Below are 56,882 nucleotides of genomic sequence, written 5' to 3'. Positions count from 1 at the left end.
CGTCGATGAACGCGAAGTCCAGGTGCCGCTCGTGCGGCAACTCCCGCAGCCCGTCCGCGGCCGGGCCGATGTGCAGGTCGATCAGATCCCGCACGCCGGCCTGTGCCCAGTAACGCCGGGCGATGCTGGTGAACTCCTCGGAAATGTCGAAACAGGTCAGCCGCCCACCCTCGGGCAACCCGCGGGCGATCGCCAACGCGGAGAGCCCGGTGAACGTGCCGACCTCGACGGCCTGCCGCACGTCGAGCAGCCGGGTGAGGAACGTCAGGAACGCGGCCTGCTCCGGAGCCACCTGCATGGTGGCGTGCTCCGGCAGCACCGACCGGGTCTCCTCGGCCAGGTCACGGACGATCTCGTCCGGCGGGGAGCCGTGCGCGACCAGGTAGGCGTGCAGCTCGTCGGTAAGCGGGATCGACTTGGTTGTCATGACCGGACGTTACCGATCGGCTCGACCGTTTGGCCGCCCGGCGCGACAGTCGTCCACAGGTCGGTGATCCGCAGATCCAGCTCGGCGAGAAGCCGGCGCAGCAGCGGCATCGACAGCCCCACCACCGTCCCCGGGTCACCCTCGATCCGCTCCACGAACGGCCCACCCAGCCCGTCGATCGTGAACGCGCCAGCCACCGCCAACGGCTCACCCGTGGCCACGTACGCGGCGATCTCGTCGTCACTGATGTCAGCGAAGTGCACAATGGTCGACGCGACCGCCTCCGCGCGCCGCCCAGCAGCAACATCGATCAGACAGTGCCCGCTGTGCAGAACACCGCTGCGCCCCCGCATCCGCAGCCACCGCCGGGTAGCGTCGGCCGCATCCGCCGGCTTGCCGAGGATCTCCCCGTCGAACGCCAGCACCGAGTCACAGCCGATCACCAACGTCCGCTGATCAACAGCCGGGCTCAGCCTGGCCGACACCGCCTGTGCCTTCAGACGAGCCAACTCCAGACACAATTCCTCGGCCCGCTCGGTCACCACCAGGGACTCGTCCACCCCGCTGACCAGCACCTCCGGCTCCACGCCGGCAGCCCGGAGCAACTTACGACGGGCAGGGCTCGCCGACGCGAGCACGAGGCGGAGCGGCAAGGTCTCAGACACGAGCCCGAGGCTACCGCCCAGCGCTCACCAAGACCGACACCCCGCCCATCGCCGGCCGCCCGGCGCGCCGGCTGGTCGGTGGCCGGGTGGTCGGGGTGGTCGGTGGTCGGTGGCCTGGTGGTCGGTGGCTTCGTGGCCGGGAGGCCGGTGGCGGGGTGGCCCGGAGGTGAAGTGGCCGGGAGGCCCGGTGGCGGCGAGGCGGCGTGGGCCGGTGGCGGGGCGGCCGGGAGGTCCGGCGTCTGGGGCGGCGAGGCGGCGTGGGCCGGTGGCGGGGTGGCCGGAGGTCCGGTGTCTGGGGCGGCGAGGCGGCGTGGGCCGGTGGCGGGGTGGCCGGAGGTCCGGTGTCTGGGGCGGGTGGCGCGGGGGCCGGGTGGTCGGTTGTTCGGGCTGCAGGGCAGCCTGGATGGCCCGAAGTCCTTGATCCACTCGCCTTTCAGGAAAACGCGGTATCCCCTTGCCCCGGATACCGCAGTTTCCTGGAAGGCGAGTGGATCACCGTCCACCCATCGTCGGCCACCGCGAGGATCGAGTCGGTGTCGGCGATATCGGGGTATCCGGCTGCCCCGGACACCCCGACATCAAGAAACCCGAGTCGATCACTGTTTCGTTGATCGGTCAGCGACTGATTCTGGGCGGCGGATCATCACCACGTCGGCGCCGCCGCGCTATCACTGCCCACCCGACCCCGACAGCCACGATCACCCCAAGGGTGGCCAGGCCGCGCGCTGTCGCTCCATCGCTCTCGTCACCCGGCTGAGCACCAGCCGTCGTGCTCGGTCCAGCACCGGCCGGAGCGCTCACCGACTCAAACCCCAGCGGCGGTACGTCTGCCGTCAGCGCCGCCACAAGATCGATCACCCCATAGCCGTACTCGTCGTCGCGCCCGGGTGGACCCTTGTCGACGGCGGTAGCCGTAAGCCGGTGCGCCACCTCGCGGGCGGGCAGGTACGGGAACTTGGACCTGATCAACGCGGCCGCGCCGGCCACGATCGCCGTCGCGTCCGAGGTTCCGGTGCCTTTGCGGTACTTGCCGTCGATGCTCGTGCTGTAGATGTCGACCGCGGGCGCAACCACATCAATCTCCGGTCCAGTCACCGAGACGGCAGCATGTTTGCCGTCTCGGTCGATTCCACCGACGGCGATGACGCCGTCCTCCGACGCTGGATAACCAACTGCAGAATCATGCGGGCGGTTGCCAGCGGATGCAACCACAATCACACCGGCCGCGAGTGCCGCTCTTATGGATCGACGCAATGGGATGCCGGCGCCGCCAACCGAGGAAATACTTATAACGTCGGCTCCGTTGAGGACCGCGAAGTCGATGCCTGCGGCCAAGTTCTCGGGCTCACCCTCACCGTCAGCAGGCGTATCCCGAATTGGGAGTATTTGCGCATCTGGAGCTATTCCCAGAGCGCCCGAGTTTGTCCCCTGCCCATGCGCAGCAATTAAGCCGGCCATCCCAGTGCCATGGCTATTCTGATCGTACTGACCGCTGCCATCCCCGCCGGTGATGATGTCAATACCTCTTAGAAGGTTTCTCCGAAGGTCGGGGTGCGGTTGCACGCCTGTGTCTGGGACAGCGACAGTTACTCCTGCGCCTCGGGTAATGCGTTGCGCATCGGAAGCATTAAGGTAAGTGAGGTGCCACTGGTCCGATCTGATCCTGTGGATCTCGCCGGGCTCGCCACTCGGGAAGTGAGAACCGGCTCCCGCCGGTATATGCACTGGGAGTAGCGTCGCCGAAAAAATAGCCGACAATATCCGCAAGAGTCGACGATCACGATTCATTATCGGTTGAAGCCGATTGCGGGGCCAGGGTCGGTTGGGCCCTGCTCCTCTGGCGGGCGGACGACAGGGTCTACCCCTTGGTCGATCTCCCACGGATGATCGGGGTCCCAGGCTCGTTGATCTGCGTTCTGGCCCCTTCTTGCGGGATGATTATGCGGGTAACTAGTTCCCAGGCCCGAACCCGCAGCGCTGCCCAGGGTGGGAGCGCCGCCAATGGGTGGAAGCTGCTGTCGTCCAGGCAAGCCTCGGCCTCCGGCTGGCCGGGAACCGGCTCCACCGGTTGGGGTGGTGCCAGCGCCACCGCCACCGATAACGCCGCCAATTGGATTAACTTTTCGTGTCGGACTGGGCGGGGATGCGGGCTGACCTAGCCCGACGCCAGGCGTCGCACCGATAATGCCGGTTGGTGGCAAAGATCGAGTCGGCGGCTGTGAGGAGGGGGGGCCGTTGCTATTTCCACGAACCTGCCGATTGGTGGCTCCCGACGTGCCCTCGGAAGGCGAAATTGGGGTGCGAGGTATCGGCCCAGGTGGCAGCGGCGTTGGCGTTCCAATGCCGGGCGGCGGGGTGGATACTCCAACTCCAGAAACTCCCGGAACTCCAGGAATCGGGGGAGGCGGTGCAGTTGCGGTGCTGGTGCCGCCAAGTATCGGCCCTATCACTGAGGCGGTAGAGGCGGGTTGCGACCTGCCCATTGGACTAGATGGAAGCGAAGACGGTGCTGCGCCGACGGTCATGGGTACGGGTAAGATTGGCGGGATTGTTGGCGCGGAGTCATAAGCATCTGAGTCTGACGGGTCTCGCCTTGGGCGCGGAGGAGCCATGGGGGGTTTTTGGAGGGTTGCTTGGGCTTGTTGGAGTTCGCCGCTCAGGTTGAACATCATGGATCGGGCCTGCGCGTTCAGCCGTTCCAGTTCCCCATCAGCGACAGGCGGCTCGGTGACCCGGTTGCCCATCACCGCTTTCGGGTCGGCGACCATCGACTCGTACGCCTGTTTCTGCTGGAACTTGGTCGCGTACTCCTCGTGGATCTTGCGGAGTGCGGCGCGGGTGGTGCCGATGGCCTGGGTTGCGGCGGAGAGTGCGGTGTAGTTCGAGGCGGCGGCGTCGTGGGTCCGCTGGACCTTGTCGATGAGTTCGTCGAGTTCGGCGAGGTACGTGCGGGAGGCGGCGCTGGTTTCGGGGGGCCAGGCCTCGGCGAGCCCGCGTCGGTACTGCTGGAGGCGGCCGAGGTGGGTTTGCGCCAGGTCGCAGACCTTGCGCCAGCCGGCTACCTGCTTCCAGTGGTTGGCGGTGTCGTGGTCCTGGAGGCAGGCCCACATGCTGTTGACGTCCATGAGTTGCCAGTCGGTGAGGCCTGAGGTGCGGCCGGTGCCTCGTTCGATCACGGCAGCACCACCGGCCCTTGGGCGTCGGGGCTGGTCGGGTCGGTCAGTGTCGGCGTGGGGCCGCCGGGGAGGACGCTGGCGGGGTTGGCGAGGGCTCGTTGCACGTCCACCACTCGGGCGGCGGTGAAGGCGTCGCTGTCGGCGTAGTGGGTGGCGACCTGGTCGGCGGCGGCGGCGAGGTGGCCGGTGACGCCTCGGACGGCGTACACCATGTCGGCGGTGGCCTGCTGCGTCTCGTGGTGGGCGTGCAGGAATGTGACCAGCTCGATGAAGGCGTCACATGGGTTGGGCAGCTTCGCGGACATGTCTTCGGCGATGTACGACAGGTGCGGCGCGTAGTTGCTCTCGACCTCGGCGGCGAGCCGGTCGGCGAACTCTCTGAGCTGACTGATGTCGGCTTCGATGCCGCTGTAACCGCGTAGCCAGGGTGCTGGCCGGTCCTCCTCGGGGATCATGGATCCTCCCTACCCGTAACGGCACCGTTTCCCTGAGTGAGATTAACGGCTCAACGCCCCCCTGGCAGCCCCCCGTGCGGCGGGTCTCGGGTCAGCGGGGCAGGCCGGCGGCACGCCACCCACGGGAGTTGCCCGGTCGACCGCTGCGCGCCCAGGCGGACACGGTCGTCGGCGCGGGGGTGGTGGCGGGCCGGGACCGGACGATGATCGCCCCCACCAGAGCGGCCAACTCCTCGGCGGTGGGCACGCCGCGGACGACCCGGAACAGCGGCTCTTCGGCAGACATGACGCCAGGGTACGCGGCGCGAAGTTACCCGAAGCGCACAGTGGCGTGCCGGCGGTGTGAGCGTCAGCCGGTCCGGGTACCGTCTCACCGATGTCGAACGCGCTTCCCCAACTTGTCGCTGACCGATACCGGCTTCTGTCGCCGCTCGGCCAGGGTGGCATGGGCCGGGTGTGGAAGGCGCGCGACGAGGTGCTGCACCGGGACGTCGCCATCAAGGAGTTGGTGCCGCCGCCCGGTCTCACCGATGAGGAGCGCCGCGAGATGCGCGAGCGCTCGTTGCGGGAGGCGCGGGCCATCGCCCGGCTCAACCACGCCAACGTCGTCCGCATCTTCGACGTGCTGCGCACCGACGGCGATCCGTGGATCGTCATGGAGTACGTGGCGTCGAAGTCGTTGCAGGACACTCTCGCCGAGGACGGCCCGGTGTCGGTGGCCCAGACGGTGGAGATCGGCCTGGGCGTGCTGGGTGCGCTCAGCGCCGCGCACAAGGCGGGCGTCATGCACCGCGACGTGAAGCCCGGCAACGTGTTGCTCGGCGACGACGGCCGGGTGGTGCTGACCGACTTCGGTCTCGCCACCATCCCCGGCGACCCCAACGTGACCCGCACCGGCATGGTCCTCGGCTCACCCGCGTACATCTCGCCGGAGCGGGCCCGGGACGGCACCGCCGGGCCGGAGGCCGACCTGTGGTCGCTGGGCGCGACGCTCTACGCGGCGGTCGAGGGCAAGTCGCCGTATGCCCGGCCGTCGGCGATCGGCACGCTGGCCGCGCTGGCCACCGAGCCCATTCCGCCGCCGAAGAACGCCGGGCCGCTCAAGGCCGTGCTCAACGGGCTGCTGCGCAAGGACCCGAACGAGCGGATCACCGCCGAGGTGGCGGAGCGGTTGCTGCGCCGCGCCGGGGGCAAGCGGTCGCGCGGGATTTCACTGCTCGATGGCGTACGCCGGCCTGGGCCTAACGGTCCACGCGAGCCGCGCCCGCCGCACGTCCCCGCCCCGCGGCCGGCCGAGAGTGTCGACCGGCCGGTGTCGCCGCCGCCGGCCGCCGCCGCGACCACCTCGGCCGCTACCTCCGCTGCCGCCACGACCGGTGCCGCCGATGCCACGCCGACGGCCGTCGTTCCCTCCGGTGCGGCCGCCGACCCGACCGCGCCGGTGCCCCCCGAGCCGACCGCAGCCGCGCCGGCCGAGCCGACCGCCACGATCGACCGCCCGTCCGAGGCCGAGACGACCGATGCCGAGCCGTCCGAGGCCGAGCCGTCCGAGGCTGAGCCGACCGAGGCTGAGCCGACCGCGAAGGTCACGGCCGCGCCCGACACGAGCGGCGACGGTACGACGAACGTCGACGACGAGCCGACTGTTGTCGACGGTCCGCCGGTGGCTCCGGAGCAGCGCAAGCCGACCACGCCGACGTCGCTCATGCCGCCGGTGAGTCCGGCCGGCCGTGCGGCGGTCCCGCCATCGGACGGCACGAAGCCGAACAACACCCGACGCAACGTGCTGATCGGGGCGCTCGTGGCCCTGCTGCTGATCGGCCTCGTGGTGATCGTGCCGATGCTCACCAAGGGCGACGACGACGAGACCCCGCAGACCGGCCCGACGACCGGTGCGGCCGCCACGTCGGCGCCGGCGCAGTCCTCGGCTCCGGCGGCGCCTCCGCCCACCACGGGCGCACCGAGTGCGTCGCCCTCGGCCACGCCGTCGACCGACCCGAACGCGCTGCCGGCGGGTTGGAAGCTGCACGAGGGGCCGATCTTCTCCATCCCGCTTCCACCCGGCTGGAGCGGCCGTCAGACCAGGTCGGACACCTTCGTCTTCAACCAGTCCGGCGGGCCTGGCAAGATGCTGGTCCAGTGGACCTCCAGCCCGGAGAAGGACGCGGTCGCCGACTGGAAGGAGAAGGAACCGGACCGCAAGGGCCTGGTCAAGAACTATCAGTTGGTGGGCAGCATCAAGTCCTGCGACTGGTATCGGACCTGCGCCGACTGGGAGTGGCTGGAGACCCGGGACGGCACCCGCATCCACGTGCGCAACCGGGGCTTCGTAACCGCCACCAACCGGGGTTACGCCATCCGGTGGGAGATCGCGGAGAAGGACTGGCAGGCCAACCTCGCCAACTTCGACCAGATCGTCAAGGGCTTCAAGCCCGATCGGGTCAACTGACAGGCGTTTCGCACCTGCGCGAACCTCTCTCGCATGTTCTTGCGTCGTTCGGGGTATCTGATCTCCAACGACGGAGGGAGGTGCGACATGGGTTACCGATGCAGGAACGCCCGGCCCCGGCTGGCACTGTGGATGCTCGTCGCACTCGGCGATGTGGCACTGCTGCTGATCAGCGTTGGGCTTCCGGTACTCGTCGCGCTGTTCGGCGTCGTTGCCATCACCGTTGGTGCGGTGGGCGTCCGGCGGCTCAGCCGGCGGGACGCGCTGGTCCGCGAGGATGCTCCGGTGATGGTGCCGGCCCTGAGCCGGCGACGGGTCTGACCCATACCCGGTGGTGTGGCGGCAGCCGGACCGATTGTCAACCGTGGAGTGACAGTCGATCCCGCTGCCGCCAACGGCCCGGTCAGGTGTTGTTGGCCAACGCGATCAGGCGGCTCCGGTCGCCGTTCCAGTAGTTGCGGTCCACGTTGCCGCTGATCCCGGAGACCGCGCCGGTGCTGGTGTACTGCCAGAAGCTCCACACCGACGCGCCGGCCGGCAGGGCGCCGGGCGTGCTCGACCAGCGGGCCAGCCAGAGCGGGTGGTTCGCCCACGGGCCGGTCCAGCTGCCGGTGCACTGGTTCCACCAGCTCGTGGTGGTGTAGATGACCGCGTACCGGCCGGTGCGGGAGCGGTAGGTGTTCAGGAAGTCCTGCACCCAGTTGCGCATCCCGGTCGTGCTGAGCCCGTAGCAGTAGCCGCCGCTGTACGGGTTGCCCTCGATGTCCAGCGCGGCCGGCAGGGTGCGGCTGTCCGCGGACCAGCCGCCGCCGTTGGACGCCAGGTAGTTGGCCTGGGTCGAGCCGGCGGAGATGTTCGGTCGGGCGAAGTGGTACGCCCCGCGGATCACCCCGGCGTTGTACGAGTTGACGTAGTTGGCGTTGAAGTTCGGGTCCTTGTAGCTGGTGCCCTCGGTCGCCTTGATGAAGGCGAACTCGATGCCCGCGTTGCGGACGCTCGTCCAGTTGATGGTGCCCTGGTAGCGGGAGACGTCGACACCGGGTGTGGTGGCGGCGGCCGCCGGTCCGGCGGTCGCGACCAGGGCCGCCGCCGCGGTGGCGAGGACGGTGAGGCCGGCCGCGAACGCGCGGCGCAGCGATGATCGGGTACGGGCCATGAGTGCCTCCAAGGACGTCGCTCTATCGACACTCATCTTTGGAGGTAAGTGCCCTAGATCACAAGGGCGACCGGTAAAAAGCTTCATCGACGGTCCATGAAGGCCCGGTGGCCGGGGCAGGACGGATCAGCGCAGCGCGGCCGGGTCGAGCTGCCAGCGGAACGGTTCGACGACGGTCAACGTCTCGCCGGGCTTGGCCACCTGGTCCTCGACGTAGTGCTCACCGTCCAGCCGGAACAGCCGCAACGAGTGCGCGTCGCCGTCCTGCTCGACCAGCAGATACCAGGGGATTCGCGCAATGGCGTAGAGCTGCATCTTGAGCAGGCGGTCGGCCGCGGCATTGCCCGGCGAGACGACCTCACCGACGAGAGACACCCGGTCGGAGTCGAGATAGGTGCCGTCGTCGTCGGCGTCGGTGACGACGAGATCCGGAATGACGACCCGGTCGACGCCGAGCCGGACGTTTATCGCGTCATAGACCAGGAGACCGCGAGGCTCTGCTGCTGCCTCGATGCTGTTCGCCAGCCGTCGTGACACCCGCTGGTGCCGTCGGCTCGGGGCAGGGCTCACCAACAGGCTCCCGTCGAGCAGCTCGATCCGGTCGGGCGTCTCGCCCAGGGCGAAGTAGTCGGCCTCGGTCCACAGGCCGACGTGCGGCTCCAGGGGGGCTGCGCTCACCTGCGTCCACCTCCCGCTTCACTCGCCACCCGATCAGTTTCACAGGATACGAGCCGGTGCCTCGGGAGCGACACGGAACGCCGCCGGTAGGCTCGCGCCCCATGATGTCGATCGACGGGCTGGGCGACCTGTGGGACACGCTGTTCGGCGCGCAGCCGGACCCGCCCGCGCTGCTGGTGCTGATCACCGGTGCCGTCGCGCTGGTGGTGGTCTCCACCCGGCTGCCGTGGCGGATCGCCCGTAACGCCATCACCATCGCGCACGAGGGCGGGCACGCCCTCGTCGCCCTGCTCACCGGCCGCAAGCTGCACGGCATCCGGCTGCACTCGGACACGTCGGGGCTGACGCTCTCCGCCGGCCGCCCCACCGGGCCGGGCATGATCCTCACCCTGCTCGCCGGGTACGTCGCACCGCCGTTGGTCGGGCTGGCCGGCGCCTGGCTGCTCGGCGGTAACCGGATCACCCTGCTGCTCTGGGTGGCGGTGGCGCTGCTGCTGGCCATGCTCGTCATGATCCGCAACGTCTTCGGCGTGGTGTCGTTGCTGGTCACCGGCGCGTTGGTGTTCGCCGTCTCGTGGTACGCGACGCCGCAGGTCCAGGCCGCGTTCGCGTACGCCGGGGTGTGGTTTCTGCTGCTCGGTGGGGTGCGGCCGGTGGTCGAGCTGCAACGGCTGCGCTCGCGGGGCCGGATGCCCGCCTCCGACGCCGACCAACTCGCCGGGCTCACCCCGTTCCCGCCGATCTTCTGGGTGAGCGTCTTCGCCCTCGTCAACCTGGCGGCGCTGGTCGCCGGCGCCCTCCTGCTGACCGGCCCGATCCTCACCGACGCCGGCCTGACGCTCTAACCCCGCCTCCGCCCGGGTCGATCAAGGAGTTGTGGTGGGCCGCGAAAGCCGCAATACCCCCGCAGTCAGGCACCACAACTCCATGATCGACGGCGGGTGGGGCGGGGAGGGCGGCGGGAGGGGCGGGGAGGGGCGCGGGTGGGTGGGGCGCGGGTGGGCAGAATGGGGCCGTGCGATACGTGATCATCGGGGCGGGCGCGGTCGGCGGGACCATCGGCGTACGGCTGGCCCAGGCCGACCGGGACGTGACGGTGGTGGCCCGCGGCGCCCACCTGGACGCGATTCGCGCGCGGGGTCTGACCCTGCGGCAGCCCGACGGTCAGGTGACCGCCCGGCTCGCGGCGGTGGACCGGCCCGGTGATCAGCCGCTGCCAGCGGACACCGTGCTGATCCTCACCGTGAAGTCGCAGGACACTCCGGGCGCGCTGGCCGCCTGGGTGGACGCGCCGGTGGTCGGTGGCGGCACCGCTGGCGAACGTCTGCCGCTGGTGACCGCGCAGAACGGGGTGGCCAACGAACGGGCCGCACTGCGGCTCTTCGCCGACGTGCACCCGGTCTGCGTCTGGCTGCCGGCCACCCACCTGGACCCGGGCGTGGTGGTCGCCAACGGGTACCCGCATCCGGGGATGCTCCACATCGGGCGGTACCCCGGGGGCGCCGACGACACCGACCGGGCGATCGCCGCCGACCTGACCGCCGCCGGCTTCGTCGCCCCGGTCCGCACCGACGTGCTGCGCTGGAAGTACGGCAAGCTGCTCAGCAACCTCGGTAACGGCCTCCAGGCGTTGCTCGGTCGGGACATCCCGGACGCGCTTGTCGAGCGGGTACGTGCCGAAGGCGTCGCCGCGCTCGCCGCCGCCGGCATCGCGCACACCTCGCCGGAGGAGGAGAAGGCCGCACGGGGCGACCTGGTCGGGCAGCGCCCGGTCGACGGCGAGGCCCGCTCCGGCGGCTCCACCTGGCAGAGCCTGGCCCGGGGCACCGGCTCGACCGAGGTCGACCACCTCAACGGCGAGATCGCTCTGCTCGGCCGGTTGCACGGCGTACCGACACCGGTCAACGTCGCCGTGCAGCGGGCCGTACGCCGGGCGGTGCGGGAGCGGATCGCCGCCGGCGCGTTCCCGCTCACCGAGTTGGAGAAAATGGTCGCCTGACCGGGGCAACCGGCGACCCCGCCCGGTGCGTGTTCCCAGCGACCGACACGGGGAGGTAGCGGGTGCCGGACGTCGACGGGTTCGACGAGTTCTACCGGGGCAGTCGGCAACGGCTCCTCGGGTTCGTCTACGCCCTCACCGGCGATCGGAGCGAGGCGCAGGACGCCGTGCAGGAGGCGTACGTCCGGGCGTGGCAGCGCTGGTCGACGGTCAGCGTGTACGACGACCCGGAGGCGTGGGTGCGGGTGGTGGCCAGCCGGATCGCCGTCAGCCGGTGGCGCAGCCTGCGGAGCCGGGCACGCGCCTACCTGCGGCACGGTGCCACCGAGACCGTTCCCGGGCCGGGCACCGACACCGTCGCGGTGGTCGCCGCCCTGCGCCGGCTGCCGGAGGAGCAACGCGTCGCCATCGCCCTGTACTACCTGGTCGGCATGCCGGTCGCCGACGTGGCGCGGGAGACCGCGGCCCCGGTGGGCACCGTCAAGGCCCGTCTCTCCCGGGGGCGCACCGCGCTCGCCGGTCTGCTCGCCGTCTCTGACCTGGAGGAGGCCACCGATGCGTGACGACCCGACGTTCGTCGAACAGATCCAGCGGGACCTGCGGGACGTGCGCTGGCTCGCCCCGGAGGAGATTCGCGCCCGGGGCCGTCGCCGCAGCCAGCGCAAGGTCGTGGTGGCCACCGTCGTGCTGGCCCTGGCCGGGGTTTCCGCGGTGGCGGTCGCCGCGCCGAGGACGTCCCCGCCACTGGTTCAGCCGGCCGCCTCGGCCTCGCCGACCCGGCACGAGATCACCACCGATGCCCTGTTGCAGCCAGCCGACCTGTCGCAGCAGGTCGAGGTGCAGCTCAGCCAGTCGGGGCTGGGCGAGCCGGTCCTGCTGGACCACATGCTCGGCGCTTGCCGGACGAGCCAGGGACGCTCGAATGGCTGGCAGAACTCGATCCTGTCCCGCTCGCAGACGTTTGTGCCCAAACACGCTGCGCCGATCCGCACGTCGGTTGGTCTGGTCACGCAGGATCTCTTCCGGCTGGTACCCGAGGCGGCCATCCAGCTGATCGACACGCTGGACGACGTTGTTGCCCCGTGCGCCGACTGGGTCAGCGTCGGCGAGTACAAGGCGGGGAGTGCGACGGGAACCGGAATGGCGACGCACCGCTGGGCGGTGATCCAGCGGGGTTTCGCCGGCGACGGGGCTGCGCTACTGCTGCACACAGGTACGCAGCCCGTCGACCAGAAGACGGGCGAGCCCATCGGTGCGGCGCCCCGGCCGACCACCACCGCCGTGGTCCGGGTCGGTGATCTGATCACCGTGCTCAGAATGGGACAGGCCGGCACCGAGCTGGACCTGCGCCGCCTGGCGGAGGTCGCCGCCCGCCGGATGTGCGCAGCCGCCAACCCACCCTGCTGACGCGGCCGCCGGGGCGATCAAGGGACCGAGATCAGAGCGGGATGTTGCCGTGCTTCTTGGGCGGCAGGGTCTCCCGCTTGGTGCGCAGGACGCGCAACGCCCGGATGATCTGGGTGCGCGTCTCGTGCGGCGGGATGACCGAGTCGATGTACCCGCGCTCGGCCGCCACGTACGGGTTGGCCAGGGTGTCCTCGTACTCGGCGATCTTCTCGGCCCGCACCGCCGCCGGGTCCTCGGCGCCGGCCAGTTCGGAGCGGTAGAGGATGTTCACCGCGCCCTGCGCGCCCATCACCGCGATCTGCGCGGTCGGCCAGGCGAAGTTCAGGTCCGCGCCGAGGTGCTTGGAGCCCATCACGTCGTACGCCCCGCCGTACGCCTTGCGGGTGATGACGGTGACCTTGGGGACGGTCGCCTCGGCGTACGCGTAGATGAGCTTGGCGCCCCGGCGGATGATGCCGTCCCACTCCTGACCGGTGCCGGGCAGGAAGCCGGGCACGTCCACGAAGGTCAGCACCGGGATGTTGAACGCGTCGCAGGTGCGCACGAAGCGGGCGGCCTTCTCCGAGGCGGCGATGTCCAGGGTGCCGGCGAAGTGCATCGGCTGGTTGGCGACCACACCGACCGGTCGTCCCTCGACCCGGCCGTAGCCGACCACGATGTTCTGCGCGTACAGGGGCTGGACCTCCAGGAACTCACGGTCGTCGAGGACGTGCTCGACGACTGTGTGGATGTCGTACGGCTGGTTGGCGGAGTCCGGGATGAGGGCGTCCAACTCCCGGTCCTCGTCGCTGATCGCCAGGTCGGCGGGGGCTTCGACCACGACCGGCTCGTCGAGGTTGTTCGACGGCAGGTACGACAGCAGCGCCTTGACGTAGTCGACCGCATCCTCCTCGTCGCTGGCGAGGTAGTGGGCGTTTCCGCTGCGGGAGTTGTGCGTACGCGCGCCGCCCAGCTCCTCCATGCCGACGTCCTCGCCCGTCACCGTCTTGATCACGTCCGGGCCCGTGATGAACATGTGCGAGGTCTGGTCGACCATCACTGTGAAGTCGGTGACCGCCGGGGAGTAGACCGCGCCGCCGGCGCAGGGCCCCATCACCAGCGAGATCTGCGGGATGACGCCGGAGGCCCGTACGTTGCGGAAGAAGATCTCACCGTAGAGGCCTAGCGAGACGACGCCCTCCTGGATGCGTGCGCCGCCGGAGTCGTTGATGCCGACCACCGGGCAGCCGATCTTCATGGCCAGGTCCATCACCTTGACGATCTTCTCGCCGAAGACCTCGCCGAGCGAGCCACCGAAGACCGTGAAGTCCTGCGCGAAGACACACACCTGCCGGCCGTCCACCGTGCCGTAGCCGGTGACCACCCCGTCGCCGTACGGGCGGTTGCGCTCCAGCCCGAAGGCCGTGGAGCGGTGCCGGGCCAGCTCGTCGAGCTCGACGAAGGAGCCCTCGTCGAGCAGCATCTCGATCCGCTCGCGGGCGGTCTTCTTGCCACGCGCGTGCTGCTTCTCCACGGCGCGGGCCGACCCGGCGTGCACCGCCTCGTCGACCCGGCGCTCCAGGTCCGCCAGCTTGCCCGCGGTGCTGTGCATGTTGGTCCCGGTCTCGGTAGTCACCCAGGGAATATAACGATGGTTCAGGTGGGTGCCGCTGTGCAGTACGCCTCAGTGTCCACCGGAGCACCGTCGTAGGCTGGCGGAATGTCGGGCTCCCCGTACACCGATCTGGACCGGCCGCCGCTGTCGGCGGCCCGGCTGCGCCGCGCGTTGGTCGCGCCGAACGGGCCGTGGGCCCGGCTGGAGCTGCGTGCCGAGACCGGCTCCACGAACGCCGACGTGGCCGAGGCCGCGCGGGCCGACGAGCCCGAGGGCCTGGTCGTGGTCGCCGAGCGGCAGACCGCCGGGCGCGGCCGGCGCGGCCGGGTCTGGCAGTCGCCGGCCCGGGCCGGCATCGCGACGAGCGTGCTGCTGCGGCCCGGCGAGGCCGTGCCGGACCGCGGCTGGCTGCCGGCGACACCCACGGGGTACGGGTGGCTGCCGTTGCTGGCCGGCGTGGCGCTTGTCGAGACGGTGGCCCGGCTGGCCGAGCTGGAGGCCACCCTCAAGTGGCCGAACGACCTGCTGGTCGACGACGCGAAGTGCGCGGGTGTGCTGGCCGAGGCGGTGCCCGGACGTGCGCCGGACCAACCGCCGGCCATCGTGCTGGGCATCGGGCTCAACGTGACGCTGCGCGCCGACGAGCTGCCGGTGAATCCGACCGGGCTGCCGGCCACCTCGCTCCAGCTGGCCGGCGCGGTGGCCACCGATCGGGATCCGCTGTTGCGGGCGCTGTTGCGGGCGGTCGCCGACTGGTACGACCGTTGGCGCTCGGCGGGCGGCGACGCGGTGGCCAGCGGCCTGCGCGACGCCTACCTGGCGGTCTGCGCGACGATCGGCCGTGAGGTACGCGTCCTGCTTCCCAACGGCGACTCCCTGACCGGCACCGCCACCGGAGTGGACCCGGACGGCCAACTGATGGTCAGCACCCCGACCGGCGCCCGAACCCTGGCCGCCGGCGACGTCCTCCACCTGCGCTGACGAGTGCAAGATCGCGCAGGACGGGTGGGCCGCGTGGCGGATGTTGTGGTGGGGCTTGGGGGGTTTACCGTCTGCGCGTCTAGAAAATCGCGTTGGAGGTTCCCGTGGCGTTTCCTGAAGACGTGCTCACCGAGGACGAGCACGTCGTGCTGCACCTGCACCCGCACTGGAAGGCGTTGATTCGGCCGATCGTGGTGCTGGTGCTGGCCATCGCCGCGGTGGTGGTCGGCGTGCTCCTGTTGCCCCAGAGCGGCGGCGGTTCGATCGCGCTGGCCGTGATCGGGGCGATCGCCCTGATCGGGGTGCTGTGGCTCGGTCTGTGGCCGTTCCTGGTCTGGCGCACCACCCACTACCTGTTCACGAACGAGCGAGTCCTGCTCCAGCAGGGTGTCTTCTCCCGGGATCGGCGGGACCTCCCGCTCGCCCGGGTCAACGACCACTCGATGAACCAGCGTTTCGTCGAGCGCCTGCTCGGCTGCGGGACGCTCACCATCGAGTCGGCAGGCGAGCGCGGCCAGTCGGTGCTCGCCGACGTACCGAACGTCGGAAAGGTGCAGACCACCCTGTACGAGCTGGTCGAGGCACAGCACGACAAGCACTCGCTGGGCGACGGCGAGATGCGCGACATGCTCGCCGACATGCAGGACGGCAAGCCGCTGCGCGACACCACGACCTGAGCCGGACCGGTCGCGACCCGCCCACGACACGCTGTCGGGGCGGGTCAGTCGTTTCGTTGAGCCTCGGGTGAGGCGCTGATCTCCGTCGGACCGCCGTCGGGCGACCCGTCGGTGGGCTGGTCCGCGGCGATCGGGCCGGCGTCCGGCCGGTCGGTGCCGGGCCGGTCAGCGCCGGTCGGCGCGGTTTCGGTCGGGGCGGGGTCGGTTTCGGCGGCTTCGGCCTCGGCGGGGTCGGTTTCGGCGGGGTCGGCCTCGGCGGGGTCGGCCTCGGCGGGGCGTACGGCGAACCAGCCACGAAAGCGGGTCCGCAGCACCTCCTGCTCGGGCCGGTCGTCCGGGCCGAGACGCAGCATGGTGCCGGTGAGGCTGACGGTGCCCAGGCCCGGGCGGGCGGTCGACGGTCGGGCGCCCATCACGTCGACCCGGACCGCGAGCCGGTCGCCGGCCCGCACCGGGGCGAGCCAGCGCAGCTCCTCCAGGCCGGGAGACGCGTCCGCGGCGGCCCGGGACAGCAGGTGGTCGACGTAGGCGCGCATGAACAGGCTGACCGTGTAGAAGCCACTGGCGATCAGACCGCCGTGCCGGCTCGCCGCGGCCAGGTCGGGGTCGACGTGGTACCACTGCGGGTCGAAGCGGCGGGCGAAGGCGACCATCTCGTCGGCGTCCACGGTGACCACGCCGAGGTCGACGGTGAGCCCCGGGACGAGATCCTCGAAGAACAGCTCGGCCGGTCGCCCCGTGCCGGAGCGGGCGTCGGGTGCCGTCACCGGCGGGGCGCGCGGCGGGTGCTGACGCGCAGCTCCGCGGCGAGTTCCGCGTCCAGGTCGGCGGCGGGGCTGACGCTCAGTCGCGTGGGCCGACCCTGGGTGGGCGTGCCGGGCGGGTAGTCGGCGCGTGGCGCGGTCTCCGCCTCCTCCAGCTCGGACACGGATTCCGCAAGCTCGGCGACCGGGTCCATCTCCGCCATGGTGTCCCACTCGTCGCGGGGAATGCTGTGCCAGGTGGAGTCGGGCTTCGCGGCCTCGTCCTCGGTCGGTGCGACGGGCTGGAAGACGAAGGTGCGGTATGACCAGAACCGGAACAGCGTGGCCAGCAGGACGCCGACGGTCTTGGCCAGATTCAGTGCCAGCAGGCCGTGGACGCCGAGGCCGTACTTCGCCGCCGCCACGGCGCCCAGCTCGATCAGCAGGCCGGCACCGTTGAAGAGGAAGAAAAGGAGATATTCCCGGCGAAGCGCCGATTTCGGCCGATCTCGGTACGTCCAGTGCCGATTCATGAGGTACGACGTGATGGTGGCGACGATGGTCGCGATCACGGTCGCCTTCAACTGACCATTGACGAAGACGGTCAGTGCGAGGGCATTGAACACCGCGTAATTGATGACGGTGTTGATGCCGCCGACGATGCCGAACTTGAGCGCCTCGTGGATGAACTTCTGCCAGCGCTCAGGCAGCAGGCGGACAAGACGCATGCGAAACACCTTAGGGCAGTCGGTGCGGCCGGCGATCACCGGCCGAACGAGGTGGGCGGCAGGTCACGCCCCGTGGTCATGGTCGGGATTCACCTGCGGAAGGGTCGGGGTTCCCGCTTCGACGAAGACGAACCGCCGGTACGACCAGAATCGGAACAGCGTGGCGAGCCCCGTGCCGACGATGTAGCTGGCGAGGTTGTCCGCCAGGCGCGTCTGGAACACGGCGGGCCAGATGGCTCCGAGGCCGTAGCGGCTGAGCGCGAGGCAGGCCACCGTGATGCCGAGGCCGACCGCGTTGAAGAAGAAGAAGAGCGCGTACTCGCGGGCCGCGTTGTTGCGCTGGCGGTGCCGCCAGGTCCAGAACCGGTTGCCCACGAAGGCGACCGAGGCCGCGATCACGGTGGAGATCGTCTTCGCCGTCAGCTCCTCGACGCCGTGCTTGCTCGTCAGGTAGTTGAAGAGCGCGAAGTCGATGAGGAAGGCGAAACCACCCACGGTGGCGAACTTGCTCATCTCGCGGAGGAGGTGACCGAAGCGGTCGAGCAGCATGCCGACGAGACCCCGTCGGGTCTGCCGGGGACCCGGTTGTTCCCCGGTCATCGTGGCGGCCACGGAGGGAGCCTACCGGCTGCCGGCCAGTCAGAGGGGTAGCAACGGCAAGCGGGGCGTGGTCTCCCGGAGGGGCCCAGCGCCACGTGCCTAACCGCTACACGCAGCGTAACCAATTGGGAGGACTGAGCCGCCCCGGAACGGGAATCCCCGCACCGGTCGGCGGGGCAGGTCCACGGCCCGACCGCAACAAGCGTCCGCCGGGGTGCACAACAAGATTTGCGTGAAACTGCGCGAGAAAGCGGGTATCAGCTCGTGATGCCGCAGCGAGGCCGTAGCTTGTGCAGTTCTTCACAACCTGTCCCACTGACTCGGAAGGCTGCCCGGTTTACGCTGAGGCCAATCCCAGGTTTCCACGAAGGCGACGCATCGCGCCGCCGAGTCTCGTGCATCCCATAGATCGGTCAGCGTCGACCACAAGGAGATGTGTCATGGTTGCTCCGGCTGTTGTGCGGGGTATCGATCAGGCCCCGACGTCCCATCCGAAACTGCTCGCCTGGGTCCGTGAGGTCGCGGAACTGACCACCCCCGACCGGGTCGTCTGGGTGGACGGTTCCGACGAGGAGTGGCGCCGCCTCACCGATGAGCTTGTCGAGGCCGGCACACTGATCCGGCTCAACCCGGAGAAGAAGCCCAACTCGTTCTACGCGCGCACCGACCCGACCGACGTCGCCCGGGTCGAGGAGCGCACCTACATCTGTTCCGTCGACGAGGCGGACGCCGGCCCCACCAACAACTGGATGGCGCCGGCCGAGATGAAGCGGACGATGACGGATTTGTACCGGGGCTCCATGCGTGGTCGCACCATGTACGTCATCCCGTTCGTCATGGGCCCGGTCGAGGCCGAGTCCCCGATGTTCGGTGTCGAGATCACCGACAGTCCGTACGTGGTCGCCTCGATGCGGATCATGACGCGGATGGGCACCCGGGTCCTCGAGGCCATGGGCGACGACGCGGACTTCGTGCACGCGCTGCACTCGATCGGCGCCCCGCTCGCCCCCGGCCAGCAGGATGTCGCCTGGCCGTGCAACGACACCAAGTACATCTCGCACTTCCCGGAGAGCCGGGAGATCTGGTCGTACGGCTCGGGTTACGGCGGCAACTCGCTGCTGGGCAAGAAGTGCTACTCGCTGCGGATCGCCAGCGTGATGGGCCGGGACGAGGGCTGGCTCGCCGAGCACATGCTGATCCTCAAGATCACCTCGCCGGAGGGTCGGGTCTACCACATCGCCGGCGCGTTCCCGTCTGCCTGCGGCAAGACCAACCTCGCCATGGTGGAGCCGACGATCCCCGGCTGGAAGGTCGAGACCATCGGCGACGACATCGCCTGGATGCGGTTCGGCCCGGACGGCCGCCTCTACGCGGTCAACCCCGAGTACGGCCTGTTCGGCGTCGCGCCCGGCACCGACTGGAAGACCAACGCCAACGCCATGCGCACCCTGGACCGGGGCAACTCCGTCTTCACGAACGTCGGCCTCACCGACGACGGCGACGTCTGGTGGGAGGGTATGGGTGAGCCGCCGGCGCACCTGATCGACTGGAAGGGCAACGACTGGACGCCGGAGAGCGACAGCCTGTCCTCCCACGCGAACAGCCGGTTCTGCACCCCGATCACCCAGTGCCCGATCCTCGCCGAGGAGTACTTCGACCCGAACGGCGTGCCGATCGACGCGATCCTCTTCGGCGGACGCCGCAAGGACACCGTCCCGCTGGTGACCGAGGCCCGCGACTGGGTGCACGGCGTCTACATGGGCGCCACGCTCTCCTCGGAGACGACCGCCGCCGCGTCCGGCGCCGTCGGCGTGGTCCGGCGGGATCCGATGGCGATGCTGCCGTTCATCGGCTACCACGCCGGGGACTACTTCCGGCACTGGATCGAGATGGGCAAGGGCACCGACGGCGACGAGGCGAAGCTGCCGAAGATCTACTACGTCAACTGGTTCCGCAAGGACCCGGACGGCTCGTTCCTCTGGCCGGGCTTCGGGGAGAACTCCCGGGTGCTCAAGTGGGTCGTCGAGCGGATCGAGGGCACGGCCGACGCGGTCGAGACGCCGGTCGGCATGGTCCCCGCACCGGACGCCCTGGACGTCGAGGGTCTGGACATGACCCCGGAGGACGTTCGGATCGCCCTGAAGGTCGACCCGGACGAGTGGCGCAACGAGCTGCCGATGATCACCGAGTGGTTCGAGAAGTTCGGTGACAAGCTGCCCGGCGTGCTCTGGGCCGAGTTGGACGCGCTGCGTGCGCGCCTGGACGCCGTACAACCGCAGCGCTAGGTGTGAAGACGGCCCCACGCGGGCAATGTCGGATCCCATGAGGACGGCCGCCGAGACCCAGGTCCGGCGGCCGTCCGCCGTCCGGCTGCTCACCATCCTGCTGGCGACGACGGCGGCGGCCACCGTCGTGGTCGAGCTGCTCAACTGGTGGTACGCCCCGGAGCCGGGCTTCGGGCTGGCCGTACGGACCGGCTGGGCCATGCTGCGCTCGTTCGGCTTCCTGCTGCTGATCGGGCACGTGCGACGGGGTCGTACGGCGGCCCGCCCGTTCGGGCTGATCCTCGCGGTCACCACGATCTTCGCGGTCGGCCGGCTCATCGTGCCCCGGAAGGGGGTGCCGCCGCTGCCCGGCCTGCTCGGCTTCGCCATCCTCACGGCGCTCTGTGTAACTGTGGTCTGGCTGCTCTACCGCTCGTCGGCGGTGGCCGGGCACCTGGTCCGGCACCGTCCGCGCCTCGTCATCGACCGGGACGGTATCTCCTGGCGGGAGACCCCTCCCCGTCGACCACAGGCCAGCGCCTGGTTGTTGACCAGTCGGGTGGCGGCCTTCACCTACAGCCCACTGATGCTGGTGCCGGCCCTGGTGGCCGGGGGTTCCATCCTGGATGGTCGACTGACCGCGGTTCCCGCCGTGCTGTTCTGGTTCGGCGCGGGCATCACGGCCAGCTACGCGGTGCTGTTCTGCACCGCGTTCCTGATGCGGGGCAAGGACTGGGCGCGGGGCCTGCTGGTCGTCGTCACGGTGGCCGTACTCGCCGTGGATCTGCCGCTGTGCTGGTGGCTGCTGGGCGTGGACGGCCTGATCCGCGACGGCGCCCCCCTGCTCGCGGCCGCCGGCCTGGCCCTCTACGGCCTCCGCCGAGCCGCCCGCACCCCGGCCTAACCCCCACACTCGTGTCGATCATGGAGTTGTGGTGCCCGATGCACTCGGATTTGCCGCTTCTGTGACCCACCACGACTCCATGATCGACGGCCGAGGGTTGGACGGCGCGCTGCGCCGCGCGGTCCGCAGGGGCGGGTAGGGGGCAGGATGGCGGGGGTGGCGTCGGTCACAACGGTCGGCGTGGGCGGATCGTCGGGGCGGTGCGGGAGCAGTCGCGTCGGCCGGAGGGAGGCGCGCGGTGGGCGACGAGTTCGACGTGGTGGTGGTGGGGGCGGGGCCGGCCGGGGCGGCTGCGGCGCTGACGGCGCGCCGGGCGGGTGCGAGCGTGCTGCTGCTGGACCGGGCCGACTTTCCCCGGGACAAGGCGTGTGGTGACGGGATCGCCGCGCACTCGGTGGACGTGCTCGCCGAGCTGGGGGTGACCGAGGCGGTGGCGGGCTACGCGCCGCTGCCGGCGTTACGCATGATCGCGCCGGGTGGCGGAGCGGTGGCTCGGGCGCTGCCCCGACCCGCGTACACCGTGCCTCGGGAGGTCTTCGACGCGCGGCTGGTGGCGGCCGCCGTGGCCGCCGGGGCGCAGCTGCGCCGGCACACCGTGCGCCAGGTCCAGCCGCGCGCCGACCGGGTGGTGCTCGACGGGCAGGTGTCCGGCCGGGTGGTGATCGGCGCGGACGGCGCCGGCTCGGTGGTACGTCGGGCGCTCGGTCATCCGCAGAACCCCGACCGGCACCTCGCGCTGGCCATCCGGGGGTACGCCCCGGCACTGCCCGGCCCGCCCGAGCAGCTCATCGTGACGTCGAAGGCGCGCTGGCCGGCGTACGCCTGGTCGTTTCCGATCGGCGACGGGCGGGCGAACGTCGGGTACGGGGAGGTCCTGCGCGGTGAGCCGCTGAGCCGCGCGTACCTGCTGGACCGGCTGGCCGCGCTGCTGCCCGGCACCGACCTGGCGACGGTTACCGCGTTGCGCGCCCATCACCTGCCGCTCTCCACCCACCGGCCGACGCCGGGGCGAGGGCGCACGTTGCTGGCCGGTGACGCGCTGTCACTGATCAATCCCTTCACCGGGGAGGGGATCTTCTACGCGTTGCTCTCCGGCGCGCTCGCCGGGTCGGCGGCGGCCCGGTCGCCCGAGGGCGCGGCCGGCCGCTACGCCCATGGGTTGCGCCGCCGCCTCGGCACCCACCTGCGGCACAGTTCGGTCGCGGCCTGGTTGGCCCGGCGTCGCCGGGTGGTGGACGCCGCAGTCCGGGCGGCCGGTCGGGACGACCGGGTGTTCTACGACGTGGTCGAGCTGGGACTGGGTGACGGACGCCTCACCGGTCGCACGCTCGCAATGATCGGCATCGGTCTGGGCGGCGGGGATGGGGCTCCGAGGCAGTGAACTGGCTGGAGGGTCGCTACGCTGCTAGGTGATGACGCTGCGGGACCTTATCTACTCCGTGTACGAGCGCCGGCTCACGGCGAAGCTCGCGGGTAAGCCGGTGCCCCGGCACGTCGGGGTGATGTGTGACGGCAACCGCCGATGGGCGAGGGAGATGGGCTTCGTCGACCCGAACGACGGTCACCGGGTCGGCGCGGCGAAGATCAAGCATGTCCTCGGCTGGTGTGACCAGGCCGGCGTAGGGCACGTGACCCTCTATCTGCTGGCCACCGACAACCTGCGCCGTCCGGCCGCTGAGCTGGACCCACTCCTCAAGATCATTGAGGACCTGGTGGTGGAGCTTTCCGAGGAGGGCAACCCCTGGCGGCTGCGCATCGTCGGGGCGCTCGACCTGCTGCCGGCGCAGACCGCGGCGGCGCTCAAGGGGGCCGAGGAGCGCACCCGCGAGCGCACCGGCGGTGCGGAGGTCAACATCGCGGTGGGCTACGGCGGTCGCCGGGAGATCACCGACGCGGTTCGTTCGCTGCTGCTGGAGCACGCCGCCACCGGCGGCACGATCGAGGAGTTGGCCGAGGTGCTGGACGTCGAGCACATCGCCGAGCACCTCTACACCCGGGGCCAACCCGACCCGGATCTGGTCATTCGTACCAGTGGTGAGCAGCGGCTGTCCGGTTTCATGCTCTGGCAGTCCGCGCACTCGGAGTTCTACTTCTGTGAGCTCAACTGGCCGGATTTCCGGCACATCGACTTCCTGCGGGCACTGCGCTCGTACGCCACCAGACAACGCCGCTACGGCGTCTGACCCGGCGGCGACGTCGTCGGTCGCCGCCCGGTCAGGGTCGGTTCAGGGCAGGTGGGTCAGTGCCCGGGTGAGGAAGTCGCCCAGGGCGGCCGGCGACTCGATCGTCAGGTCGGCGGCGTTGGCCACCTCGTGTCCGGTCTCCGGGTTGGCCACTGCCACGCAGACGCCGAGGAAGTCCGGGTCGGCGGCGGCGCGGGCGCGCAGCGCGGCGAAGGCCTTGATGTCGGAGACGTCGTCGCCGAAGTACCAGGCGCCGGTGGCGCCCTTGATCGCCTCGCCGATGACCATGCCCTTGTCCCGGTCGACTGGCGGCTTGAGCTCCAGCACCATCCGCCCGGCCTGCGAACGCAGACCCAGACGGTCGGCCTGCGCCTGCCCCCACTGCTGCACGGTCGGGCCGAGTTGCGGCGCGGTACGCCAGTGCAGCGCGACCGAGAGCCGCTTGTACTCCACAAGCGTGCCGGGCGGCAGCTCCGCCCGAGCCAGGTCGGCCAGCTCCACCATGGTCGGCACCCAGGGCAGTGCGGTCGGTTCGGTGACGGTCTCCCCGCCGGACTGACTGTGCTCCAGGCCGTAGAGGCCGTAGAGGTCCACGCCGACGAGCCCGCCGAGCTGATCCCGAAGGAACTCGACGGGTCGGGCGGAGACGATCGCGACCCGCTGCACGACCGGGGCGAGCGCCTCGATCGCGGCCAACGCCTTGGGAGCCGGGCGTACCGCGCTCGGATCGTCGTCGACGGGCGCGAGCGTTCCGTCGAAGTCGAAGAAGAGCACGGTCCCGGCCGCCCGGCTGGCGGTTATCCGCCAGGCCTGGTCGGCGTTCAACGGGGTTTTCGGCTGCTGATTGCCCAGATTCAACGGCGGCACGCGCGTCAGCGTACCCCGGCGATCCAGGCTCATTCCTGGCCGAGCGGACCCGTTCAGCGGTGGGCGATCAGCGTTCGGCGGCTCCTCGTCCGCGCCGACCGAACGGCACCACCGCCGCCTCCTGGCCGTGGCTGAGCAGGTAGCCCTCCACGAACCCGGTGTTGCGGTCGCCGGTGTGGTTCTCGATGTCGTTGAGCCGTGCCACCAGGAACTCGGTGAGCGCGCTGATTCGGTTGTTCAGACGCTCGTGCAGCTCGGCGACGACGGCCAGGACGACCGCGGTGCCGGCGGTGGTGAGCGCAAAGAGGTTGACGAGCAGCGGAAGCTGCCCGCCGTCGACCGCGAGGGTCACTGTGTTCCCGGTCGCCCACAGTGTCACCGACACCGTTGCGACCACGACTGCCAACCACTTCAGGGTCATGGACAGACCCCTCCTTCTGTCCCGCAGGGCTGGGTTCGGCCTTGTCCCGTCCCCCCGCCGATGACGAGCCCAAGCAGTACGAATAGGGACGCTAGCGTGCCCGTTCCAGCCCCGGAGGCAAACGAATGAACCTGACCAGGCGTTCTTTCGCTATCTGAGGAACTACCCTGCCTGATTGCCCCTTTTTCGGACATCGACCGGCAACGTTGGGCGGTATGCGAGATATCTGATGGTTTCGCGGATGTGGAACTTCTCCGCGTCCGAGACCTGGGGATCGACCAGACGGCGCAGCAGCGCCTCCACGTCGGGGTCCATCGGAGGGGCGGGCTGGCCGGTGCGGGGGCCGGCCGCGGTGCGGTCCCAGCCGAGCGCGGCGAAGGCGGCGGCCGGGTTCAGCCCCAGGCCCTCGCAGAAGGCGACCACCCGCTCGGCCTCCGGGTCGCTGGCCCAGTCGCCCCGGACCCAGCGGTTGATGGTCTGCCGGGAGACGCCGGTGCGCCGGGACACCTCGGTGCCGCTCCAGGCTCGGGTCGCCCGCGCCTCGTCCAGGGCCCGCCGAACGAAGGTGGCGAAGGCGATCTTCCGCGCATTGGCCGTCTCGGTCACTCCGTGACGGTACGGCCAGCCGAGTGCGGGTGCGCGCCCCGGCTCGCTACTGTCACGCGGACGTGACGAGGGGTTCGGATTTCCGGTAAACGAGTCAGTGCCACTGTTGAGGGGTGTCACGCGGGCAGAATAGATGAACGTAGTGGCAAACGTAAGCGGACGAAAAGCTGATACTGTCACGCCCATGGGACAATCTACGGTGTGTCACGTGCATGAGACGATTGGTGCTCACATGCGTCACGCCCCCGGTGCCAGGGGGTCGTGGTGACCGAGCTCGCCACCCGCGCCCAGGCCTTCGGGCTGATCGCCGAGGGGGTCGCCGCGGGGCTGACCGCCCCCTGGCGCCTCTACCTCGCCCGAGGCTGCCGCTACCTGTCGCTGAGCGTCGGCGATCGTTCCGAGTGGAACGCCTGGCGTACCCATCTCGGCTGCCCTGAGCTGAGCGTCCGGGTCTACGACGCCGGCGGGGAGATCCGCCGGTCCTCGGTGGCCGAAGTCGTGCTGGACGGCTGCCGGATCAGCGTCGAGCTGGTCGAGGAGGTCAGCACCGACGACCTGGACCGGCTGCTTGTCGCCGACCCCACCACGATCGAGCCGGAGGAGCGATGACCTGGCGTCCCGGCTGGGCCGGAGCTGCCCGATGAGCCCGTTTCTCGCGGTGTTCCTCGTCCTGGTGCTCGGCGCCACCAGCTACGCGGCCGGCCGGTTGCACGGGCAACTGAGTTACCGCATCGGCTACCGCTTCGGTTACCGGCAGGGCTACTTCGACGGTGACCGGGGCGCCTGGAACCGGCGTCGCCGGGACGCCCAGGCCGCGATCGCCTCGGCCCTGTCGGTCTCGCCCGCGGGGGTGGTCCGCTCCGCCGGTGCCGTCGCCCGCCCCGGCACCACGTACACCGGCTCGTCGTTCAGCGCGCCGGCCGCCCCGATCACCGGGCGGCACCCGACCGGCACGCTCGTCCGGCGTACCGGTTGAGGTCGGTCGGCGGGTCCCGCCCGCCGGCCGGCGCCACGAACGCGGTGCGTCGTCCGCGGCGGACACGCACCGTCGGGGTCACGTCAGACCGGTGACGGTGGCCCCACACCGGCCGGGATGCGCGCAGGGGGCATGCATCCCGGCCGGTTCCGCCGCGTTCACCGCGGGGAACACGGCTGGTGCACGCGCTGTCATGAGCGCGTCTTGGGAGATCCACGTTCGGCCCCTAGCCGGGAAGGTCCGGCGGGGCTAGCGTCTAGGCATGGCACGGGGTTCTCCCGAGCCAGCCGGTCCGCCCGGATCTGCGACCTCGCGCACGGGGTTCCGCATCCGACCCCGTGTCCCCGGGCACCGGAGGAGGCGGAACACGGGTGGCGGGTGCCCATCCGTCGGAGCAGGCCTGTGACGACTCGCCGTACCACCGCCGGTGCCGACCAGACCCCGGCCGCGACTGCCACGACCCGCCGCGCCACCAGGAGCCGCCGTTCGGCGGCCGCCGCGCCGGCCGACCCCAAGGAGCCACGACCAGCCGGCCAGGCCTTCGTCCTGGACACGTCGGTGCTGCTCTCCGATCCGGCGGCTTTCCACCGGTTCGCGGAGCACGAGGTGGTGCTGCCTCTGGTGGTCATCACCGAGTTGGAAGGCAAGCGGCACCATCCGGAGCTGGGCTGGTTCGCCCGGCAGTCGCTGCGGATGCTCGACGACCTGCGGGTCCGGCACGGCCGCCTCGACCGCCCGGTGCCCGCCAACGACGTCGGCGGCACCCTGCGGGTGGAGCTCAACCACACCGACGACGGCGTCCTGCCGCCCGGGTTCCGCACCGAGAGCAACGACGCCCGGATCCTCTCCGTCGCACTGAACCTCGCCGCCGAGGGGCGGGAGGTGACCCTGGTCAGCAAGGACATGCCGCTGCGGGTCAAGGCGGCCTCGGTGGGTCTGCGCGCCGACGAGTACCGGCACGGCCAGGCCAGCGACCCGACCTGGACCGGCATGTCGGAGATGGAGCTGAGCGAGGAGCAGATCGGCCAGTTGTACGCCGGCGAGACGCTCGACCTCGACGAGGCGGCCGGGCTGCCCTGCCACACCGGTCTGGTGCTGCACTCGGGGCGTGGTTCCGCGCTCGGTCGGGTGCTGCCGGACAAGTCGGTGCGTCTGGTCCGGGGCGACCGGGAGGCGTTCGGGCTGCACGGCCGCTCGGCCGAGCAGCGGATCGCTCTCGACCTGCTGTTGGACGAGGCGATCGGGATCGTCTCGCTGGGCGGCCGGGCCGGCACCGGCAAGTCGGCGCTGGCGCTCTGCGCCGGGCTGGAGGCGGTGATGGAGCGCCGCCGGCACAAGAAGGTGATCGTGTTCCGCCCGCTGTACGCGGTCGGTGGCCAGGAGTTGGGCTACCTGCCGGGTTCGGAGTCGGAGAAGATGTCGCCGTGGGCCCAGGCGGTCTTCGACACGCTCGGCGCTGTGGTGCACGAGAACGTGCTGGAGGAGGTCACCTCGCGGGGCATCCTGGAGGTGCTGCCGCTGACCCACATCCGGGGGCGCAGCCTGCACGACGCCTACGTGATCGTGGACGAGGCCCAGTCGCTGGAGCGCGGTGTGCTGTTGACCGTGCTGTCCCGGATCGGGCAGGGCTCCCGGGTGGTGCTCACCCACGACGTGGCCCAGCGGGACAATCTGCGGGTCGGCCGGCACGACGGGGTGACGGCTGTCATCGAAGCGCTCAAGGGTCATCCGCTCTTCGCGCACGTCACCCTCAGCCGTTCGGAGCGGTCGCCGATCGCCGCGATGGTCACGGACCTTCTGGAGGACATCCCGCTGTAACCGGTGGGTTATGGGATAGTTTGACCGCATTTTACTTGTGGTGCAGATCACAAATCGCCTGGTTGGTTTCCCATCAGCCTCACTGTGCGCAATCGTGTCCCACGAGCGTCCCGAGACGGACGGCATCGGCGAAGGTCGGTGCGTCGGCGCGACCGGCAACCGGTCGGGACGCTCGTGGACGGTTGACGGCCCACCTGTGGGCCGCGCCGCGCCACGTCCTTGCTCCCGACGAAGGGACCACTTCGTGAGTCGGCTGTGGAGCCGGTTGGGCGCCCGTACGGCTGCTGTGGCGCTGCTCTCCGTGGGCGTTGCCGGTGGCTTCTACCTGGGCGAAGACCGGGAAACCCAGCAACAGGGCCTGACCGACAAGGTCAGCGTCGAGGTCGATCGAGCCGACCTCGCGTGGCAGCGTGAGCGGCAGGCCGCCCACCAGGTGCAGTCCTCCAAGCAGCGGGCCGCCGAGTACCAGGCCAAGCTGCGGGCGGCGCAGGCCGCCAAGGAGGCCGCCGAGCGGGCCCGCCGAGCCGAGGCTGCCGCGGCGTCCCGTAAGCGCGAGCGCGCGGCGGCGAACGCGCCTGCCAAGCCGTACGACGGGCCGATCCCGGCGTCCTGCGCGGAGTACAGCGGCAACCGCAAGACCGGCTGCGCCCTGATGATCGCCAAGGGCTTCGGTATCGCCGAGTTCCCCTGCCTGGAGAAGCTCTGGACCAAGGAGAGCGGCTGGAACCACAAGGCCGCCAACAACTCGTCCGGTGCGTACGGCATCCCACAGGCCCTGCCGGGCAGCAAGATGGGTACGGTCGCCTCCGACTGGCGGACCAACCCGGCCACCCAGATCAAGTGGGGGCTGAACTACATCAAGGGTAGGTACGACACGCCCTGCGGTGCCTGGAGGTTCTTCCAGAACAACAACCACTACTGACGGCTTCCGAAGGCGGGGCAGGTGGCTCTCCACTCGCCCCGCCTTCGCGCGTACTCCGGACGGAACGTGAGTGGCGGTCGGCCGCTTTTGCTGATAGCAGTTGTGGAGTGACCCTGCACCCGTCAAGCGGCGACCCGTACCGGTTCGGCACCGAGGCGTTCTACGCCGCGCTCGGCCGGGCGTTCGTCGCCATGTGCGCGGTGGTCCCGTTCCTCTTTCTCATCGAGGCTGTCGACCAGGGGCTCGCGTTCGGCCTGGACGCCACCGCCGGCATCATCCCGCAACGCATCGACGGGTTGGACGGGGTCTTCTTCTCCCCGTTCCTGCACCACGGCTTCGACCACCTCTACAGCAACAGCATTCCGCTGATCCTGCTGGGCACGTTCGTCCTCGCCGCCGGCACCCGCCGGTTCCTCTGGTCGACACTTGTCATCATCCTGGTCAGCGGCCTCGGCGTGTGGTTCACCGGTTCACCCAACTCGGTGGTGGTCGGCGCCAGCGGCGTCATCTTCGGTTACCTGGGCATCCTGCTCACCCGGGGCATCATCGAGCGCAGCTGGTGGAACTTCGCGGTCTTCCTCCTGGTGGGTCTGCTCTACGGCTGGCAGCTGGTCGGCATCCTCCCCACCGACGAGCGGATCTCCTGGCAGGGCCACCTGTTCGGCCTGCTCGGCGGGGTGGTGGCGGCGATCCTGTTCCGTCGGCGACGACCGGCCGTCGATGGCCCGGACTACTCGGGCTCGACGCTCAGCCTGCCCTGAGGCGATTCTTCGGCGCGCCTCTGGGACGTGCTTGCCCGACCGTTGTCGCCCGCCTACGGTCGGGATCAGCACGCGTTGATCCGTAAGCGGAAAGCGACGGTACGCCATGCGCGAGGTCGATGTCGCCGTGATCGGGGCCGGTCCGGCCGGCCTCTTCGCCGCGTACTACGCCGGGTTCCGGGGGTTGTCGGTGGCGGTGATCGACGCCCTGCCCGAGCCGGGCGGCCAGGTCACCGCCATGTACCCGGAGAAGCTGATCCTCGACGTCGCCGGCTTCCCCGCGGTCAAGGGCCGTGACCTGGTGGCCAACCTGGTGGCCCAGGCGGCCCCGTTCGCTCCGCAGTACCTGCTCGGCACCCGGGCGGAGAAGCTCGCGTACGCCGACGGCCGCCCGGTGCTCGGCCTGGCCGGTGGTGAGCAGCTCGGCTGCGGCGCGGTCGTGGTCACCGGCGGGCTGGGCAGCTTCAGCCCTCGGCCGTTGCCGTGCGCCGACGGCGCCCCCGGCTCGGGGATCGTCTACTTCGTGACCGAGCCGACCGAGCTGACCGGTCGGGACGTGCTGATCGTCGGTGGCGGCGACTCCGCCTTCGACTGGGCGCTGGCCCTGCAACCACTGGCCCGGTCGGTGACCCTTGTGCACCGACGGGAGAAGTTCCGGGCCCACGCCTCGTCGGTCGCCCGGGTGCTCTCCCTGCCGGTGCGGGTCGTGGTCAACGCCGAGGTCACCCGGCTGCTCGGGGACGGCGCGGTGACCGGCGCCGAGGTGACCGTGCGCGGTGGCGCGACCGAGACGTTGCCGGTGGACACGGTGGTGGCCGCCCTCGGCTTCACCGCCGACCTGGGCCCCTTCGCCGAGTGGGGGCTACGGCTGGACCGCCGGCACATCCTGGTGGACAGCGCGATGGCCACCAACCTGCCCCGGGTCTTCGCGGCGGGCGACATCACCGAGTACCCGGGCAAGGTCCGGCTGATCGCCACCGGCTTCGGTGAGGCGGCGACGGCGGTCAACAACGCGGCAGTGGCCATCGACCCGAGCGCACACCTCTTCCCCGGGCACTCCTCCGACGCCGGCTGAGCGTCGGTATCGGACCCAGACCGACCCGAGTCCGGATCGAGACGGGTCGACCGGATCCTGAGGGGATGACGGGTTCCGCGACACCCCAGGACGGCGCACCCACCACGCTCTCCTGGCTCTGCCACCCCGTCACCCTGATCGCGCTGGTCCTGCTGCCGGTCAACGACCATGTGCTGAAGGCGGCCTTCCCCGGCCTGGTGACCGGCAAGCTGAGCGACGTCGCCGGCCTGGTGCTCGCCCCACCGCTTGTCGCGGTGCTGCTGACCCTCCTGGTGCCGCGGCTGCCGGCCCGGGCCGCCGCGCTGGCCGGCCTGGTCGCGGTGGGCGCCGGGTTCGTGGTCGTCAAATCCAGCGGGTACGCCGCCGAACTCGCCTCCTCGGCCTGGACCGCGCTGGCCGGGCCGTCGCTGGTCCGGGCCGACTGGACCGACCTGCTCACCCTGCCGGCGCTCGGCCTGGCCTGGTGGAGTTGGACGCGGGCGCGTCGCCGCCCGGTGCGCCAACGGACCGCCCGGCTGGTCCGGCTGCTGCTGGTGCTGCCACCGGCACTGTTGGCGGTGACCGCGACCAGCGCGGTCCACTACCCCTACGCGCTCGGCGCGACGTTGCTCGACGGCCGTCCGGCGATCTCGGTCGGCTCCAGCACCGACATCACCGCCTGGCCGACGAGCGCCAGGGATGGCCGGTGGTCGATCCGCGACGGCGCGACCACCTGGCGACCAGCCAGCCTCGATGAGGAGCAGCTGTTGTCCAGCCAGGATCTTGACCAACGGCGGGCGTGCGTGCCGACGGAGCCGCAGCGGTGCTACCGGACGGTCGTGCACCACCTGCGGGTGGAGCAGAGCGACGACGCGGGCGCGACCTGGCAGGTGGCCTGGGAGGTGTCGGACGCGCGGCGTGAGGAGTTGGCCCGCCGCTCCGCGAACCCGGGAGACATCCGCCGGCACTTCGCCTCCCGCGAGCTGCTCGTGTTTCCCGCCGCCGGCGGAGGTCACGAGGTGCTGGTCGCGAACGGTCGGGATGGCTTCCTGCACCGCCAGCCGGACGGCGAGTGGCAGCGGGAGGGCTTCCTGGGCGCCGAGTATCTCGGCTCGACGGAAGATCCGGCGGCCCTGGAGGGCGGCGGAGCGAGCGAACGCCAGCTGGATCTACTGCTCGCCGTCGCGCTCGCACTGACCCTCGGCTGCACGGTCACCGCGCTCGCCGGGCACCTGGCGATCCGCCGTGGTGAAGGTCCGCGCTGGTGGGGGTTCGCCGGCGGCGCCTCGATGCTGTCCGCGGGAATCATGCTGGCCGCGGTCTGGGAACGCAACGACGACACCGGCACGTTCCTGGCCCTGCTGTTCGTCGTTGTGCCGCTGGGCGTCCTGACCGCGACCGCCCTGCTGGTCCGAGCGTCCTACCAGGGCGCACTTCGGCGATGGGTCGGGTGGGCACTGGCCGGGTTCCTGTTCACCGCGCTCCTGTCCGGGCTGCCGCTCATCAGTTGGCTGTACGGCACTCCGCCGCAGACCCGGTTCGCGGTCGCGCTCGCCCTGTTGGGCGCGGTACCGGGGGTGTTGCTGGCAATCCGGATCGCCGGACTGGTCGACCCGGCCCGTGCGTTCGAGCGCCGGTACCCACCGCGCCCGCCCTACCAGCAGCCGTACCCGCCCTACCCGCCCTACCCGCCCGGCCCGCCGGCGGTGCCTGACCCGCCGTACCCGTCGCAGCTGCCGCCGCACTGAGCGGCCCACGGGTGGAAGTCAGCGGCGAGCGGGTGCCGCCAGCGCGGCGATCAGCACGGCCACCATGGTCAGCGCCGCCCCGAGCAGGGTGTTGATACCGGGGTGCGAGGCCGCCGTGGGGAGGATCAGGTCCAGCAGGACGGCGCCCACGATCTGCCCGGCGATGGTGGCCAGGCCGAGCAGCAGCACGCCTGTGAACCGCACGATCGCGGCGGCGATCGCGATGAACACGATGCCGATCGGGCCACCCAGGTAGAGCCACGGCTCGGTCGGCAGGTGGCCGCCGGGCCAGCCGCGTACGGCGATGTCGATCGCGAACGCGACGAGGAGGGTGACCGTGCCGACGGCGAAGTTGACAAGCGTGGCGGTCAACGCGCTGTCGGCCGCCGCCCGGACCCGGCCGTTGACGGCCTGCTGCCAGGCGATGCCCACCCCGGCGAGCAGCGGCAGCAGGGCCAGCGCCAGCGCGCCCGGGTCGCCGAGTCGGTCGCCGACCGCGAGGCCGACCGCCAGCACGGTGAGCACCGCGCCGGCCAGCCGCTGCCGGGTGATCGGTTGCTTGCCGGTCGGCCCGATCCCGGCCCGGTCCACGGCGAGGCTGCTCCCGGTCTGGCCGGCGACCACCGCCACGGTGAAGACCGCCACGCCCAACGCGCCGATGGTGAGCCCCTGGGTGGCCACCAGGAACGCCCCGCACATTCCGCCGAGGCACTGCCACGGCCGCAGCGCGCCCGTCCGCAGGGCCCGGCGCGTCGCGACCAGCCCCCGCCGACCACCGGCGGTCGCGGGGACCAGCACCAGCAGCACCAGCAGGCCGATGCCGAACGACACCACAGCGGCGGCGAAACCGTCGTCGAGGCGTACCCCCAGCTCGCCGTTGATGCGCGACTGCACCGCCACCGCGACCCCGGAGGCCGACGCCAGTGCGACGCCGGTGATCCGGCGGGCGGCCGACAGGGTCTGCGGGGTCACCGTGTCGGCGGTTGTCACTCCTGCTCAGCCAGCGGACGACCGTCGAAATCGACAGCCGAGTAGAGCGCCAGCTTCTCCAACCGGTGGTACGAGTCGATCACCCGGATGGTGCCGCTCTTCGAGCGCATCACGATCGACTGGGTGTACGCGCCGCCGGCCCGGTAGCGCACCCCGCGCAGCAGATCGCCGGAGGTGACCCCGGTCGCCACGAAGAAGCAGTTGTCGCCGGTGACAAGATCATCGGTGCCCAGCACCCGGTCCAGGTCGTGCCCGGCGGCGATCGCCTTCTCCCGCTCCTGCTCGTCTTGCGGCCACAGCTTGGCCTGCATCGCACCGCCCATGCACTTCAACGCGCACGCGGAGATGATGCCCTCCGGGGTGCCGCCGATGCCCATCAGGACGTCGACGTCCGACTCGCCCCGGGCCGCCGCGATGGAGCCCGCGATGTCGCCGTCGGAGATGAACCGGATCCCCGCTCCGGTCCGGCGGATCTGCGCGACCAGGTCGTCGTGGCGGCTCCGGTCCAGGACGCAGACGGTCACCTCGGAGACGTCGGTGCCCTTGACCTTGGCGATCCGGCGCAGGTTCTCGGCCACACCGGCGTTGATGTCGATCACGTCGGCGTACGCCGGCCCGACGGCGAGCTTCTCCATGTAGAACACGGCGCTGGGGTCGAACATCGCACCCCGCTCGGAGACGGCGAGCACCGCCACGGCGTTCGGCATGCCCTTGCTCATCAGGGTGGTGCCGTCCACCGGGTCGACGGCGACGTCCACCTCCGGGCCCGAGCCGTCGCCGACGTGTTCGCCGTTGAAGAGCATCGGCGCGTTGTCCTTCTCGCCCTCGCCGATCACCACCACACCGCGCATCTGGATCGAGTTGATCAGCTTGCGCATCGCGTCGACGGCAGCCCCGTCGCCGCCCTCCTTGTCGCCCCGACCGACCCACCGGCCGGCGGCCATCGCCGCGGCCTCGGTGACCCGGACCAGGTCGAGGGCAAGGTTTCGGTCGAGATCCTGTGGGATCCGCGTCCTGGTGTTCGTCATGACGGCTACTCCTCCTCGCGACGGTGCGGGGACGACCGGCGGCGGGGAGGCCCCCACTGCCGGCTTTGTCGCTGATCCTCACACGATGGCCGACCGGGCGTCGGCGCGGGGCGGTGATGGCCCGGATACCGCCGGTCGGGCGGCTGCGAAGATAACGGGGTGGAACCCGCACAGCCAGCCGACCGCGTACCCGCCGACCGCACGCCGCCCGACGGCCAGCCGCCGGCCGACGTCCCCGCCGGCCGCGGTGGTGAGCCCGCCGCGACCGCCCCGACCACACGGCCGCCGGTGGTGGCCGCCAAGTCCGAGCGGTCGCCGAAGGACATGGCGATCTCGCTGCTGGTGCTGCTCGTCCCTATCGCGCTCCTGCTGGCGTTCTACCGGGGATTCCTCGGTGGCGACCAGGCCACGACCGTCGATCCGGCGCCCGCCATCGAGCAGGCCCGGTCGGCGAACGTCTTTCCGGTGAGCCAGCCGCAGGGGCTCGGCTCCGACTGGACGACGGTCAGCGCCCGCTACCAGACCGTCGAGGGCGGGGCGAACCTGCGACTCGGCTACCTCACGCCGGAGGGGAGGGGGGTCCAACTGCTGCAGAGCAGCGTCCCGGCGGACCGCCTGCTGCCCGCCGAGCTGACCAGTCAGGGCCAGCCGCAGGGCCCCACCGAGCTTGCCGGGCGCACCTGGCAGCTCTACACGGCCCGGGGAAACCAACAGGCCCTGGTCCTGCTGGAGCCGACCCGCACGGTGATCGTCGTCGGCGACGCCCGGGACAACGAACTCCGCGAACTGGCCGGCTCGCTGCGCTGACCGGACCCGGTGATCGGTGGTCCCGCACGCGCCAAATCTGGGCAACCAGACCGAAGGGTGATTGTCCGACGCGTCGACAGGGAACAAGGAAGGCGTGATCCGGGCGCACTGTTCGGCCCGGATCGCGCGACGCAGCCGACGGTGCTGCTGCGTCGCCGGAGTTTCCGGCGCCGTCCAGGTCGTCGGGTGACCCCCTTGGGAGACACGTATGACTGTTCGACGACTCGGCGCCGGCCTGGTAGCCGCCGCTCTGATCACGCCCGCACTGGCCGCCTGCGCCAGCGGAACCGGCACCGCCGGCTCGACGCCGTCCCCGACGGTGACCGCGTCCGGCACGGCGAGCCCGTCCGGCGCCCCGGTGGCGGGCGACGCCAAGCAGGCCCTGCTCGACTCCACCAAGGAGATCAGCAACGGGAACTTCCGGTTCACCCTCGCCGGTGCCGGCTCGACGGCGGAGGGGCTGGTGCACCAGCCGAGCCAGAGCGCCGCGATGAAGGTCGCGATCGGTGGTCCCTCGTCCGACCTGGCGATGAAGCTCGACGTGATCCACTTCAAGCCGGACAGCTGGGTCAAGCTGGAGCTGACCGGGCCCACCGCCGACAGCCTGCCCGCCATCAAGCAGCTCAACCTCGGTAAGTACCAGCACCTGGACCAGAACCGGATCAAGGGCAACCGCAGCCTCGGCTTCGACTTCGAGAAGGTCGACCCGGCCGGCAGCGCGGTGCTCACCCAGGGCATCACCGAGGTCCGCAGCACCGGCACCGGCGCGTACGCCGGCACCATCGACGTCACCAAGGCCGCCGAGGCGGGCTCGTTGAACGCCGCCACGATCGCCGCGCTGGGCACCCAGGCGAAGACCGTCCCGTTCACCGCGAAGGTGGACCCGCAGGGCCGTCTCAGCGAGCTGGTGCTGCAGCTGCCGGCCGCCGGGCAGACCGCCGCCCAGGAGGTCAAGATGACGTACTCCGACTACGGTGCCGCCACCGCCGCCCAGAAGCCGCCGGCGGACCAGGTCGTCGAGGCGCCGGCCGAGCTGTACAGCCTGTTCAACTGACGTGCCCGGGTGGGGCGGCTCCGGCCGCCCCACCCGGCGGTTCCGGTCACCCCGGTGGCGGTTCCAGTGCCCCCGGTGGCGGTTCCAGTCGCCCGGCTGGACTCAGGAAGCGGGCTCCTGCCGCGCGGCGTCGATTCGCGCCCGCGCACCATCCAGCCAGCGTTGACAGATCACCGCCAACGCCTCCCCGCGCTCCCAGAGCGCCAGCGACTCCTCCAGGGACGTGCCGCCGGCCTCCAACCGCTCCACCACCGAGGCCAGCTCGGCGCGGGCCTGCTCGTAACTGAGCCGCTCGTCCGGCCCGGCCTTCGTGTCGTCAGTCATCGCGTTCATCTCAGCACACCACTCCCCGCCGCGCCGCGTCGCCACTCAGCCATCGACCGTGGCGGCCAGCTCGCCGTCGGCCAGTCGTACCCGCAGCGGGTCGCCCTTGCCGACCTCCGCCGCCGCGCGGACCACGTGGCCGTCCGCGCGCTGCACGATCGCGTACCCCCGATCGAGGGTGGCGGCGGGGGAGAGGGCACGCAGCCGTGCGAGGGTGTGCCGCAGGTCGTCCTCGGCGGCGGCGAGCCGATGCTCCAGGCAGCGGCCGGCCCGCTGACGCAACGCGGTCAGCTCCGTCGCCCGATGCTCCACCATCACCTGGGGTCGGGCCAGCACCGGCCGGGAACGCAGCCCGTCGAGCCGGTGCGTCTCCCGGTCGACCAGGTTGCGTACCGCCCGTTCGAGGCGGTGCCGGGCCTGACCGATGAGGCGTACCTCCTCGGTGAGGTCGGGGACTACCCGCTTGGCCGCGTCGGTAGGCGTGGAGGCGCGGACGTCGGCGACGTAGTCGATCAGTGGCGCGTCCGTCTCGTGGCCGATCGCGCTGACCACCGGCGTACGACAGCCGAACACCGCGCGGCAGAGCGCCTCGTCGGAGAAGGGCAGCAGGTCCTCGATGCCGCCACCACCCCGGGCGATGATGATCACGTCGATGCTCGGGTCGGCGTCCAGCACCTTGAGCGCGTCGACGATCTGCGGCACCGCGGACGGGCCCTGCACGGCCACGTTGACCGTGCGGAACTCCACCGCCGGCCAGCGCCGTCGGGCGTTGGTCAGCACGTCCCGTTCCGCCGCCGACGCCCGACCGGTGATGAGCCCGATCCGGCCGGGCAGGAACGGCAGTCGACGCTTGCGGGCGCGGTCGAAGAGCCCTTCGGCGGCGAGCAGCTTCTTGAGCTTCTCCAGTCGGGCCAACAGCTCCCCGAGCCCCACCTGGCGAATCTCGTCGGCCCGCAGGCTGAGCGTGCCCCGGGCGGCGTAGAACTCCGGCTTGGCGTGCAGCACCACGCGGGCACCCTCGCGCAGCTCCGGCGCGCCGGTGTCCAGGACGTCCCGGTTGGTGGTGACGGTCAGGCTCAGGTCGGCCGACGGGTCGCGCAGGGTGAGGAAGACAGTGCTGGCTCCGGGGCGGCGGCTGATCTGTGCCACCTGCCCGTCCACCCACACCCAGCCCAGTTTGGCGATCCAGGCTCCGACCTTCTGGCTGACCACCCGTACCGGCCAAGGCTCCTCAGCGCTGCTCGCCCCGCCGCCCCCGCCGCCGCTCCCCACCCGCCCACCGTCGCTCACCCGCCCACCCTACGGACCTCCCCACGGACCTCCCCCTCACCCGGCCCGTCGATCATGAAGTTATTGCCTCCCGGGTCGGCGTGTCGGAGCAATAACTTCATGATCAACGCAGAGGGGTGGGGGTTGTGGTCCGGTGGTGATGGGAACTGTGGCACGTACGATGGGGTGGTGACTGAGACCCGCAAGCGCGTGCTCCTGGCCAAGCCCCGCGGCTACTGCGCGGGTGTCGACCGCGCTGTGCAGACCGTGGAGGAGGCGCTGAAGCTCTACGGCGCCCCGATCTACGTGCGCAAGCAGATCGTGCACAACAAGCACGTGGTGCAGACCCTGGAGGCCCAGGGCGCGATCTTCGTGGAGGAGAACGAGGAGGTGCCGGAGGGCGCCACCGTCATCTTCTCCGCGCACGGCGTCGCGCCGGAGGTCTACGAGCAGGCCAAGGCGCGTTCGCTGAAGGCGATCGACGCTACCTGTCCGCTGGTCACCAAGGTGCACCACGAGGCGCGACGCTTCGCGGCCGAGGACTACGACATCCTGCTCATCGGCCACGAGGGGCACGAAGAGGTCATCGGCACCGCCGGTGAGGCCCCCGCGCACATCCAACTGGTGGACGGCCCGGACGGCGCCGACAAGATCACCGTGCGTGATCCGGAGAAGGTGGTCTGGCTCTCCCAGACCACGCTCTCGGTCGACGAGACGCTGGAGACGGTGGCCCGGCTCAAGCAGCGGCTGCCGCTGTTGCAGTCCCCGCCCAGTGACGACATCTGCTACGCCACCTCCAACCGGCAACACGTGGTCAAGGAGATCGCCGCCGACTGTGACGTGGTGATCGTGGTCGGCTCCACGAACTCCTCCAACTCGGTCCGCCTGGTCGAGGTCGCCCTGGACGCCGGCGCCCGCGCCGGTCACCTGATCGACTTCGCGCACGAGATCGACGACGCCTGGCTGGAGGGGGCCACCACGGTCGGCCTGACCTCGGGCGCGAGCGTCCCGGACGACCTGGTCCAGGAGGTGCTGGTCCACCTCGCCGCCCGGGGCTTCGCCGACGTCGAGGAGATCACCACCGCCAACGAGCGGCTCACGTTCTCGCTTCCGCAGGAGCTGAAGCGGGACATGAAGGCCGCCGCGGCGCGCGGCTGAGCACGGGAACGAACAGCGCTCGGCGTACGTCAGATTCGGCATGAGGACTCTTCGGCTCGCCGTACCCGCGCTGGCCCTCTGCGTGGCGCTGAGCGCCTGCGGCAGCCAGGGCGGCGCGGGCGGCACACCCACCCCGACACCGACGGGAGCGCAGCCGGTGACCAGCCAGCCCACGCCCGCCCCGACCGCCTCGCCAGAGACCGCCGCCCCCACCACACCGTCCGGCGTGAAGACTCCGAAACCGGGCGGCCCGAGCACGCCGCCGGGCGTCGGGGCCACCACCCTGAGCGGCACCCTGCAGGGCGGCGTGGAGCCCAACTGCGTACTGCTCGACGGTTACCTGCTGCTCGGCGGCCCGCGTGACCTGCTGAGGCCGGGCGCGCGGGTCGAGGTCACCGGTCGGGTGGAGGCCGGCATGATGAGCACCTGCCAGCAGGGCACCCCGTTCGTCGTCACGGCCGCCCACCGGTCCTGACCACGCGTGAGGAAACGCAGGAGCCCGCCCCCGAACGTGGGGACGGGCTCCTGCCGGTGTTACGAGCGGATCAGCTCACCGCACCGATGGACACGTTGCCGCGTCCCACGATCGCACCCTCGCTGGTGACGATCGCCAGTTCACCGGAGAGCCGACGCCCGTCGGTCGGAACCGCCACCGCGGTCACCGTGCCGGTGATGGTGGCCGACTCGCCGTTCATCAGCGGCACCGCGACGGCCGGAGCGGTGATCGTGCCCAGCGACGCGGACGCGAACGCGTCGTAGTAGTCGTAGGCGGTGCTGGTCCCCGGCCCGTCGACCCCGTACGGCTCCACCACCACCCGGTAGGTGCCGGCGGGCGGGTTGGTCAGCGTGACCGCCTCCTCCGAGTCGCCGTCGGCGGCCCGGCCGACCTCGGTGGCACCCAGGTAGACGAACAGGTCCAGGTCGGCGCCCGCGTTGGCGGGGTTGCCGATCCGGGCGGTGAACGTCGACGTACCCGCCGGAACCTCGACGGTCCACTCCTGGTTGGGGCCGCCCTCGGTGATGGTCGGACGCTCGGTGCGCACACCGGTCAGCGCGCCACTGCGACCGCTGACCGAGACCGGGCCGAAGGCGTTGGTGACCTTCCAGCTCACCGGGGTCGGCTCGCCGGCCTCGACACTGGGCAGTTCGACAAGCGCAGGCTCGACAGTCAGGCCCTGCACCCGCGCCTGGAGCTTGAACGGGTTGTTCAGCGCCGGGGACGTCCGCCGCGACTCCACCTCGATCTCCCAGACCCCGGGAAGCGGGTTCTGGTAGTCACGTTCCTGCGGCTTGCAGACGTTGACGTCGGAGAAGTTGGTGTAGCAGACGGTGCTCGTGGTGGCCTCCACCGGCACACCCAACGGGTTGATCGCGATGAATCGGGTCTGCGAGCCGGTGGCGATTCCGGAGAGGTTCACCTGGAGGGCCTTGGCGCCCTCCGGCACGGTGACGAAGTACGACGTGAAGCCGTTCCGGTCGAGTGAGCCCTCGTTGGCGTACGAGAAGGTGGGCTTCTTCACGTCGTTCGAGGCCACCACCACCGTGGACACCTCGAAGTCGACCACGTTGGTGGCCGGATCGTCGATCCGCACGATCGCGCCGTGCGCGCCCTCGGTGGCCGGCTTGGCGGTGACGTTGATGGTGACGGCCTTGTTGAGCGGCAACGCGACGGTCTTCGGTGCCTTGAAGGTGCCGTCGTTGCCCTGGAGCGTGATGTCGTGCTTGATGGTGCCGGCCGGGCCGCTGGTGCGGGTGATCTTGACCGGGTAGGTCTTGCTCTGGCCGATCTTGTGGCCGCCCGTGGACGCGGCGCAGCGGTTGTAGACGCCGGTGCCCCGACCCGGGTTCGGCACGAACTTCACACCGTTCCAGATGGTCAGCTGGTCCGACAGAGGGCTGCAGACCGGCGCGTCCGAGACGTACGACCGGGTTTCGACGCCCTGGCGCAGCAGCTGCCAGGCGCCCGGCACGTTGACCATGCCGTAGCCCTGCGCGTACGTCGGCACGTCGGCGATCGGCTTGGCGGAGCTGAACAGGGCCCGCCGCAGTGCCGCCGGGCTGACGCCCCGGTCGGTGGCCTTGGCGGCGGACAGCAGCAACGCGCCCGCGCCGACGGTCTGCGGGGATGCCATCGAGGTGCCGTTCAGCATCGCGTAGCCCGGGGGCAGCGCGTATCCGGCCTCGGGGACCGGCGCGCCGAGCTGCCAGGTCGGCGCGGTGGAGATGGCCGAGCCGGGGGCGGCGATGTTCGGCTTGAAGCCACCGTCCTCGCGCGGGCCACGGGAGGAGAAGTTGAACAGGGCGTTCTTCTTCTTGACGACCGAGCCGTAGTTGGCCAGCCAGGTGTCCTTGCTGATGTTGGCGGCGACGCTCATCACGTTGCTGGCGACGGACGGGTCGCCGACGGTGTTGAGGCCCGGGCCGGAGTTGCCGGCCGAGATGACCAACTGCACGCCGTACGTCTCGATCAGTTCGTTGTAGAGGTTCGTCCTCGCGTTGTTGCCGTCGTTCAGGCCCGGAAGGCCACCGATCGACATGTTGACGATGTCGACGCCACGGTTGGCCACCAGGTCGATCATGCCGGTGGTGAGGGCCGCCGCGGTGCAGCCGCCGCCCCAGGAGCAGGCGCGGGCGGAGACCAGCTTGGCGCCGGGCGCGGCGCCGTCGAAGGCCCCGTTGCCGAGCATGTCGTTGGCGGCGGTGATGCCGGCGACGTGGGTGCCGTGGGTGCTCTCGACGATGCCGATGTTGACGTAGTCGTAGGTGCCGGGCAGCCCGATCGGCGTGGTGTTCACGTTCTTGCGGAACTCGACGACGAAGGGCTGCCGCTCGGCGACCGGCGTCGCCGGGTTGTCGGTGCCGAAGTAGCCGATGTCGTACTTTTCCTTGTACGGCCGCATGATCGGGTCGTCGGTGAAGTTGAGGTTCTGGTTGGCGTCCACCCGGATGTTGTTGGTGGTCGGGTCGTAGAGCACACCCCAGGTGTCGGTCGTGTCGCCGTCGCGGTTGACGTCACCGCGGGCGTCGCTCGCGGTGGTGACGGACTCGCTGAACAGGTTGAACCGGTACGCGCCGGTCGGCGCCGTCCAGGTGCCGCCGGCGATGGTGAACGAGGGGCCGGCGACCTCGGCCTGCATCCGCCGCCACGTGTCGTCCTCGAGCGGATCGGTCGCGGTGACCCAGTCGACGATCTTGCGCTCGCCGGTGGTGGTCTGCTGCAACGCCGGGTGGGCCAGGTCCACACCGGAATCCATGATGCCGATCGTGACGCCCCGGCCGTCCCACTCCGGGTGGGCAGCGGTGAACGCCACCGCGCCGGTCTCGTTCGTCGGCATGTAGGGGTTGTCGGCCTGGGTGGTCGCTCCCGGCGCCCCGACTGTCGCCTGGCGCGCGCCGGCGGTGCCGGCGGGGGTGCGTTCGGGGGTCGGGTCCGGCAGTTGGATGACCTCGTCCAGGTCGACGGCCGAGACGCCGGGCAGCCGCGCCGCCTTGAGGACCCGGTCGGTCGGGACCTTGGCCAGCACGAAGCCGACCCGGTCCTGCCGCTGGCTGACCGTGCCGCCGAGCTTGGTGAGGCTGTCGGCGACGTCCCCGGCCGCACCGCTCGCGGTGGCCACGATCAGGGTGACGGTCGGGGCCTTCTTGGCGCGGGCCTCGCTGAGCAGTTTGGCGTCGTGGGCGCCCAGCGTCTCGGCGGCGGTGGCCGGGGAAGCGTCAGGTGTGGTGGCGGGAGCGGCGGCCGCGGTGGCGGCACCACCCATTGTCGTCATGGCACTCGCCGCCAGGACCGACGCGAAGAGCGCGGCTGAGGTGCGCCGGCTCAGGTTTCGGAGTCTGCTCACGTTCTCTTTACCTCCAGAGAACAGGGCCCCTCTGAGAAGGGCGCTCGGGTGAGCAGAATCTTTCGTGGTATCGATGAACACTGTCACTAGTGGTCAGTCCCTTGTGACCACTTCGTGACATGCGGATATACGTACTGTCACATTATTGGTGAGCGGCTGGAGACCTCGTCGCCGGCCGGATCGGCCAGCTCGGGTGCCTGCGGCTGCCGGGGCGTCAACTCGACCTGGGCCGGCGTGGCCAACTCGTCGTCCGAGACGCCCAACTCGGCGAGCTTGCGGGCGCTGACCAGCACCCGGGCCTCCAGCGAGCCGACCGCCCGGTTGTAGGCGGTCACCGCGCCGGCCAACGAGGAGCCGAGCTTGCCCACGTGGTCGCCCAGGGTGGAGAGCCGGCCGTACAGCTCCCGGGCGAGGGTGTGCACCGCGAGCGCGTTGCGGGCCAGAGCCTCCTGCCGCCAGGAGTAGGCGACCGTGCGGAGCAGGGCGACAAGCGTGGCCGGCGTGGCGAGCACCACGTTGCGGGTGAAGGCGTGCTCCAGCAGTGTCGGGTCTCGCTGCAACGCGACGTCGAGGAACGGGTCGGCGGGGACGAACAGCACCACGAACTCGGGTGAGTTGTCGAACGCCGACCAGTACGACTTGGCCGCCAGGGCGTCGACGTGCCCCCGCAGGTGCCGCGCGTGCGCGTCGAGGTGGGTGTCCCGGCCGCGCTCGTCGCGGGCCTCCATGGCTGTCAGGTACGCGTCGAACGGGGCCTTGGCGTCCACCACCACCGAGCGACCGCCGTGCAGGCGGACCACCAGATCCGGTCGGACGACCTGCTGGTCGGTGGCGGCGGTGACCTGCTCGGAGAAGTCGCAGTGCTCCAGCATGCCGGCGGCCTCGACGATCCGGCGCAACTGGTGCTCGCCCCAGCGGCCCCGCACCTGCGGTGCGCGCAGCGCCGCCACCAACTGCTTGGTCTCGGTGCGCAGCTCACCGGAGACCGCGTTCATCGAGCGGACCTGCTCCCGCAGCTCGGCGTACGCGTCGACGCGGTCGTGCTCCAACTCGGCCACCCGCTGCTCGTAGCGGCGCAGGGTGTCGTGCAGTGGCGCGACAGCCCGGGCCACCGCCTCCTGGGACTGCGCGGTGGCCTCGTAGCTCAACGCCCGCATGGACTGCTCCAGCCGGCCCTCGCCCTCCCTGGTGGCGGCCAGGGTGGCATCCAGGCGGGCGATGTCGGCCGCCGAGCGGGACCGGGCCGCGAGCCAGCCCACCGCCCCGCCGGCGCCGAGGCACACGATCACCAGGAGCAGCGTCGAGACGTCCATCACCGGAGCTTGCCAGACGGATACGACGTGACACCCGGGGGTACGTTCGATGACATGGAACTTGTGCTCTGCCTCGCCGTCGTGCTGGTCGGCGCGTTGGGCGCCGCGGCGCTCGTCCGCGCCCAGGCCGGTGCCCGCCGACGCACCGAGCTCGGCGACGCCCGCGCGGAGGCGCAGCGGTGGTATGAGCGCCTCGGCGGCCAGTTGATGAACCTGCACGGTGACGAGCCAGCGGTACGCCAGGCGCTGGCCGACGCCGGTGAGCGGTACAACGCGGCGGGTTCCCAGCTGGAGCAGGCGTCCACGCCGCACCAGTTCGGGCTGGCCCGGGAGACCGCGCTGGAGGGGCTGGCGTACATCCGGGCGGCACGCACGGCGCTGGGCATCGATCCCGGCCCCGAGGTGCCGACCCTGGCCGCCGCCCGTGGCGTGGGGCAGCTCACCAAGGAGCGCGAGGTCGATGTGCAGGGGCAGACCTTCCGGGCCGGGCCGCAACCCGGCCGGGAGACGCCCTACTACTACCCCGGTGGGCGTTATCAGGGTCGACCGGTGCCCGCCGGGTGGTATTCGACGCCCTGGTGGAAGACCGCGCTGGGCGCCGGCGCCGGTGTGCTCGGCGGCATCCTGATCGCCGACGCGCTCTTCTCGCCCGCCTTCGCCGACCCCGGGTACGGCTACGACGCCGGCTACCAGGAGGGCTTCGGTGACGGTGTCGACCAGGGCGGCGACGGCGGCGACTTCGGCGGCGGTGACCAGGGCGGCGACTTCGGCGGCGGTGACTACGCCGGTGGGGACTTCGGCGGCGGTGACTACGCCGGTGGGGACTTCGGCGGTGGGGACTTCGGCGGTGGCGGCTTCGGCGGTGGCGACTTCGGTGGTGGGGACTTCGGCGGTGGCGACTTCTGACCGGTCGTTGGTGGGCCTACGGAACGGGCCCCGGTCGCTGCGACCGGGGCCCGTTTCCGTACCTGATGATCAGCCGGTGTTGCGCATCCCGGCGGCGATGCCGTTCACAGTGGTGAGCAGCGCGCGTTCCAGGGCGGTGCCGTCGCTCGGTGCGCGTCGGCCGCCCGGAGCGGTGGCGATCGCCCGCCCGGCCGCGCCCGACTCCCGGTACTGCCGCAGCAGCGCCACCTGGAGATGGTGCAGCGGCTCCAGGTAGGTGTCACGGACGGCCAGGGTGCGCTGGAGCACCGGCGAGTTCTCCAGCAGGGCCGGTGAGGCGGTGACCGCCAGCACCTCCCGCTTGGTCAGCTCATACTCCTGCTCGATCTGCTCGAAGATCGGGTGCAGCTTCTTCGGCACCAGCGTCTCGACGTACCGGCGGGCGATGCTCAGGTCCGTCTTGGTCACCATCATCTCGACGTTCGACAGGAACGTGCGGAAGAAGTGCCAGTTGCGATGCATCTCGGCCAGCACGTCCGCCAACCCGGCCTCGCGGGCGGCGGCCAACCCGGAGCCGACGCCGAACCAGCCCGGCACGATCTGCCGGGTCTGCGTCCAGCCGAACACCCACGGGATGGCCCGCAGCCCGGACAGCCCGGCGCCGGTGTTCGGGCGCTTCGCCGGCCGGGAGCCGATGTTCAGCGCGCCGAGCAACTCGGTGGGGGTGGACGCCCAGAAGTACGCGGGCAGGTCCGGGTCCTCGACGAGCGACCGGTAGGACCGGAACGCCGACTCGGAGACCACGTCCATCGTCGCGTCCCAGCGTTCCAACATCTCGGCCGGCTGCCGGGGAGCGGTGTGCAGCAGGGTCGCCTGGAGCACCGCGGCGAGGGTGAGCTCCAGGTTCTCCCGGGCCAGTGAGGGCAGGGTGTACTTGTCGGAGATCACCTCGCCCTGCTCGGTCACCTTGATCGCGCCGTCCATCGTGCCGTACGGCTGCGCCAGGATCGCCTCGTGCGTCGGCCCGCCGCCGCGCCCGACCGTGCCGCCCCGGCCGTGGAACAGCCGCAGGTGTACGCCGTGCCGGGCGGCCACGTCGCGCAGCGCGCGCTGCGCCCGGTGGATCGACCACTGGCTGGTGGTGATCCCGGCCTCCTTGTTGGAGTCGGAGTAGCCGAGCATGACCTCCTGCACGTCGCCGCGGGCGGTCACCAGCGCCCGGTACGCGGGCAGCGACAGCAACTCGTCGAGGAGTTCGCCGCCGGAGTTCAGCTCGGCCGGGGTCTCCAGCAGCGGCACGAACCCGACCCGGGCCCGCCCGCTGTGCACGTCCACCAGGCCGGCCTCGCGGGCCAGCACCACGGCGGCCAGCACGTCGTCGACACCCAGGGTCATCGAGATGATGTACGACTCGATCACCTCGGCGCCGAACCGGTCCTGTGCCTCCCGGATGGTGCTGAACACGTCGAACGTCTTGCGGGCCGGCTCGGACAGCGACGTGTCCACTGTCGACAGGGGGCGGCGGCCGGTCAGCTCGTCGGCGAGCAGCTTGGTGCGTTCCAGCCGGGTCAGCGCCGGGTAGTCGGAGACCTCACCGACCGCCTCGTAGAGCTGCGCGAGCACCGCGTGGTGCGCCTCGGCGTGCTCCCGGACGTCCATGGTGGCCAGGTGCAGGCCGAACGCGGAGACCGTACGGACGGTGGAGGCCAGCCGGCCGACCGCGGTGAGCTGCCCGGAGTTGCGGGCCAGCGAGGCGCGCAGCAGGTCCAGGTCGGCGATCAGCTCGGCGGAGCCCTGGTAGTCCCGGCCGGGCACGTGCGCGGTGCCCTGCCGCAACCTCAGCCGGGTGTTGGCGAGCTTCGCCTTCACGCAGCGCGCCTTGAGCCGGTATGGCTCCTCCGCGTTGACCCGGCGGAAGCGCTGGGCGACCTCGGGCAGCGCGTCCAGGTCGGCGGCGAGGCTGGCGGAGAGGTCCAGGGACACCCCGCGCAGTCGGCGGGACACCGACACCTCGTTGATCAGGTGGTCCATCGCCTTCTCGGTGGCCGCGATGCCGTGCTCGTGCTGGATGGTCAGCACCTCGCGGGTGACCGCGGGGGTGACGAACGGGTTGCCGTCGCGGTCGCCGCCGATCCAGGTGCCGAAGCTCAACGGCCGGGCCGTCGGTGAGGTTTCCACGCCGAGGGTGCGCAACGTGTCGGCCAGGTCGTCGAGCACCTGCGGGGCGGCCTCGGCGTACAGGTCGCGCAGGTAGTAGATCGCGTTGCGGGCCTCGTCGGTCGGGTCCGGCCGGTCGAGCCGCAGCTCGTCGGTCTGCCACATCAGGTCCAGCAGCTCGGCCAGCCGGCGGTTGGCCGGGCCCTCGTCGCTGGCGCCGTAGAGGATCGCGTTGGCGGTCTCGGTGTCCAATTCGTCGGCGATCGCCCGCAGCTTGGACAGGATCGAGCGACGGGCCGCCTCGGTCGGGTGGGCGGTGAAGACCGGTCGCACCGCCAGCCGGCGGGCCGCGTTGGCGATCTCCTCGGCCGGCACCCCGCGCTCGGCGATCATCTTGGCGGCCTGGTCCAACCAGCCGCCCTGCACCGCGCGGCGGCGGCGCAGGTCCCGTGCCCGGTGCACCTGCTCGGTGATGTTGGCCAGGTGGAAGTAGGTGGAGAACGCGCGGGCCAGCTTGGTGCCGGTGGTCACGTCGAGCCCGCCGAGGCGCTGGGCGGCCGCCGGGGCGTCGGAGCGGACCTGGGCGCGGATCTCCTCGACGAGGTCGAGCAGTGGGCGACCCTCCTGGCGGGCCAGGGTCTGGCCGAGCAGGGTGCCGAGTCGGCGAATGTCGGCGCGCAGTGCGGCGTCCGGGCCGTCGTGGTCGTGCTGGTCGGTCACGATGCGCTCCCTCACGTGGATACGAAGGACAGCGCTGTCCGACTTACTGGATGGTATCCGCGTGCGGGGGATGTCTGGAGGGCCCCCTGCTGATCCACTGCCTCCGGGAGGGTGTTTTCGGGGGTGATCTCAGCCACCGTGGCGGCTCGGCGAGGGGCCGGAGGGGGCGGCCCGGCGACCGCGGACCAGGCTCGCACCGACCAACCCGAGCCCTCCGAGCACCGCCCAGATCGCCAGGGCGGAAGCCGGCCAGCCGGCCGAGCGCCAGTCGAAGTACACGGCGGCCTTGGTCAGGTCGTTGGCGAGCCCGGGGATGTTCCACCGGTGCATGCCGCGCAGCACCCCGGGCAGGAACTCGGGCGCGTAGATGCCGCCGGAGCCCGGGTTGCCCAGCACCACCAGCAGCAGGATGACCAGCGCGGTGCCGGCGACGCCGAGCCAACCCTGGATGGCGCTGGCGAACATCGCGGCGGCGAAGACGGCAAGCGCGCCGATCGCGGCGATCGTCGGTACGTCGTGGTGCCAGATGTCCAGGACGGGTCCGACCACGACCGCGCCGGCGATGCCGAGCAGCACGCTGTACACCGCCAGGGCGGCGATGCGCAGTCCGGCCCGTCGGGCCGTACGCGGGGTGGTGCCGGCGGATATCCCGAGCACGGTCGAGGCGAGGTAGCCGCCGAGCACGTACCCGACGTTCAGGTAGAAGGGCACCACCCCGCGCGGGTCGGCCGAGGGGACCGGCACCTTGTCGACGATCCGTAGCGGGGTGCCGGTGCGGCTGGTGGCGGTGCCGAGGACCTCCTTGATCGCGCCGGTGGCGGAGGGTCCGGAAGCGCTCGCCACGGTGAGGAGCAGACCGTTGTCCGGTCCGGTGCTGAGCACGGCGTACACCGCGCGGCTGAGCAGCCCGTGCTCGGCGGCGCCCGGGTCGTCGTACTCGATGGGTTTGAGGATGGTGGTCTGGCCGCGCACGGCGTCGAGCGTCGTCTGGGCGCGTTGGTCGCCGGAGACGACGCCGATCGACAGATCGTGGGGTGTGGGCTGGTGCAACGCGCCGACGTAGGCCGCGATGAACGCCGTGGCCAGCACGAGGGTGCCGAGGAGCAGTCCGATGCTGCGCGGCGCCCAGTCGCGGGCCGTGTTGGGCGATTCTTTGTCCACGTTGTTAGCCTATGGTCCGTTTTGTGGACCGCAGGGCGGAACCGGGTGGCGACGCCCTGCGGTCCGTCGGATTCACCGCACGTCGTCGCCGCAGAAGACCGACTGCAGGGCGGCCAGGAGACCCGCGCTCTCCGGCACCGCAAGCTGCCCCCGGACGTCCCGGTCGATGTCGTAGACGTTGCCGGCGAGGACGAGCTGCCGGGAGTCGTCCAGGCTGGTCACCGCGATGCTGGTGAAGCCCGGCCCGCCGCCGTCGGTCGTCCACACCGGCACGGGGCCGGTCGCGCACGGCGCCGTCATCCGCTGCACGCCCAGGCCGTACCACTGCCCGTCCGGCGAGTCGTCCATCGGCACCACGGTCTCCAACTCCCGCTGCTGGGCCGGCGCGAGCAGCCGCCCGCCGAACAGCGCCCGATGAAACCGCGCCAGGTCAGCCGTCGTCGAGATCATCGCCCCGGCGGTCCAGTCGTAGGACGGGCTGAACGTGGTCACATCCCGGCCGGTCAGGTCGTAGCCGTGCAGGTGCCGGCCATGGATCTCCGGGTCGACGACCGGGAAGGAGGTCTGACTCAGGCCGAGCGGACCGATGATCCGCCGCCGCACCTCGTTCGCCGCGCCCCGGCCGGTGACCGCCTCGATGATCAGGCCGGCCAGCAGGTAGTTGGTGTTCGAGTAGTCCCACGAGGTGCCGGGGGCGAAGTCCGGCCGGTGTGCCATCGCCGCGGCGACCACCGCGCGTGGCGGGATCACCCGGTCCCAGTCGTGCTCGTCGAGGTACGGGGCCCAGAAGCTCCGTTGGCTGGTCGGGTCCCAGATGCCGCTTGTGTGGTTGAGCAACTGCCGGACGGTGATCGTCGAACCGTCGTTGCCGTTGCCCCGGACGACCCCCGGCAGCCAGCGCTCGACCGGGTCGTTCAAGGTCAACCGGCCCTCACCCACCAGTTGCAGCAGCACCGTCGACACGAAGGCCTTGGTGTTGCTGGCGATCCGGAACCGGTCGTCCGGTCGAGCCCGCGCCCCGGTGGTCCGATCGGCTACTCCCGCCGCCACCTGCCACCGGCGGTCGTCCACCCGGCCGTAGGCCACCGCGGCGGGGAAGCCGTCCGCGACCAGTTGATCGAGCGCGGTGACCAGCGCGTGGCGTTCCGGCGCGGAAGAGTCGGCACGTGCTGGCAGGGGTGGGACGGCGAGGGTGGCGACCAACGTGCCGGCCGACACCACCACCGCCCAGAGCGAACGTGTCATGACCTGCTCCAATCGACGAAACGGCTGTTCCCGTCGACCCTGCCGGCGGACGGACCGCAGCGACATGCGGCTCTCCCGACGATCGGGTGGGGTTAACCCGATGAAGCGCGGCGGGTTGCCCGGCTGGGCGGACGACCCGCATCCGGGCATGCTGAGCCGGAACACCCGCCGCCGGGTCGTCCTCGGGGACGGTGTCGTCGGCACGGTCGGGAGGATCAGGTGACGAGTCTCCGGCAGCTCCGCAACCAGGTCGGCTACGTGCTGGCCAGCCTGCCGCTGGCGGTCGTCGGTTTCGCGTACGCCCTCCTCACGGTGGTGGTCGGCGGGGCGCTCGCGCTGACGCTGCTCGGCCTGCCGCTGCTGTCCTCCGGCGTTCTCGGCGCGCGCGGTTGGGGCTGGCTGCACCGCGCGCTGGCCCGGGCGACGCTGGGGCTGCGGGTCGCGGGCCCGCGCCCGCTCCGACGACGGCCCGGTCCGGTGGGGTACGTGCGGAGCGGCCTCGGCGACGCCACGGGTTGGCGGGCGCTGGCCTACCTGATCGTGAAGCTGCCGGTGACGCTGCTCGCGACGGCGGTGATCGCAGCCTTCCTCTGCTACCCGATGTTCCTGCTCAGCCATCCCCTCTGGTGGTCGCACCTGGGCGCCCTGCAACTCGGGGACTTCTTCTTCGACACCTGGCCCCGGTCGTTCCTGCTGGCCGGGATCGGTGCCGGAATGCTTCTCGTCGGCCGGGGGCTGCTGCGTCTGATCCTGCTCCTGGACGGGCTGCTGATCCGTGGCCTGTTGGGCCCGACCAGCCTCGACGAGCGGGTCGACGACCTCGAAGAGGCCCGCGCGCTGGCCGTCGACGACGCCGCCGCGCTGCTGCGCCGCATCGAGCGCGACCTGCACGACGGCACCCAGGCGCAACTGGTCGCCCTGGCCATGAAACTCGGTCTGGCCAAGGAGAAGCTCTCCGTCGACGCGGCGCCGGAGGCCAGGGCGCTCGTGGAAACCGCACACCGGGACGCGAAAGTCGCGATCACCGACCTCCGTGACCTGACCCGGGGCATCCATCCGCCGATGCTCGACAACGGTCTGGAGGCGGCGCTTGGCACCCTTGTGGCGCGAGGCGCCGTACCCGTGCGGTTGCGGGTCGAGATGCGCGACCGACCGTCACCGGCCGTCGAGACGATCGTCTACTACTGCGTCGCCGAGCTGCTCACAAACGTCGCGAAACACGCCACGGCCCGACGGGCCACCGTCGAGGTACGTCAACACGACGGTCTGCTGCGGGTGCAGGTCGGCGACGACGGCGGCGGCGGCGCCACGGTCGGTTCGACGGCCCACGCGTTGCCGGGAGGCGGGCTGGCCGGGCTGCGCGACCGGGCCCGTACCGTGGACGGCACGATGCGGATCGACAGCCCACCCGGCGGGCCGACGCTTGTCACCCTGGAACTCCCGGTGCGGATATGACAGGCCTGCGCGTGGTCATCGCCGAGGACTCCGGCATCCTCCGCGACGGGCTCAGCTACCTGCTCGTCGATCGAGGGCACCAGGTGCTCGCCGCGGTGGGCGACCCGGAGGCGCTGCGGGCCGCCGTGGACGAGCACCGGCCCGACGTGGCCGTGATCGACATCCGGATGCCGCCGACGTACACCGACGAAGGGCTGCGGGCCGCGCTCGCCGTACGCGCCGCCCATCCCGGTACGCCGGTGCTGCTCTTCTCCCAGTACGTGGAGACCCGGTACGCGGCGCAGTTGCTCGCCGGCGGTGCCGGAGGCGTCGGCTACCTGCTGAAGGACCGGGTGGCCGAGGTCGGCGAGTTCGTCGACGCGCTCACCCGTGTCGCCGCTGGCGCGACGGTGCTCGATCCGGACGTGGTGACGCAGCTGCTCGGCGCGGCCCGGGGCCCCGGCGAACTGGCCGGCCTCTCCGAGCGGGAACGGGCCGTGCTGGCCCTGATGGCCGAGGGACGCTCGAACGTGGCGATCGCCGCGGCGCTGTTCCTCAGCGTGGGGGCGGTGGAGAAGCACATCACCAGCATCTTCGGCAAGCTCGGTCTGCCGCCCACCGAGACCGACCACCGTCGGGTCCTCGCGGTGTTGCGTTACCTCCAGTCCGGGAGCTGACACGTCGCGGTGTCGGGCTCGGTCCCAAGATCGCGCAATATCCAGGATCTAGTGGCATCGGTGCGTCGATGAGACCACTACATCCTGGTTCCAGCGCGATCTTGGCGCGGGGTGCGACGCGGCGCGGCGCGGACCTGCGCGGAAGGGGGTGGATGTCGGTCGGCGGGGCTAGGCTTGTTGTCGTGCACCCCCCGTCCGGCTGGACGAGGGGCCGCCGTCGTGTGCGTCGACTCCCCTGGAAGGACTCCCTTGCTCACCGGTCTGTTCACCGCAGCCCTGGCCGACCCCGGGCTGACCCGGGCGCGTGACCTGGCGCGCTCCGGTGCCGCCCAGGTCGACGGCCTCGACATCACCGCCCCGGCGGCGCTGCGCCCGTTCGCCGTCGCGGCGGTCGCCGCGGACAACGACGGTGCCGGGCGACCGGTGCTGGCGGTGACCGCCACCACCCGCGAGGCCGACGACCTGGCCGCCGCGCTTGGCGGTTTGCTACCGGCCGAGCAGGTAGTGGTCTTCCCCTCCTGGGAGACGCTGCCGCACGAGCGGCTGTCCCCACGCTCCGACACCGTCGGCCGGCGGCTGGCCGTGCTGCGCCGCCTGGCGCACCCCGAGGCGACCGACGCGCACGGCGGCACCGGGCCACTGCGGGTGGTCGTGGCCCCGGTCCGTTCGCTGCTCCAGCCGCAGCTGAAGGGGCTCGGCGATCTGGAGCCGGTGCAGCTGGCCGCCGGCGAGGAGGCCGACCTGGAGGAAGTCGCCCGTCGGCTGATCGACATGGCGTACGCCCGGGTCGACCTGGTCACCAAGCGCGGCGAGTTCGCGGTGCGCGGCGGCATCCTGGACGTCTTCCCGCCCACCGACGAGCACCCGTCCCGGGTCGAGTTCTGGGGCGACGAGGTGGAGGAGATCCGCACCTTCGCCGTCGCCGACCAGCGGACCATCGAGCAGGTTCCGCTGCTCTGGGCGCCGCCGTGTCGGGAGTTGCTGCTCACGCCGTCGGTCCGTGCTCGGGCCGCCGCGCTCGCCGAGCAGCACCCCGAGCTGGCCGAAATCCTCGACAAGCTGGCCGAGGGCATTCCGGTCGAGGGGATGGAGTCGCTGGCCCCGGTGCTGGTCGGCCCCGACTCGTTGGAGCTGCTGCTGGACGCCATGCCGGCCGGCACCCACGTCCTGCTCTGCGACCCGGAGCGGATCCGCACCCGGGCGCACGACCTGGTGCGTACCTCGGAGGAGTTCTTGCAGGCCAGTTGGGCCGCCGCCGCGGTCGGCGGCCAGGCCCCGGTGGACGTCGGCGCCGCCGCCTTCCGCACCCTCGGCGAGGTGCGCGCCGCCGCGGGCAAGCTCGGCCAGCCGTGGTGGACGCTGTCCCCGTTCGGTCTCGTCGAGGGGGAGACGGCCGAGGCACGGCAGCCCTGGGAGGACGCGCCGGAGCAGGCCGCCGTCACGCCGGACGACGCCATCGCGGTGACCCTGTCCGCCCAGCCGGCGCCGCTCTATCACGGCGAGACCTCGCGAGTCGTCGAGGACCTCAAGCGCTGGGCCGGCGAGGGCTGGTCCATCGCGTTGGTCTTCGAGGGGCACGGTCCCGCCCAGCGGGCGGTGGAGGTGCTGCGCGACGCCGGCCTGGGCGCCCGGTTGACCGAGGAGGTGCCGACCGCGCCCGTCCCGGGCGAGCTGGTCGTCACCTGTGGTGCGCTGAGCAGCGGGTTCGTCGACGAGGCGTCCCGCTTCGTGCTGCTCACCGGCAATGACGTGACAGGTGGTCGGGGCACCTCGACACGGGACATGCGCAAGATGCCGAGCCGGCGGCGCAACACGATCGACCCGCTGGAGTTGAAGGCCGGCGACCACGTGGTGCACGAGCAGCACGGCATCGGCCGCTACGTCGAGCTGGTGCAGCGCACCGTCAACGGCGCCAGCCGGGAATACCTCGTCATCGAGTACGCGGCCAGCAAGCGGGGCCAGCCCGGCGACAGGTTGTTCGTTCCGACCGACCAGCTCGACCAGCTCTCCCGCTACGTGGGTGGCGAGCAGCCGACCCTGCACAAGATGGGCGGCTCGGACTGGCAGAAGTCCAAGGCCCGCGCCCGCAAGGCGGTCCGGGAGATCGCCGCGCAGCTCATTCAGCTCTACGCCGCGCGTAAGGCGTCCAAGGGTCACTCGTTCGGCCCGGACACGCCGTGGCAGCGGGAGCTGGAGGACGCCTTCCCCTGGCAGGAGACGCCGGACCAGCTCGCCGCGATCGACGAGGTCAAGCGGGACATGGAGCAGACCGTCCCGATGGACCGGCTGATCTGCGGCGATGTCGGCTACGGCAAGACCGAGATCGCGGTCCGGGCGGCGTTCAAGGCGGTACAGGACGGTAAGCAGGTGGCGGTGCTGGTGCCGACCACCCTGCTGGTGCAGCAGCACTACAACACGTTCGCCGAGCGGATGAGCCAGTTCCCGGTGCAGATCCGGCAGCTGTCGCGGTTCCAGACGGCGAAGGAGACCGAGCGGACGCTGGAGATGGTCGCCGACGGCACCGTCGACATCGTCATCGGTACGCACCGGCTGTTGCAGACGGCGACCCGGTTCAAGCAACTGGGTCTGGTGATCGTCGACGAGGAGCAGCGCTTCGGTGTCGAGCACAAGGAGCACCTGAAGACGCTGCGCGCGTCGGTCGACGTGCTCAGCATGTCGGCCACCCCGATCCCGCGCACCCTGGAGATGGCGATCACCGGCATCCGGGAGATGTCCACCATCGCCACCCCGCCGGAGGAGCGGCACCCCGTGCTCACCTTCGTCGGCGCGCAGGACGACCGGCAGGTGGCCGCGTCCATCCACCGCGAGTTGCTCCGCGACGGGCAGGTCTTCTACCTGCACAACCGGGTCGAGTCGATCGACCGGGCGGCGCGGCGGCTACGGGAGCTGGTGCCCGAGGCGCGGGTCGCGGTGGCGCACGGCCAGATGGGCGAGGACGCCCTGGAGAAGGTCATGGTCGGCTTCTGGGAAAAGGAGTTCGACGTCCTGGTCTGCACCACGATCGTCGAGTCGGGCATCGACATCCCGAACGCCAACACGCTGATCGTGGAGCGGGCCGACCTGCTCGGCCTGGCCCAGCTGCACCAGATCCGTGGCCGGGTCGGCCGGGGCCGGGAGCGGGCGTACGCCTACTTCCTCTACCCGCCGGAGAAGCCGCTCACCGAGCACGCCCACGAGCGGTTGGCGACCATCGCCCAGCACACCGAGTTGGGCGCGGGCATGTACGTGGCGATGAAGGACCTGGAGATCCGGGGCGCCGGCAACCTGCTCGGTGGGGAGCAGTCCGGGCACATCGAGGGTGTCGGCTTCGACCTGTACGTGCGGATGGTCGGCGAGGCGGTCTCCGCGTTCAAGGGTGAGCGGCCGGAGGAGGAGGCCGACGTCAAGATCGATCTGCCGGTCGACGCGCACCTGCCACACGACTACGTGAGCGTGGAGCGGCTGCGCCTGGAGATGTACCGCAAGCTCGCCGAGGCGCGCGACGAGGAGCGGCTGGGCGAGGTGATCGCCGAGATGACCGACCGGTATGGCGAGCCGCCGGCGCCGGTGCAGAATCTGGTGGAGGTGGCCCGGTTCCGCCTGCTGGCCCGCCGCTACGGCCTGACCGACGTGTCCATGCAGGGCAAGCACGTACGGTTCGGCCCGCTGCCCCTCCCGGACTCGAAGCAGCTGCGGCTCAAGCGCTACCACCCGGATGCCGTCTACAAGCAGGCCACCGACCAGGTCAGCGTGCCCCGACCGACCACCCGTCGGATCGGCGGCGAGCCGCTGCGTGACCAGGCGTTGCTCCAGTGGTGCGCGCAACTGCTCTCCGATGTGCTCGGTGCCCCGGCCCCACTCGCCGTCGCGGCGGGTTGAGCCGCCGGTCCGGTCAGCCACCTCACCGGGTGGCTGACCGGGCCGGGTCGGGTGGGCCCCCGCGGTGCGGTGGGGGCCGTCACAGCCGGGGAGAGGGCATGAGAGAGTGACGGGTATGCGTGCTCGCCGTGTGATCGCCGCCGCCAGCGTCGCGGCCCTGGGTGTCCTCTCCCTCGCCGCCTGCGGCAAGTCCGCACCGAACATCGCCGCGTATGTCGGTGACACCACCTATTCGGTGGACCGGGTCGACGCGATCTACGACGACGCGCAGTCGAAGTTCGGCGACGCGGTCCGGCAGGAGGCCGGCAAGGCCGGGGCGACGCCGTCGGCGGAGCAGTTGCGCGCCGCGGTGACCCGTCAGGACGTGGTCAACCTGCTTGTCAGTTTGGAGCTCGGCAAGCGGGTGGCCGCGGCGAAGAACATCCAGGTGCCCGACGAGGTCACCCCGCAGCAGCTTGAGCAGAACCTGCGGGTGCCGGCGACCACCGAGTACGCCAAGCTCTGGGGTGAGTGGATCGACCTGCTCCAGGTGCTCAACCAGCAGCTCCCGCCGGCTGAGCTGAGCGACGACTCGCTGATGGCCGTCTACGACGCGCTGGCGAAGACCGGGGCGATCAAGGGCGGCATGTCGGTGGCCGACGTCCGTCAGGCGTTCGGCGACGGTGGCTTCGTCCGCAGCG

52 protein-coding genes (2 of these 52 only partly in view) are annotated in these 56,882 nt (G+C 71.0%); 29 read left to right on the top strand and 23 right to left on the bottom strand.

Annotation, left to right across the window (positions count from 1 at the left end; translation table 11 throughout):
* The 3 genes from ACLQ3B_RS06380 to mycP all read right to left on the bottom strand — a co-directional run.
* A protein-coding gene (locus ACLQ3B_RS06380; protein ID WP_425778235.1) for an O-methyltransferase crosses the window boundary here: on the bottom strand, positions 1-427 show its 5' portion. The gene continues 227 nt to the left of window position 1, outside the view; only the first 427 of its 654 coding nucleotides appear in the window; the start codon lies at positions 425-427; the stop codon falls past the left edge of the window.
* The gene (locus ACLQ3B_RS06375) at positions 424-1,092 is read right to left on the bottom strand and encodes a Maf family protein (RefSeq protein WP_425778233.1); all 669 of its coding nucleotides are present in this window, start codon (positions 1,090-1,092) and stop codon (positions 424-426) included. Before ACLQ3B_RS06375 ends, ACLQ3B_RS06380 begins: the two co-directional genes overlap by 4 nt.
* Positions 1,093-1,707: 615 nt before the next feature.
* Complete coding sequence (mycP, locus tag ACLQ3B_RS06370; protein WP_425779790.1) at positions 1,708-2,841, bottom strand: type VII secretion-associated serine protease mycosin; 1,134 nt, start codon at positions 2,839-2,841, stop codon at positions 1,708-1,710.
* Between the two features lie 890 nt (positions 2,842-3,731).
* Here mycP and ACLQ3B_RS06365 point away from each other — a divergent pair.
* Entirely contained in the window at positions 3,732-4,241 is a 510-nt protein-coding gene (locus ACLQ3B_RS06365; RefSeq protein ID WP_425778232.1) for a hypothetical protein, read from the top strand.
* Between the two features lie 23 nt (positions 4,242-4,264).
* Here ACLQ3B_RS06365 and ACLQ3B_RS06360 read toward each other — a convergent pair whose 3' ends face one another.
* Complete coding sequence (locus ACLQ3B_RS06360) at positions 4,265-4,723, bottom strand: hypothetical protein (RefSeq protein ID WP_425778230.1); 459 nt, start codon at positions 4,721-4,723, stop codon at positions 4,265-4,267.
* Between the two features lie 91 nt (positions 4,724-4,814).
* Complete coding sequence (locus ACLQ3B_RS06355; protein ID WP_425778228.1) at positions 4,815-5,009, bottom strand: acyl-CoA carboxylase subunit epsilon; 195 nt, start codon at positions 5,007-5,009, stop codon at positions 4,815-4,817.
* A gap of 90 nt (positions 5,010-5,099) precedes the next feature.
* On the opposite strand from ACLQ3B_RS06355, the gene ACLQ3B_RS06350 reads away from it, so the two are divergent.
* Positions 5,100-7,172 (top strand): protein kinase domain-containing protein, encoded by a 2,073-nt coding sequence (locus tag ACLQ3B_RS06350; protein ID WP_425778226.1) that lies wholly within the window; start codon positions 5,100-5,102, stop codon positions 7,170-7,172.
* 87 nt (positions 7,173-7,259) lie between these two features.
* Positions 7,260-7,493, top strand: coding sequence for a hypothetical protein (locus tag ACLQ3B_RS06345; protein WP_425778224.1), 234 nt, complete (start codon positions 7,260-7,262; stop codon positions 7,491-7,493).
* Between the two features lie 82 nt (positions 7,494-7,575).
* Here the strand turns inward: ACLQ3B_RS06345 and ACLQ3B_RS06340 are convergent, their stop codons facing one another.
* Positions 7,576-8,328, bottom strand: coding sequence for a GH25 family lysozyme (locus tag ACLQ3B_RS06340; RefSeq protein ID WP_425778222.1), 753 nt, complete (start codon positions 8,326-8,328; stop codon positions 7,576-7,578).
* A gap of 126 nt (positions 8,329-8,454) precedes the next feature.
* Positions 8,455-9,006, bottom strand: coding sequence for a Uma2 family endonuclease (locus tag ACLQ3B_RS06335; protein ID WP_425778220.1), 552 nt, complete (start codon positions 9,004-9,006; stop codon positions 8,455-8,457).
* A gap of 101 nt (positions 9,007-9,107) precedes the next feature.
* Here ACLQ3B_RS06335 and ACLQ3B_RS06330 point away from each other — a divergent pair, with 101 nt between their 5' ends.
* From ACLQ3B_RS06330 to ACLQ3B_RS06315, 4 genes are all read left to right on the top strand, one after another.
* Entirely contained in the window at positions 9,108-9,851 is a 744-nt protein-coding gene (locus tag ACLQ3B_RS06330; RefSeq protein WP_425778218.1) for a M50 family metallopeptidase, read from the top strand.
* A gap of 170 nt (positions 9,852-10,021) precedes the next feature.
* The gene (locus ACLQ3B_RS06325) at positions 10,022-11,005 is read left to right on the top strand and encodes a ketopantoate reductase family protein (protein WP_425778216.1); all 984 of its coding nucleotides are present in this window, start codon (positions 10,022-10,024) and stop codon (positions 11,003-11,005) included.
* 62 nt (positions 11,006-11,067) lie between these two features.
* The gene (locus ACLQ3B_RS06320) at positions 11,068-11,568 is read left to right on the top strand and encodes a SigE family RNA polymerase sigma factor (RefSeq protein ID WP_425778214.1); all 501 of its coding nucleotides are present in this window, start codon (positions 11,068-11,070) and stop codon (positions 11,566-11,568) included.
* Positions 11,561-12,412: a hypothetical protein gene (locus ACLQ3B_RS06315; RefSeq protein WP_425778212.1), complete on the top strand. Its 852-nt coding sequence runs from the start codon at positions 11,561-11,563 to the stop codon at positions 12,410-12,412. Before ACLQ3B_RS06320 ends, ACLQ3B_RS06315 begins: the two co-directional genes overlap by 8 nt.
* Before the next feature lie 31 nt (positions 12,413-12,443).
* Here the strand turns inward: ACLQ3B_RS06315 and ACLQ3B_RS06310 are convergent, their stop codons facing one another.
* Entirely contained in the window at positions 12,444-14,027 is a 1,584-nt protein-coding gene (locus tag ACLQ3B_RS06310) for an acyl-CoA carboxylase subunit beta (protein WP_425778210.1), read from the bottom strand.
* 84 nt (positions 14,028-14,111) lie between these two features.
* On the opposite strand from ACLQ3B_RS06310, the gene ACLQ3B_RS06305 reads away from it, so the two are divergent.
* Complete coding sequence (locus ACLQ3B_RS06305) at positions 14,112-14,987, top strand: biotin--[acetyl-CoA-carboxylase] ligase (RefSeq protein WP_425778208.1); 876 nt, start codon at positions 14,112-14,114, stop codon at positions 14,985-14,987.
* A 104-nt stretch (positions 14,988-15,091) separates the two neighbouring features.
* Positions 15,092-15,664 (top strand): PH domain-containing protein, encoded by a 573-nt coding sequence (locus ACLQ3B_RS06300; RefSeq protein WP_425778206.1) that lies wholly within the window; start codon positions 15,092-15,094, stop codon positions 15,662-15,664.
* A gap of 44 nt (positions 15,665-15,708) precedes the next feature.
* On the opposite strand, the gene ACLQ3B_RS06295 is transcribed toward ACLQ3B_RS06300, so the two are convergent.
* The 3 genes from ACLQ3B_RS06295 to ACLQ3B_RS06285 form a co-directional block, all read right to left on the bottom strand.
* Positions 15,709-16,431, bottom strand: coding sequence for a MaoC/PaaZ C-terminal domain-containing protein (locus ACLQ3B_RS06295; protein WP_425778204.1), 723 nt, complete (start codon positions 16,429-16,431; stop codon positions 15,709-15,711).
* On the bottom strand, positions 16,428-17,135 hold the full coding sequence (locus ACLQ3B_RS06290; RefSeq protein ID WP_425779788.1) for a GtrA family protein: 708 nt from the start codon (positions 17,133-17,135) through the stop codon (positions 16,428-16,430). Before ACLQ3B_RS06290 ends, ACLQ3B_RS06295 begins: the two co-directional genes overlap by 4 nt.
* A 63-nt stretch (positions 17,136-17,198) precedes the next feature.
* Positions 17,199-17,735, bottom strand: a complete 537-nt coding sequence (locus tag ACLQ3B_RS06285; protein WP_425779786.1) for a GtrA family protein — start codon at positions 17,733-17,735, stop codon at positions 17,199-17,201.
* Positions 17,736-18,175: 440 nt separating this feature from the next.
* Between ACLQ3B_RS06285 and ACLQ3B_RS06280 the strand changes: the two genes are divergently transcribed.
* From ACLQ3B_RS06280 to ACLQ3B_RS06265, 4 genes are all read left to right on the top strand, one after another.
* Positions 18,176-20,020 carry a phosphoenolpyruvate carboxykinase (GTP) gene (locus ACLQ3B_RS06280; RefSeq protein ID WP_425778202.1) on the top strand — a complete coding sequence of 615 codons (1,845 nt, stop codon included), beginning with the start codon at positions 18,176-18,178 and terminating at the stop codon, positions 20,018-20,020.
* 37 nt (positions 20,021-20,057) lie between these two features.
* Positions 20,058-20,903: a hypothetical protein gene (locus ACLQ3B_RS06275; protein ID WP_425778200.1), complete on the top strand. Its 846-nt coding sequence runs from the start codon at positions 20,058-20,060 to the stop codon at positions 20,901-20,903.
* A gap of 238 nt (positions 20,904-21,141) precedes the next feature.
* On the top strand, positions 21,142-22,284 hold the full coding sequence (locus ACLQ3B_RS06270; RefSeq protein ID WP_425778198.1) for a geranylgeranyl reductase family protein: 1,143 nt from the start codon (positions 21,142-21,144) through the stop codon (positions 22,282-22,284).
* A 31-nt stretch (positions 22,285-22,315) separates the two neighbouring features.
* Positions 22,316-23,086: an isoprenyl transferase gene (locus tag ACLQ3B_RS06265; protein WP_425778196.1), complete on the top strand. Its 771-nt coding sequence runs from the start codon at positions 22,316-22,318 to the stop codon at positions 23,084-23,086.
* A gap of 42 nt (positions 23,087-23,128) precedes the next feature.
* On the opposite strand, the gene otsB is transcribed toward ACLQ3B_RS06265, so the two are convergent.
* The 3 genes from otsB to ACLQ3B_RS06250 form a co-directional block, all read right to left on the bottom strand.
* Positions 23,129-23,953, bottom strand: a complete 825-nt coding sequence (otsB, locus tag ACLQ3B_RS06260; protein ID WP_425778195.1) for a trehalose-phosphatase — start codon at positions 23,951-23,953, stop codon at positions 23,129-23,131.
* Between the two features lie 67 nt (positions 23,954-24,020).
* Positions 24,021-24,374: a hypothetical protein gene (locus ACLQ3B_RS06255; protein ID WP_425778193.1), complete on the bottom strand. Its 354-nt coding sequence runs from the start codon at positions 24,372-24,374 to the stop codon at positions 24,021-24,023.
* 162 nt (positions 24,375-24,536) lie between these two features.
* On the bottom strand, positions 24,537-24,980 hold the full coding sequence (locus ACLQ3B_RS06250; RefSeq protein WP_124819581.1) for an XRE family transcriptional regulator: 444 nt from the start codon (positions 24,978-24,980) through the stop codon (positions 24,537-24,539).
* 264 nt (positions 24,981-25,244) lie between these two features.
* On the opposite strand from ACLQ3B_RS06250, the gene ACLQ3B_RS06245 reads away from it, so the two are divergent.
* The 7 genes from ACLQ3B_RS06245 (at position 25,245) to ACLQ3B_RS06215 (ending at position 32,259) form a co-directional block, all read left to right on the top strand.
* On the top strand, positions 25,245-25,589 hold the full coding sequence (locus ACLQ3B_RS06245) for a hypothetical protein (protein ID WP_124819580.1): 345 nt from the start codon (positions 25,245-25,247) through the stop codon (positions 25,587-25,589).
* Between the two features lie 31 nt (positions 25,590-25,620).
* A complete protein-coding gene (locus ACLQ3B_RS06240) occupies positions 25,621-25,956 on the top strand; it encodes a hypothetical protein (protein ID WP_030328854.1) in 336 nt (111 codons plus the stop codon).
* A gap of 402 nt (positions 25,957-26,358) precedes the next feature.
* Positions 26,359-27,774, top strand: a complete 1,416-nt coding sequence (locus tag ACLQ3B_RS06235) for a PhoH family protein (protein WP_425778190.1) — start codon at positions 26,359-26,361, stop codon at positions 27,772-27,774.
* A 244-nt stretch (positions 27,775-28,018) separates the two neighbouring features.
* A complete protein-coding gene (locus ACLQ3B_RS06230; RefSeq protein ID WP_425778188.1) occupies positions 28,019-28,696 on the top strand; it encodes a transglycosylase SLT domain-containing protein in 678 nt (225 codons plus the stop codon).
* A 107-nt stretch (positions 28,697-28,803) separates the two neighbouring features.
* Positions 28,804-29,457 (top strand): rhomboid family intramembrane serine protease, encoded by a 654-nt coding sequence (locus ACLQ3B_RS06225; protein WP_124819572.1) that lies wholly within the window; start codon positions 28,804-28,806, stop codon positions 29,455-29,457.
* 106 nt (positions 29,458-29,563) lie between these two features.
* Positions 29,564-30,532: an NAD(P)/FAD-dependent oxidoreductase gene (locus ACLQ3B_RS06220; protein ID WP_425778185.1), complete on the top strand. Its 969-nt coding sequence runs from the start codon at positions 29,564-29,566 to the stop codon at positions 30,530-30,532.
* A 65-nt stretch (positions 30,533-30,597) separates the two neighbouring features.
* On the top strand, positions 30,598-32,259 hold the full coding sequence (locus tag ACLQ3B_RS06215) for a hypothetical protein (RefSeq protein ID WP_425778183.1): 1,662 nt from the start codon (positions 30,598-30,600) through the stop codon (positions 32,257-32,259).
* An 18-nt stretch (positions 32,260-32,277) separates the two neighbouring features.
* Here ACLQ3B_RS06215 and ACLQ3B_RS06210 read toward each other — a convergent pair whose 3' ends face one another.
* Both ACLQ3B_RS06210 and glpX read right to left on the bottom strand, forming a co-directional pair.
* Positions 32,278-33,231 carry a DMT family transporter gene (locus tag ACLQ3B_RS06210; protein ID WP_425779784.1) on the bottom strand — a complete coding sequence of 318 codons (954 nt, stop codon included), beginning with the start codon at positions 33,229-33,231 and terminating at the stop codon, positions 32,278-32,280.
* A gap of 14 nt (positions 33,232-33,245) precedes the next feature.
* Positions 33,246-34,277, bottom strand: coding sequence for a class II fructose-bisphosphatase (gene glpX, locus ACLQ3B_RS06205; protein WP_425778181.1), 1,032 nt, complete (start codon positions 34,275-34,277; stop codon positions 33,246-33,248).
* A gap of 159 nt (positions 34,278-34,436) precedes the next feature.
* On the opposite strand from glpX, the gene ACLQ3B_RS06200 reads away from it, so the two are divergent.
* The gene (locus ACLQ3B_RS06200; protein ID WP_425778179.1) at positions 34,437-35,084 is read left to right on the top strand and encodes a DUF4245 domain-containing protein; all 648 of its coding nucleotides are present in this window, start codon (positions 34,437-34,439) and stop codon (positions 35,082-35,084) included.
* Positions 35,085-35,292: 208 nt separating this feature from the next.
* A complete protein-coding gene (locus ACLQ3B_RS06195) occupies positions 35,293-36,138 on the top strand; it encodes a hypothetical protein (RefSeq protein ID WP_124819564.1) in 846 nt (281 codons plus the stop codon).
* Between the two features lie 102 nt (positions 36,139-36,240).
* On the opposite strand, the gene ACLQ3B_RS06190 is transcribed toward ACLQ3B_RS06195, so the two are convergent.
* Together ACLQ3B_RS06190 and xseA are read right to left on the bottom strand one after the other, a co-directional pair.
* Positions 36,241-36,462 carry an exodeoxyribonuclease VII small subunit gene (locus tag ACLQ3B_RS06190; RefSeq protein ID WP_030328827.1) on the bottom strand — a complete coding sequence of 74 codons (222 nt, stop codon included), beginning with the start codon at positions 36,460-36,462 and terminating at the stop codon, positions 36,241-36,243.
* Between the two features lie 45 nt (positions 36,463-36,507).
* Positions 36,508-37,752: an exodeoxyribonuclease VII large subunit gene (gene xseA, locus ACLQ3B_RS06185; protein ID WP_425778177.1), complete on the bottom strand. Its 1,245-nt coding sequence runs from the start codon at positions 37,750-37,752 to the stop codon at positions 36,508-36,510.
* Positions 37,753-37,803: 51 nt separating this feature from the next.
* Here xseA and ACLQ3B_RS06180 point away from each other — a divergent pair, with 51 nt between their 5' ends.
* Together ACLQ3B_RS06180 and ACLQ3B_RS06175 are read left to right on the top strand one after the other, a co-directional pair.
* The gene (locus tag ACLQ3B_RS06180) at positions 37,804-38,889 is read left to right on the top strand and encodes a 4-hydroxy-3-methylbut-2-enyl diphosphate reductase (RefSeq protein WP_425779782.1); all 1,086 of its coding nucleotides are present in this window, start codon (positions 37,804-37,806) and stop codon (positions 38,887-38,889) included.
* A 40-nt stretch (positions 38,890-38,929) separates the two neighbouring features.
* Positions 38,930-39,364 carry a hypothetical protein gene (locus tag ACLQ3B_RS06175; RefSeq protein WP_425778175.1) on the top strand — a complete coding sequence of 145 codons (435 nt, stop codon included), beginning with the start codon at positions 38,930-38,932 and terminating at the stop codon, positions 39,362-39,364.
* A 70-nt stretch (positions 39,365-39,434) separates the two neighbouring features.
* Here the strand turns inward: ACLQ3B_RS06175 and ACLQ3B_RS06170 are convergent, their stop codons facing one another.
* Together ACLQ3B_RS06170 and ACLQ3B_RS06165 are read right to left on the bottom strand one after the other, a co-directional pair.
* On the bottom strand, positions 39,435-42,731 hold the full coding sequence (locus ACLQ3B_RS06170) for a S8 family serine peptidase (RefSeq protein ID WP_425778173.1): 3,297 nt from the start codon (positions 42,729-42,731) through the stop codon (positions 39,435-39,437).
* A 137-nt stretch (positions 42,732-42,868) separates the two neighbouring features.
* Positions 42,869-44,044 carry a DNA recombination protein RmuC gene (locus ACLQ3B_RS06165; protein WP_425778171.1) on the bottom strand — a complete coding sequence of 392 codons (1,176 nt, stop codon included), beginning with the start codon at positions 44,042-44,044 and terminating at the stop codon, positions 42,869-42,871.
* 54 nt (positions 44,045-44,098) lie between these two features.
* On the opposite strand from ACLQ3B_RS06165, the gene ACLQ3B_RS06160 reads away from it, so the two are divergent.
* Positions 44,099-44,950: a hypothetical protein gene (locus ACLQ3B_RS06160; RefSeq protein ID WP_425778169.1), complete on the top strand. Its 852-nt coding sequence runs from the start codon at positions 44,099-44,101 to the stop codon at positions 44,948-44,950.
* Between the two features lie 69 nt (positions 44,951-45,019).
* Here the strand turns inward: ACLQ3B_RS06160 and ppc are convergent, their stop codons facing one another.
* The 3 genes from ppc to ACLQ3B_RS06145 all read right to left on the bottom strand — a co-directional run bounded on the left by ppc (position 45,020) and on the right by ACLQ3B_RS06145 (position 50,212).
* A complete protein-coding gene (ppc, locus tag ACLQ3B_RS06155) occupies positions 45,020-47,806 on the bottom strand; it encodes a phosphoenolpyruvate carboxylase (RefSeq protein WP_425778167.1) in 2,787 nt (928 codons plus the stop codon).
* 129 nt (positions 47,807-47,935) lie between these two features.
* Positions 47,936-48,967, bottom strand: a complete 1,032-nt coding sequence (locus ACLQ3B_RS06150) for a hypothetical protein (protein WP_425778165.1) — start codon at positions 48,965-48,967, stop codon at positions 47,936-47,938.
* A gap of 72 nt (positions 48,968-49,039) precedes the next feature.
* Positions 49,040-50,212: a serine hydrolase domain-containing protein gene (locus ACLQ3B_RS06145; protein WP_425778164.1), complete on the bottom strand. Its 1,173-nt coding sequence runs from the start codon at positions 50,210-50,212 to the stop codon at positions 49,040-49,042.
* A gap of 219 nt (positions 50,213-50,431) precedes the next feature.
* Between ACLQ3B_RS06145 and ACLQ3B_RS06140 the strand changes: the two genes are divergently transcribed.
* From ACLQ3B_RS06140 to ACLQ3B_RS06125, 4 genes are all read left to right on the top strand, one after another.
* Positions 50,432-51,667, top strand: a complete 1,236-nt coding sequence (locus ACLQ3B_RS06140) for a sensor histidine kinase (protein ID WP_425778162.1) — start codon at positions 50,432-50,434, stop codon at positions 51,665-51,667.
* A 5-nt stretch (positions 51,668-51,672) separates the two neighbouring features.
* Positions 51,673-52,323: a response regulator transcription factor gene (locus ACLQ3B_RS06135; protein WP_425779781.1), complete on the top strand. Its 651-nt coding sequence runs from the start codon at positions 51,673-51,675 to the stop codon at positions 52,321-52,323.
* Between the two features lie 249 nt (positions 52,324-52,572).
* Entirely contained in the window at positions 52,573-56,202 is a 3,630-nt protein-coding gene (gene mfd / locus ACLQ3B_RS06130; RefSeq protein ID WP_425778160.1) for a transcription-repair coupling factor, read from the top strand.
* Positions 56,203-56,317: 115 nt separating this feature from the next.
* On the top strand, positions 56,318-56,882 hold the 5' portion of the coding sequence (locus ACLQ3B_RS06125; RefSeq protein ID WP_425778158.1) for a hypothetical protein. Its footprint extends 242 nt past the window's final position; the window shows 565 of its 807 coding nt (coding positions 1-565); its start codon is at positions 56,318-56,320; the stop codon falls past the right edge of the window.

Source organism: Micromonospora sp. DT53, from assembly GCF_049841535.1.
GTDB lineage: Bacteria > Actinomycetota > Actinomycetes > Mycobacteriales > Micromonosporaceae > Micromonospora.
The sequence above is the reverse complement of the archived record's forward strand: the minus strand, read 5'-3'. Positions and strand labels throughout refer to the sequence as shown.

What these genes read in the sequence shown, in the direction of transcription:
- ACLQ3B_RS06160 (WP_425778169.1), top strand. Translation starts at nt 44,099, where the DNA reads ATGGAACTTGTGCTCTGCCTCGCCGTCGTGCTGGTCGGCGCGTTGGGC.
- ACLQ3B_RS06290 (WP_425779788.1), bottom strand. Translation starts at nt 17,135, where the DNA reads ATGCGTCTTGTCCGCCTGCTGCCTGAGCGCTGGCAGAAGTTCATCCAC.
- glpX (WP_425778181.1), bottom strand. Translation starts at nt 34,277, where the DNA reads ATGACGAACACCAGGACGCGGATCCCACAGGATCTCGACCGAAACCTT.
- ACLQ3B_RS06330 (WP_425778218.1), top strand. Translation starts at nt 9,108, where the DNA reads ATGATGTCGATCGACGGGCTGGGCGACCTGTGGGACACGCTGTTCGGC.
- ACLQ3B_RS06145 (WP_425778164.1), bottom strand. Translation starts at nt 50,212, where the DNA reads ATGACACGTTCGCTCTGGGCGGTGGTGGTGTCGGCCGGCACGTTGGTC.
- ACLQ3B_RS06280 (WP_425778202.1), top strand. Translation starts at nt 18,176, where the DNA reads ATGGTTGCTCCGGCTGTTGTGCGGGGTATCGATCAGGCCCCGACGTCC.
- ACLQ3B_RS06265 (WP_425778196.1), top strand. Translation starts at nt 22,316, where the DNA reads ATGACGCTGCGGGACCTTATCTACTCCGTGTACGAGCGCCGGCTCACG.
- ACLQ3B_RS06340 (WP_425778222.1), bottom strand. Translation starts at nt 8,328, where the DNA reads ATGGCCCGTACCCGATCATCGCTGCGCCGCGCGTTCGCGGCCGGCCTC.
- ACLQ3B_RS06165 (WP_425778171.1), bottom strand. Translation starts at nt 44,044, where the DNA reads ATGGACGTCTCGACGCTGCTCCTGGTGATCGTGTGCCTCGGCGCCGGC.
- ACLQ3B_RS06190 (WP_030328827.1), bottom strand. Translation starts at nt 36,462, where the DNA reads ATGACTGACGACACGAAGGCCGGGCCGGACGAGCGGCTCAGTTACGAG.
- ACLQ3B_RS06240 (WP_030328854.1), top strand. Translation starts at nt 25,621, where the DNA reads ATGAGCCCGTTTCTCGCGGTGTTCCTCGTCCTGGTGCTCGGCGCCACC.
- ACLQ3B_RS06355 (WP_425778228.1), bottom strand. Translation starts at nt 5,009, where the DNA reads ATGTCTGCCGAAGAGCCGCTGTTCCGGGTCGTCCGCGGCGTGCCCACC.
- ACLQ3B_RS06305 (WP_425778208.1), top strand. Translation starts at nt 14,112, where the DNA reads ATGTCGGGCTCCCCGTACACCGATCTGGACCGGCCGCCGCTGTCGGCG.
- ACLQ3B_RS06350 (WP_425778226.1), top strand. Translation starts at nt 5,100, where the DNA reads ATGTCGAACGCGCTTCCCCAACTTGTCGCTGACCGATACCGGCTTCTG.
- ACLQ3B_RS06285 (WP_425779786.1), bottom strand. Translation starts at nt 17,735, where the DNA reads ATGACCGGGGAACAACCGGGTCCCCGGCAGACCCGACGGGGTCTCGTC.
- ACLQ3B_RS06345 (WP_425778224.1), top strand. Translation starts at nt 7,260, where the DNA reads ATGGGTTACCGATGCAGGAACGCCCGGCCCCGGCTGGCACTGTGGATG.
- ACLQ3B_RS06315 (WP_425778212.1), top strand. Translation starts at nt 11,561, where the DNA reads ATGCGTGACGACCCGACGTTCGTCGAACAGATCCAGCGGGACCTGCGG.
- ACLQ3B_RS06275 (WP_425778200.1), top strand. Translation starts at nt 20,058, where the DNA reads ATGAGGACGGCCGCCGAGACCCAGGTCCGGCGGCCGTCCGCCGTCCGG.
- ACLQ3B_RS06255 (WP_425778193.1), bottom strand. Translation starts at nt 24,374, where the DNA reads ATGACCCTGAAGTGGTTGGCAGTCGTGGTCGCAACGGTGTCGGTGACA.
- ACLQ3B_RS06175 (WP_425778175.1), top strand. Translation starts at nt 38,930, where the DNA reads ATGAGGACTCTTCGGCTCGCCGTACCCGCGCTGGCCCTCTGCGTGGCG.
- ACLQ3B_RS06195 (WP_124819564.1), top strand. Translation starts at nt 35,293, where the DNA reads ATGACTGTTCGACGACTCGGCGCCGGCCTGGTAGCCGCCGCTCTGATC.
- ACLQ3B_RS06220 (WP_425778185.1), top strand. Translation starts at nt 29,564, where the DNA reads ATGCGCGAGGTCGATGTCGCCGTGATCGGGGCCGGTCCGGCCGGCCTC.
- ACLQ3B_RS06215 (WP_425778183.1), top strand. Translation starts at nt 30,598, where the DNA reads ATGACGGGTTCCGCGACACCCCAGGACGGCGCACCCACCACGCTCTCC.
- ACLQ3B_RS06360 (WP_425778230.1), bottom strand. Translation starts at nt 4,723, where the DNA reads ATGATCCCCGAGGAGGACCGGCCAGCACCCTGGCTACGCGGTTACAGC.